This window comes from Nonomuraea corallina, assembly GCF_027620315.1.
GTDB classification, from domain to species: Bacteria; Actinomycetota; Actinomycetes; order Streptosporangiales; family Streptosporangiaceae; genus Nonomuraea; species Nonomuraea corallina.
Window position 1 is genome coordinate 1 of sequence record NZ_JAPNNL010000025.1, and the last position, 56,565, is coordinate 56,565.

Consider the following 56,565-nt stretch of genomic DNA (forward strand, 5'->3'; position numbering starts at 1 on the left):
CGGCGCTATGTTCTCGGATCGGGTAGAGCTGGGAGTGATTGCGGGACGCGTGGTGGGCAGGTTCCTGTGATGATCCGCCGGGAGAGGCGAGGCCGCAGGCGGGCTCCGCGGGCGGGCCGGTTTCGCGTACGGTACGCGAGCCCGCATCCCGCTGATTGATGATTGACACGGCCGACAGGCCCCGATAGGAGACGTTCATGCCGCAGACTCCCGAGGAAGAATCACTGGGCTCGCTCGTCGCCCAGGCGACCGATCACATCTCGACCCTGGTCCGTTCGGAGATCGAGCTGGCCAAGGCCGAGTTCAGGTTCGACGCCAAGCGGGTCGGCATGGCCGGGGGCATGTTCGCCGCCGCCGCTTTCATGGCGCACCTGTGCCTGATTCTCCTCTCGTTCACGATCGCGTTCGTGATCGCCGAGTGGCTGCCGACGTGGGCCGCCTTCCTCATCGTCACCGTCTTCTACCTGCTCGTGGCGGGCTTGCTGGTCTTCATCGGAGCCCGCAGGCTGAAGGGCCTGACCAAGATGAAGCGGACGACGCGGTCGCTGAAAGGGCTCAAGGAGATCTCCCATCCGGACGAGCCGTCGCTCCCGCTGGACGACAGACCCGTCCCAGTCAAGAGGCCGGTGACGAGTGATGGCACCTGACGAGGCCGTCGTCCGGATCGAGGGGCCGTGGACGCACCGCGCCGTGCACGCGGGCGGCACCCGGTTCCACGTCGTGGAGGCCGGCGACGGGCCGCTGGTGCTGCTTCTCCACGGGTTCCCGCAGTTCTGGTGGACCTGGCGCCACCAGCTCGCCTCGCTGCCCGCGGCGGGCTACCGAGCGGTCGCGGTCGACCTGCGCGGCTACGGCGGCAGCGACAAGCCGCCGCGCGGCTACGACCTGCCGACACTGGCCGCCGACGCGGTCGGGCTGATCAAGGCGCTGGGTGAGACCGGAGCGATCGTGGTCGGCCACGACTGGGGCGGGCTGCTGGCCTGGACGATGGCGGTGCTCGACCCGAAGTGCGTGCACCGGCTGGTCGCCGTGTCGGCCCCGCATCCGTTGCGGCTGCGCAGCGCGCTGCTGACCGACCCGTTCGGCCAGCTCAGGGCGAGCCGCCGGGCGTTCGGCTTCCAGCTCCCGCTGCTGCCGGAGCACCGGCTCACCCGCCGGGGCGGCGCGCTCGTGGGCAGGCTGCTCGACGAGTGGTCCGGGCCCGGCTGGCCGGACGCGGAGACGGCGCGCACCTACCGGGAGGCGTTCTCGATCCCGGCGGTGTCCCACTGCGCGCTGGAGTACCACCGGTGGTTCGGCCGCTCGCAGCTGCGCCCCGATGGCCTCCGCTACGCCAGGATCATGCGGACCGAGGTCGAGGCGCCGTCCCTGCAGCTGCACGGGGCGCTGGACCGGCTCACGCTGCCGCGCACCGCCCAGGGCTCGGGCCGCTACGTCGCCGCCCCGTACCGGTGGCGGCTGTTCGAGGGGGCGGGCCACTTCCCGCACGAGGAGATTCCCGACGTGTTCGACACGGAGCTGCTCGGCTGGCTCGCCGACCCGGAGCCGGACCGATGAGAGACCGAGATCCGGAGGGGCGCCCGCGCAACGCCCGGCCGCGTGACGCGTTCGGCCGGCCGCTGCCGTACGGCTCGGAGGGGACCCCGAGGGTGCCCGACGACTACGCGCCCACCACGGGGCAGGCGCTCGCCGACGGCCGCCTGTTCCTGGCCGAGGGCCTGCCGTTCAACGCGCACGAGGTGTTCGAGGGGCGCTGGAAGTGCGCCCCCGAGGAGGAGCGCGAGCTGTGGCAGGGCCTGGCGCAGATCTGCGTGGGCCTGACCCATCTGCAGCGTGGCAACGGGCGCGGCGCGCTGACGCTGCTCGCCCGGGGCGCGGCCCGGGTCCAGGCGTACGGGGACCCGTACGACGCGGTGGGCAGGGTGGCGTCCGGGCTGCACGACGACAGCGACGCCGGCGAGGCGGTCGAGCAGATCCTGACCGTGCTGCCGGAGCCGCACGACCTGGGCTGAGCGCGGCTCAGTCGCATTCCTGGGTGTCGGCCGGGCTGGTGTCGTTCCTTCCCTGCTCGGCGTCCGGACGGACCTCGTCGGCCGTCAGCGCGTAGCCGGTCTCCTCCTGGCTCACCGCGGCTGCGAAGATCACCCCGTACACGCGGCCGTCGACGGTGAGCAGCGGGCCGCCGGAGTTGCCCGGCAGCACCACGCCGCGGATCGCGTAGACGGAGCGGGTGACGTTGGTGTCGCGGTAGATGTCGGGGCTCTCGGCGTTGTTGATGCGGCTGCGGATGCGGGCCGGCTCGGCGGTGAAGCCCTGGCCCTTCGGGAAGCCGGCGATGATCGCGTTGTCGCCCTTCTCGGCCTCGCCGTCGAAGGCGAGCGCCGGCAGGTTGAGCCCCGGGACGCGGAGGACGGCGATGTCGCGGCGCGGGTTGTAGCGGACCACCGTGGCGGCGTGCCGCCTGCCGGCGTGGTCGACGATCTGCAGGTCGCGGGTCACCCCGGCGACGACGTGCGCGTTGGTCATGATGCGGTCGCGTGCGTAGACGAAACCGGTGCCCTCGATGTGCTTGTTGCAGCTCTCGGCGTTGCCCTGCACCTTCACGATGGCCCGGGTGGCCCGCTCCAGCCTGGCGCCCTTGAGTATGCTGCGCGGGGCCGGGTCGACGTCCACGAGCTGGCCCGCGCCGATCGCGTCGAAGACCGGCGGGAACTCGGAGCGGTCGATGAACTTCTTGAACGGCTGCTGCCAGTTGCGCGCCGCCTGCGGGATGGCCTGGTCGACGGTGGTGAGCAGCAGCGACCCCTTGACCTGGTCGACCAGCGGGGTGAACGAGGTCGACACGATCAGCGAGCCGATCAGCCACGCGATCACCAGGACCGACAGCGCGCTGGCGAACGTGCCCCCGACCGCGTCGGCCACCTTGGCCGGCTCCCACGTGACGTGCGAGCGCACCACGGCGCCGATCGTCGAGGAGGCGAACTGCCCGATCGTCGCCGCCAGGAAGACGACCACGATGGCGAGGAGCGCCTGCGGCGTGTCGCCGTCGACGACGGCGCGGGCGATCGGCGGCGCGATGAACACTCCCAGGACGGCCCCGCCCACGAACCCGACGAAGCTCATCACCCCGATGATGAAGCCCTGCCGGTATCCCGAGATCCCAAAAGCGATCACGAGGCCGATCAATATGAGGTCAAGCAGATCACCGCGCACGCTTCAAAGCTAACCAGGGAGTGGGTCAAGTGTGCATGTCTTCGGCCAGGACCGCCCGCGAGTCGCGGCCGTCCGCGGCCCGGGGAGCTCTCAGGAAGCGGCCGGGGCGGGTGGCGTCAGCCGCGGGCCGGCGTTGAGCACCTCGGGCGGGATCTCCTCGATCCGGCCGCGGTCCCACGGCTGTTCCAGCCCGCCGTCGCGGAGCAGCCCGTCGAGCACCGCCGCGGTGAACCCCCATACGAGCATCCCGCGTACCCGGAAGGCGGGTCCGGCCAGGTCGGCCCGCCAGCGGAGCATGAGGCGGTTGGCCGGGTCGGTCAGCTCGCCCACCGGCACCCGTTCGACCGAGTCGACCTCGTCGGGCGAGGCGGCGTGCACCGCCGAGGGGTCGTGCCACCAGCCGAGCACGGGGGTGACGCGGTTGTCGCTGTGGGAGAGGTACAGCTCGGGCATGGTGCCGAGCACGGTGACGCCGCGCGGGTTCAGCCCGGTCTCCTCCTCGGCCTCGCGCAACGCCGCGCCGACCGGGCCGTCGTCGCCGGGGTCGACGCCGCCGCCGGGGAACGCCGGCTGGCCGGGATGCCGGCGCCCGCGCAGGCTGCGCTGGATGAGCAGCACGTCGGTGCCGTAGGGGCCGTCACCGAACAGGGCCAGCACCGCGGCCTTGCGGCCGCCTCGGGCGGGCGGGCGCAGCCGGGCGGGCACGGGGGTCGTGGGAGCGTTCGCGGCGAGTCGGTCGAGCCAGTGGGGCACCTCGGTCACGACTTCTCCAACACCGCGGGGATCACGGAGCTTCCCCTCAGGAGAAGGGTCCGGAACGCACCAGCTTGCGCGCCTCCTCGGCGGCGGTCGGGCCGGTGCCGTACGAGGGGCAGAGCGCCGCCAGGGGGCAGACGCCGCAGGCGGGTCTGCGGGCGTGGCAGATGCGGCGGCCGTGCCAGATCACCCGGTGGGAGAAAACGGTCCACTCCCGCTTGGGGATGAGCTCGCCGACGACCAGTTCGATCTTGACCGGGTCGGTCTCCCCGGTCCACCCGAAGCGTCGCACCAGCCGCTGGAAGTGGGTGTCGACGGTCAGCCCCGGCACCCCGAAGGCGTTGCCGAGCACGACGTTGGCGGTCTTGCGGCCCACGCCGGGCAGCGTGACCAGGTCGTCCATCCTGCGCGGCACCTCGCCGCCGAACCGGTCGCGCAGGCCGGTGGCCAGCCCGATGAGCGAGCGGGTCTTCGCCCGGAAGAACCCGGTCGGCTTGATGATGGCCTCCAGGTCCTCGGGGTCGGCGGCGGCCATGTCGTCGGGCGTCGGGTACTTGGCGAACAGCGCCGGCGTGGTCAGGTTGACCCGCACGTCGGTGGTCTGCGCCGACAGCACGGTGGCGACCAGGAGCTCGAACGAGTTGGTGAAGTCGAGCTCGCAGTGGGCGTCGGGGTAGGTCTCCGCGAGGATCCGGTTCATCTTCCTGGCCCGCCGCACCAGCCCCAGCCGCGTCTCCGGCTTGCGTCCGCGGGCGCCCGCCACGTTCGTCGCCATGCCGCAAGGGTACGGCCACGCGCGCGCTCACCGGACCCGATCCTTTGCGCCCTCCTCTGCCCCCCTTGGCGTGCCGGAGGGGAAGCACCCGGCTTTCAGGCGACTGAACGCCATTTATCGGTTCATGTGCCGGACTGCGGGGGTTACTGCGGGGGATGAGTAAGCATGTTGACGGTTTTGTTCATACACTTCGGCAGGAGGATCGCACGGCTCGTCGTGGGGGGACCATCTCGAGCTCGCAGGCGGTTCGGCCGGCTTGAGCGACACACGGGACGAGCTGCTCCCCAGGTGCGCCGCCCGGAGTGGTGTGCGTCACAATGGCAGCAGAGGAGGCAGAGTGAACACCGAAGACGTGCTGGGCAAGGCCCCCCTGTTCGCCGCGCTCGACCGGGAGAGCGCCGCGGCGCTCAGGACGAGCATCACCGAGGTCCAGCTGTCCAAAGGGCAGACCGTCTTCCACGAGAACGAGACCGGCGACCGGCTCTACGTGGTCCTCGAAGGCAAGGTGAAGCTCTCCCGCACCTCCCCCGACGGCCGGGAGAACGTCCTCAGCGTGCTGGGGCCGAGCGAGATGTTCGGCGAGCTGTCCCTGTTCGACCCCCGGCCGCGCACCGCCACCGCGACCGCCCTGACCGAGGCGCGCCTGGCCGGGCTGGGCCACGACGACCTGCGTCCCTGGCTGACCGGCCGCCCCGAGGTGGCGCTCCACCTGCTGCGGGCCCTCGCCCAGCGGCTGCGCCGCACCAACGACGTGCTGGCCGACCTGGTGTTCACCGACGTGCCCGGCCGGGTGGCCAAACAGCTGCTCGACCTGGCCGAGCGGTTCGGCACCAAGACCGACGACGGCATCCGCGTCCACCACGATCTCACCCAGGAGGAGCTGGCCCAGCTCGTCGGCGCGTCCCGCGAGACGGTCAACAAGGCCCTGGCCGACTTCGCGCAGCGCGGCTGGCTGCGCATCGAGGCCAAGGCCGTGGTCATCCTCGACCACGACCGGCTCTACAACCGCTCCAGATAGTCCAGCTGGGCCCGCACCGACACCTCGGCCGCGGGCCAGAGCGACCTGTCGACGTCCGCGTACACGATGTGGACGATCTCCCGCGGCGTGCGCGCGCCCTGCCGGCGCGCCTCCCTGATCTGGTCGAGGCGCTCGCGCCGGTGCGCGATATAGCCGTCGAGCGCGCCGATCGGGTCGGGCAGCACCGGGCCGTGGCCCGGCAGCAGGGCCCGCGCCTCCAGGCTCTCCGCCGCCGCCCTGAGCCGGTCCAGGCTGCGCAGGTAGTCGGCCAGGCCGCCGTCCTGCGCGATGATCGTGGTGCCCCGGCCGAGCACGGTGTCGCCGGTCAGCATGGCCCGGTCGTCGGGGAGCCAGAAGCAGAGCGAGTCCGCCGAGTGGCCGGGCGTGCCGTACACGTGGATCTCCAGCCCGTCCACGACGACCACGTCGCCGTCGGCGAGCCCCTCGTCGCCCAGCCGGTGGCGCGGGTCCAGGGCCCGCACCGGCGCGCCGGTCAGCTCGGCGAACCGCCGGGCGCCGCCGCTGTGGTCGGCGTGCCCGTGGGTGAGCAGGATCCGCGTCACCCTGCGCTCCCCCAGGTGGTCGCGGACCCGGAGCAGGTGGGCCTCGTCGTCGGGCCCCGGGTCGACCACGACGACCTCCCTGCCGCCGATCACCCACGTGTTGGTGCCGTCGAGCGTCATGGCCGACGGGTTGGGCGCGAGGAGGTTCTCGGCATGCGCGGTGCGCGAGCCGTCGGGCGTGTCGAGCGGGATGTGCAGGCCGCTCACGCCGACTCCAGCCGGAACTCGCCGTCGACCTCGACGACCCTCGGCAGCACGGTGACGATCTCCCGCTCCTCGCCCAGCACCGACTCCACGCTGTCGTGGCGGGCCAGCTCGCTCAGCGTGCGGTACGTGGGAGGCATCAGGAAGATCTCCCCGGCGTCCGCCATGGCCAGGGCCTCGGCCGGGCGGCGCCACTCGACCTGGTCGGCCTCGCCGCCCACGTCGCGGGTGCGCTGCCCCTCGGGCAGCACGGCGACGAAGAAGCGGGTGTCGTAGCGCCGGGTCTCGGCCTCCGGCGTGATCCAGTGGGCCCACGGCTTGAGCAGGTCGGAGCGGAGCACCAGGCCTCTCTTGGCGAGGAAGTCGGCGAAGGCGAGGCTCCTGTCGATCAGGGCCAGCCGGTCGGCCTCCCAGTCGTCGCCCCGGGTGTCGGCGACCACGGAGCCGGGCCCCGGCCCGGCGAGCAGCACCCCCGACTCCTCGAACGTCTCGCGCACGGCCGCGCACACCAGGCCCCTGGCCGTCGCCTCGTCCGCGCGGAAGACCCGCCCCCACTCGGCGGGCGACGGCCCCGCCCACGCCACGGCCTGGTCGGTGTCGCGCGGGTCGACCGACCCGCCGGGGAAGACGTACGCGCCGGCGGCGAAGGCCATGGTGGCCTTGCGCCGCAGCAGGTAGACCCGGATGCCGCCGCCCCGGCCCGCGCGGAAGAGCGCCACGGTGGCGGCGTCCCGCGCGGGGGCCGGGGCGACACGCCCGGACAGCACGTCTCTGATGTGCTCGGCGTGTTCCCGAGAGAACCGAAGACCAGCCACGATGACCTCCAACTAGAACATCACTCGGTCATAGTGACATATCCGGCTTTCAGGACACCTCGGCGATGAGCTCCACCTCGACCGGGACGTTCAGCGGCAGCGAGGCCACCCCGACGGCGCTGCGCGCGTGCTTGCCCGCCTCGCCGAACACCTCGCCCAGCAGCTCGCTGGCGCCGTTGGCGACCTGCGGCTGCCCCGTGAAATCGGGCGCGCTGGCCACGAAGACCACGACCTTGACGATCCGCTTGACCTGGGCCAGCTCACCCACCTCGGCCTTCAGCGCCGCCACCGCGTTCAGCGCGCAGACCCGCGCCGCCGCCTGCCCCTCCTCGACGCCGACCTCGGCGCCGAGCTTGCCGGTGACCTGCACCTCGCCCTTCACCACGGGCACCTGACCCGAGGTGTAGACCAGGTTCCCGGTGCGCACCGTCGGCACGTACGCGGCCAGCGGCGCCACCACCTCGGGCAGTTCCAGCCCGAGATCCGCGATCTTCTGCTCAGGTGTCACTGCTTCTCCCGCTTGAAGTAGGCGACCAGTTGCTCGGGCGTGGCGCCCTGGACGATCTGGACCAGCTCCCAGCCGTCGGCGCCGAAGTTGTCCAGGATCATCTTCGTGTTGTGTATGAGCACTGGAGCCGTGAGGTACTCCCATTTCTTCATGGACATCAGCGTAGTGTGAGCAATCTCCGGGACTCTCGTGGGCTGACGGCAAGTAACCGTTCGGTAGCCTCGAATCGTGGACTCTGGGGACACGGATTGGGACGGTGTGCGACTCCACGTCGTCACCGGCAAGGGCGGCACCGGAAAGACGACGGTGGCCGCCGCGCTGGCGCTCGCGCTCGCCTCGGGCGGCCGCAAGGTGCTGCTCGTCGAGGTCGAGGGCCGCCAGGGCATCGCGCAGATCTTCGACCTGCCGCCGCTGCCGTACGAGGAGCGCCGCATCGCCGTGGCCCCCGACGGCGGCGACGTGTACGCGCTGGCCGTCGACCCCGAAGAGGCCATGCTCGAATACCTGGAGATGTTCTACGGCATGCGCAGGGCGGGCCGGGCGCTGACCAAGATGGGAGTGCTCGACTTCGCCACCACGATCGCCCCGGGCTTCCGCGACGTGCTGGTCACCGGCAAGACCACCGAGGCCGTGCGCAGGCGGGCCAAGAACGGCAAGCGCGTCTACGACGCCGTGGTCCTCGACGCGCCGCCGACCGGCCGCATCACGCGCTTCCTGAACGTCACCGAAGAGGTCGCCGGCCTGGCCAAGGTCGGCCCCATCAAGAACCACTCCGACCTCGTACGAGGCGTCGTCAAGAGCCCGGAGACGGCGGTGCACTTCGTGACGCTGCTGGAGGAGATGCCCGTCCAGGAGACGCTCGACGGCCTCGCCGAGCTCCGCACGGCGGGCCTGCCACCGGGCGGCGTGTTCATCAACATGGTGCGCGCGCCGCTGCTCCCCCAGCCCGTGCTCGACCAGGCGGTCAAGGGCCGCTTCGACTCCGCGGAGCTGGTCGCCGGCCTGGAGGCCGCCGGCCTCGCCTCGGGAGGCGACGCCAAGGCCCTGGCCGAGGCGCTCAGCGAGGAGCTCGTCGAGCACGCCCGCCGCGCCGAGCTCGAACGCGACGAGCGCCGCACCCTCGACGCCGCCTCACGGCCGAGCTACGAGCTGCCGTTCCTGGCCGACGGGGTCGATCTCGCGGGCCTGTACGAGCTGGCCGAGAGCATCCGCACCCAGGGAGCAGCGTGAGAAAGCCCGCCACCCTCGACATCGACGCCATCCTCGACGACCGCGGCACCCGCATCATCGTCTGCTGCGGCTCCGGCGGCGTCGGCAAGACCACCACCGCCGCCGCGCTCGGCCTGCGCGCCGCCGAACGCGGCAGGTGCGCCGTGGTGCTCACGGTGGACCCCGCCAGGCGCCTGGCCCAGTCGATGGGCCTCACCGAGCTCGACAACACCCCGCGCCGCGTCGTCGAGTGCGAGAGCGGCGGCCAGCTCTACGCGATGATGCTCGACATGAAGCGCACGTTCGACGAGATCATCGAGGCGCACGCCGACCCCGAACGGGCCCGCCAGATCCTGTCGAACCCCTTCTACCAGTCGCTGTCGTCGAGCTTCGCCGGCACCCAGGAGTACATGGCCATGGAGAAGCTCGGCCAGCTCCGCCGCTCCGACGAGTGGGACCTGATCATCGTCGACACCCCGCCGTCACGCTCCGCCCTCGACTTCCTCGACGCGCCCGAGCGACTCGGCCGCTTCCTCGACGGACGGTTCATCCGGCTGCTCACCGCCCCGGCCAAGGCCGGAGGGCGCAGCGCCTTCCGGCTCTTCAACGCCGGGTTCGGGCTGGTCGCGGGCGCGCTGAACAAACTGCTCGGCGCCCAGGTGATCAAGGATCTGCAGACGTTCGTGTCGGCGCTCGACGCGGTCTTCGGCGGCTTCAGGCAACGCGCCGACCTGACGTACAAGCTGCTCCAGGCGCCGGGCACGGCCTTCCTCGTGGTCGCCACGCCGGAGCGCGACGCCATGCGGGAGGCGTCCTACTTCGTCGAGCGGCTGGCCGAGGAGCGGATGCCCCTCGCCGGCCTCGTGGTCAACCGGGTCCACGAGTCGCCGGCCGCGTCGCTCTCGGGAGTCCGGAGCGCCGCGGCCGCCGAGGACCTGGAGTCCCGGGGCGAGCATGAGCTGACCGCCGCCGTGCTGCGGCTGCACACCGGCAGGATGCAGCTCACCGCTCGCGAACACCGGGAACAGGACCACTTCGTCAGCGCGCACCCGACCGTGCCGGTCGCCCAGGTCGCCGCGATGTCCGACGACGTGCACGACCTGGCCGGCCTGCGCCGGGTGGGCGAGCTCATGGCGAAGAGCTAGCCGCGAGCCCGCCACCGCTCCTCACCGTGAGGGCGAGTGCTCCGCACAAGAGCGCGGCCGGCCTCACGGCCGGCCGCACCTCGCCCAGACCGATCAGCCGGCGATCAGCTCGTTGGTCCGCTCGTACTCTTCTTTCGCCGACTCGAGCAGCTCTCGCCAGGAGTCGACATCGGGTCGCCGCCGCAGCAGCGCTCGCCGTTCGCGCTCGGTCATACCGCCCCACACCCCGAACTCGATGCGGTTGTCCAGCGCATCGGCGAGGCATTCGGTACGGACCGGGCATCCTCGGCAGATCAGCTTCGCCCTGTTCTGCGCAGCCCCTTGGACGAACAGCGCGTCCGGGTCCGCACCACGACAGGCGGCACGGGAGGTCCAATCCGTGATCCACATTTTTCGACCCCACTCCCCTTAGGTGGTCAGTCGTCATTTGGGGCCGACGGGCGCGGGCGCCGAGCCTCCGTATTCAATTGCCGCAGAGAGAACGTACGCAAGGAGACCTTCGGGCCGACAGACCCCAGAGGACCAAATTCTCGCTGGACTGTTGACCGGGAATGACTAGTCACCCCAGCCAGTCAAGGCGAAATGGTGTCGTGTTACCGTTAGCGACACGCTTTCGACGTAGGCTTGGGACCGTGCAAGCTCAGGGCAAAGATCGTTCATCGCCGATACTCAACGTCATCAAGTTGACGGTGGCCGGCATGGCCGCAGGCGTGCTCGCAGCCGCCGTGGCCCTGCCCGCCGTCGGCGGAGCGGGCGTCTCGGCCAAGTCGGCCGTCGGCGCCCTCGACCTCAAGCCCGAAGAGCTCACGGAGCCGCCGCTCTCCGAGCGCACGAAACTCGTCGACGCCGACGGCAAGCAGATCGCGCAGTTCTACTTCGAGAACCGCCAGTCGGTCAGCCTCGACAAGGTCGCCCCGATCATGCAGAAGGCCCTGATCGCGATCGAGGACTTCCGTTTCTACAAGCACGGGCCCATCGACATCGAGGGCACCGCCCGCGCTCTGATCAAGAACCTTACCACCGGCGGGGTCACCCAGGGCGGTTCTTCCATCACCCAGCAGTACGTCAAGCAGGTGCTGGTCAACGCCGCCGAGACCGACGAGGAACGCGCCGCGGCGACCGCCACGACGGTCTCCCGCAAGCTCAACGAGCTGCGCCACGCCATGGCGATCGAGCAGAAGTACACCAAGAACCAGATCCTCGAGCGCTACCTCAACATCGCCTACTTCGGCGCGGGCGCCCACGGCATCCAGGCCGCCGCCCGGCGCTTCTTCGACAAGCCCGCCAGCGAGCTCACCCTCGCCGAGTCCGCCACCCTCGCCGGCGCGGTCCAGAACCCCGCGAGGACCGACCCCAACGTCGGCCCCAAGTCCAGGGCCCTGCTGCTGGAACGGCGCAACGTCGTGCTCGACCGCATGTACGAGGTCGGCGTGATCACCCGCGCGGAGGCCGACGAGGCCAAGCAGAAGAAGCTCGGCTGGAAAGACGTCGAGATGCCCGGCGGCTGCGAAGAGAGCAAATATCCCTACTTCTGCCTCTACGTGCAGAACGAGATCCTGCTCAACGAGGACTTCGGCAAGACCGCCGAGGAGCGGCTCAAGCTCCTCCAGCGCGGCGGCCTGACCATCAAGACCACGATCGACCCGAAGATGCAGAAGGCCGCCGAGAAGGCCATCAAGAAGTACGTGAGCCCCAAGGACAAGCCGGTGGCCGCGCAGGCGATGATCGTGCCGGGCACCGGCGAGATCAAGGCCATGGCCGCCTCCCGCACCTTCGGCAACTCCAAGAAGAAGAACGAGATGTCCTACAACCTGGTCGCCGACGCCGCGCACGGCGGCGGCCGGGGCTTCCAGCAGGGCTCCACCGCCAAGGTCTACACGCTGACCACGGCGCTGGCCGAGGGCATGAAGTTCGGCGACGGCTTCCCCTCCCCCGACGGCTACCGCGCCTCCGGCTACAGCACGTTCAAGGACTGCAAGGGCAACGGCGTCGGCGACCCGTCCCACACCGTCAACAACTCCAGCGAGGGCGGCGGCGGCTTCAAGACGCTGGAGAGCGGCACCTGGGGCTCGGTCAACACGTTCTTCATGAAGCTGCAGCAGGACGTCGGCCTCTGCGACACGGTCAAGACCGCGAAGAAGATGGGCCTCAAGCGGGCCGACGGCGGGAAGATCGGCGAGTTCGAGACCTTCACCCTCGGCATCAACGAGGTCGACCCGGTGACGGTCGCCAACACCTACGCCACCCTCGGCGCCCGCGGCAAGCACTGCAAGCCGCTCGCCATCACCGAGGTCAAGGACCGCAACGGCAAGGTCACCCGGTTCAAGCCCAAGTGCGAGCAGGTCCTGGACGAGGAGGTCGCCGACGCCGTCAGCGCCATCCTGTCCGGCGTGTTCACCAAGGGCACGATGAGCGGGGTCGGCGGCATCGGCCGCGACGCCGCCGGCAAGACCGGCACCACCGACAACTACACCGCCGCCTGGTTCGCCGGCTACACGCCCAACCTGTCCTCGGCGGTCAGCATCGGCGACCCGCGCGGCGCCTTCAGCCACAACCTGATCGGCGTGACCATCGGCGGCCGCTACTACTCGTACGTGTACGGCGCGTCGATCTCCGGCCCGATCTGGAAGGAATCGATGATCGCCGCGCTCAAGGGCGTGGAGGCGGCCAAGTTCCACCCGGTCGACCAGGCCCGCTTCGGTGGCTGCAGCGACAAGTGCGCGCCCAAGCCGAAGGAGAAGGACCCCCGCGACCGCGACTTCGACGACCTGCGCGACCTGTTCGACCCGGACCGGGGCGACCGCGGTGACCGGGGCGGCCGTGGACGCGGCGGCGACGTCGCCGACCGTGACTGGGGCAACTGGAACGAGACGGGCCTGGTGCCGGCCGAATGACGGCCGGCCCCGGCTGAGGGCGACCGCTCAGGAAGCCAGCCTGGCGCGCACCGCGGCGGCCACCCGGCCGCCCTCCGCCCGCCCGGCGACCTTCGGGTTGACCACCTTCATCACCTGGCCCATCGCCTGCGGCCCCGAGGCGCCCGTCTCGGCGATGGCCTCCTCCACCAGTCGGCCCAGCTCCTCGTCGGACAGCTGGGCGGGGAGGTACTCCTCCAGGACCGCCTGCTCGTCGAGCTCCGCCTGAGCCTGCTCGGCGCGCCCGGCGTTGCCGAACGCCTCCGCCGCCTCCCGACGCTTCTTCGCCTCCCGGGTCAGCACCTTGATGATCTCCGCGTCGGAGAGCTCCCTCGCCTCCTTGCCGGCGACCTCCTCGACGTTCACCGCCGCCAGAGCCATCCGGATGGTCCGCAGCCGGACCTCGTCCCGGTTCTTCATGGAGGCCGTGAGATCGGCCTTCAGCTTGTCCTTCAATCCGCTCATGGGGTCCATCTTGCCGCGTGAGAGGACACCCCCGTACCGGATGTCAGGCATCATGAGAACGTGAGGAAAGCAGTCGCAGTGCCGCTGTCAGTGCTCGGGCTCGGCGTCGCCGGCGTGGCGTACGCGTCCGTCGTGGAGCGCAACTCCTTCCGGTTGCGCCGTTTCGACGTGCCGGTCCTGGCGCCGGGCCAACGTCCCGTACGCATCTTGCACCTGTCCGACCTGCACCTGACCCCGCGCCGCACCATGTTGATCAACTGGGTGCGCTCGCTGGGCGGGCTGGAGCCCGACCTGGTGGTCAACACCGGCGACTCCATCGCCCACCCCGACGCCGTCCCGTCGCTGCTGCACGCCCTGGAGCCGCTGCTGCGCCGCCCCGGCCTGTTCGTGTACGGGTCCAACGACCTCTACGCGCCGCAGCCCAAGAACCCTCTGCGCTACCTCTGGCGCACCTCACGCAACGAGCGCCGCCAGCACACCCCGTCGCTCCCCTGGGAAGAGCTGGGCGCCGGCATGGCCGCGGAGGGCTGGCTCGACATGAACAACACCACCGCCCGCGTCAAGGTCGGCGACCTCGACGTGGCCGTGGCCGGCATCCACGACTCCCACATCTCCCGCGACCGCTACGACCTCGTGGCCGGCCCCGCCCCCGCCGACGCCGACCTCCGCCTCGGCGTCATGCACTCCCCCGAGCCCCGCAACATGACCCGCTTCGCCGACGACGGCTACCAGCTCCTCCTCGCCGGCCACACCCACGGCGGCCAGCTCTGCATCCCGTTCTACGGCGCCCTGGTCACCAACTGCGGCATCGACAGGAAGCGCGTCAAGGGCCTCAGCCGCCACGACAGCGCCTGGCTGCACGTCTCCGCCGGCCTCGGCACCTCCCCGTACGCCCCGGCCCGCTTCGCCTGCTTCCCGGAGGCGTCCCTGCTCACCCTCGTGCCCCGGCGCTGAGACACACCCGAGTGGTCACAAGCACCCCCGAAGTCGGCTAGACTTTCCACGCACGTGCAGGACGGCGTGCACCGGGGTGTAGCGCAGCTTGGCAGCGCGCTTCGTTCGGGACGAAGAGGTCGTGGGTTCAAATCCCGCCACCCCGACAGTAGTAGCCGCAGGTAGAGAAGGCCGCTTCCGGAGATCGGAAGCGGCCTCTTCCGTCTTCTGCGTGACTACGGTGCTCACGCGCCCTAGATGAGCATGGGGACATCACGCGGAGTGGGTCACCGATCAGATCCGCATTCCGCTCGCAAGTCGAGGATCTCTTGCGGTGGCGCGCCCTGGCCCGAGTGGGCCGTTGGGTCGGGCATGGCGAACTCATGGGCCTGGGCGGCGAAAGGCCACCTCCCGGCGGGAAGTGGCCTTCGGGGGAAGAGCGGCGGTCAGGCTCGGGCGGTCACCAGGGTCACCGCGGTCTCCGAGTGGACGCCGGTCTCATCGGTGCAGTGCGCCAGATTCGCGCGTACGGCGGCCGTGAGGTCGGCGCGACGCGAACCGATGTACGGTCTGACCGCGGAGAAGTCGAACAGGCAGCAGATCGCGTCAGGCCCCCCGGGAAGGGTGGCCGGTAGCGTCCATTCGCGGAGTTCGACGTCGACGAAACCGGCCTCCTTCGCCAGCGCGGCGACCTCGGTCCCGGGCAGGGACCACGGTTCCTCGAAGAGGTCCGCCTTGTCGGGGCCGAGGACGGTGGCGACGGCGTCGTGCAGGGCACGGAAGAGGGGGTTGCGGTGCAGCGGCTGCCACGTGGCGATGGCGATCCGGGCCCCGGGGCGGGCGGCCCGCCGCATCTCGGCCAGCGCCGCACCGCGATCGGGAACGAACTGCAGGACCTGCTGCATGGTGATCAGGTCGAACGCTTGGTCGGAGACGTGCATCGGGGCGGCACCGCATTCGACGTACTGGATGGGGGCGCCGTCGAGGGCGGGCGATTCAGCGGCGAGGGCGAGCATGGCGGGGTTGAGGTCGGTGCCGACCACGGCGCCGGTGGGGCCGATTGCCTGGGCCAGCACCCGGGCGACGGTGCCGGGGCCGGTGCCGATGTCGAGCGCCTTGGTGCCGGGGGCCGGCGCCAGCGCCTCGACCATGTACTCCGCCCACGGCTGGAAGATCGACGGGAGCAGGATGTCCTGGTACGGCCGTACCAGGCTGACATCGAAGGAGGTGTCCGCGGTCACGGCGCCCCGGGACCTCGTAGCCGTTTCGAGGGTCTCGGCGAGGATGTCGACTTCGTCGGGGGAGTTGTACAGGTAGAACGAGGCCCGGATCGCGGCGGGGACGCCGAATCGGCTGCACGCGAGCTGCGCGCAGTGGTTGCCGGACCGGACGGCGATGCCCGCCTCGTCCAGACTCGCGCGCATGCGCTGGAGCGGGATGCTGTCCACCACGAACGACAGGAGCGGCAGCCGGTTCGCGGTGTCGGTCGGGCCGATGAAGCGGATGCCGGGAACGTCGCCGAGCCGGTCCAGGGCGTACTCGATCAGGGCCTGGTCATGGGCGGCTATCGCGTCCATGCCGATGTTGCTCAGGAAGTCGCAGGCGGCGCCAAGGCCGACGGCCTGCGCGACCGGGGGTGTGCCGGCCTCGAACTTGAGCGGGGGCGCGGCGTAGTGCATGGCGTCCACCGCGACGTGCTCGATCATCTCGCCGCCGCCGAGGAAGGGCGGGAGCTTTTCCAGCAGTTCGTACCTGCCCCATAGGGCGCCGATTCCGGTGGGGCCGCACATCTTGTGGCCGGAGAACGTGACGAAGTCGGCGCCCAGCGCGGTGACGTCGATGCCGAGGTGCGGGACCGACTGTGCCGCGTCGACAACCATCAGGGCGCCGACCTCGTGCGCGCGGGCGGCGATCGTTGCGATCGGGTTCACCGTGCCCAGGATGTTCGACGCGTGCACGACCGCCACGACCTTGGTCCGCTCGTTGAGCTTCTCGTTCAGGTCGGAGAGGTCCAGACGGCCGTCGTCGGTGATGCCGAGATATCTGACCTTCGCACCCACCCGCTCTGCCAGCAGCCGCCAGGGGATCAGGTTGGAGTGGTGCTCCATCTCGGTCAGGACGATCTCGTCGCCGGGACCGACGCGGAGCCGTCCGTCCGCCCAGATGAACGAGTTGGCCAGCAGGTTGACGGCCTCGGTCGCGTTCTTGGTGAACACGATCTCTTCGGCTCGCGGTGCGCGCACGAACGCGGCGATCTTGCTTCGCGCCCCTTCGTACAGGTCGGTCGCCTGTACGGCCAGCCGGTACACGCCACGGTGCACATTCGCATTGGTGCGGATGTAGTAGTGGTTCAACGCGCTCAGGACGACGGCGGGTTTCTGCGTGGTGGCGGCGCTGTCGAGGTACACGGGTGGGCGGGAACCGTCAAGGGCGGTTTCGAAGAACGGGAATTCCTTCCGAATCGACTCGACGTCGATCGCCATCGTGGTCTCCTCCTGCCGAATGGTGTAGCGGCAGTGTCGGCGGAGCCCGACCGGCTAGATCCAACTGGAGTTGCGTCATGGCCGACTCTTCAGCGTAACCCACATCTCAGGAAGGTGGAGCGGCAAGGAGTTGCCGTCATTTCCGGCCACCGAGGGCCTCGAATTCCTCACTTAATGTGGCGGCATGGTCGGCGATTTCTTGGTTGACGGCGCGCGGATCATGGCCAGGCGCCGTTCGCGCGGCCTTACCCGGAGAATCCTGGCCGACCTGGTCGGCTGCAGCGAGGAATGGCTCCGCCTGGTCGAGAACGGGGTGAAACCCCTGGATCGGCTGTCGACCATCATGCGGATCGCCGAAGTGCTCCAGGTCGAGGATCTCTCCGAGTTCGTCGGCGGCCGGACGAAACTCCCGCCCGCCCGCGACCACGGCGAATCCGACGAGGTCGGGAACGCGCTGCTGCTGCCCGGCCGGTTCACCGGCGAGGCGACCGAGAGCGTGCTGCGGGTGCAGCACCACGTGAGGACGGCGTGGGAGATCTGGCAGCGCTCGCCCCACCGCTACACCGAGACGCGGCGCCGCCTGCCGCCGCTGCTGTCGATGGCCGACCTGTCGGCCAGGGTCGCCACCGGCGCGGACCGGGAAGCCGGTACGGCCGGCCTCACCCAGGTGTACCGGCTGTTCGCGGCGCTGCTGCGAAGCTGCGGCCAGCACGCGCTGGCCCTGGTCGCCGCCGATCGCGCGGTGGCCTCCTCGGCGGGTTCGGCGATCACGAAGGCTGAGGTGGCGGGCGTGCTCGTCTCGCTCGGCCGGTACGCCGACGCGCACTGGCTGTGCCTGGCCGTGATCGACGAGCGGCCCGAGTCGCTGGAGGTCACCGGGCTCTGCTATCTGACGGCCGCGCTCGCCGCCGCCGAGGAGAACGACGTGCTGCGAACCGAGGAGCTGCTGAACCGCGCCCGTAGGATCGGCGACCGGCTGGGCCCGGAGTTCGCGCTGGAGGTGGACCTGCACAGAGTCGCGGTCGCGGTCCGGCTGGGCCGGTACGCGCAGGCGATCCGCCTCGCGGCGGGCCTCGACGCCGACCGCCTCCCCGACAAGGACCGCCAGGCGCGGCACCTGCTGGCCGTGGCCACCGCGCACGCGATGGACGGCGACTCGAGCGCGGCCATGGCGCTGTTGTGGCGGATCGTCGCGGGCTGCCCGGAGGAACTGCGATTCAACGCGGACGCCGGACCGGTGCTGGCCCGGCTGCGGGCGATGGACTGCGAGTCGACCCGGGGGGCGCTTCGGCAGATGACCCGGATCACCGCTTGATTCAGCAACGTCGCGGGCCACCGAGTTCGCGGCGCGTCATGGCTGAGCGCCACTGGCTTCCCTCCAGGGTGTACGTCAGGGTGTGACGCAGCTGGTATTGCTCGGCATCCGGACTGCCGGGCGTCGTACGGGCGTAGAACAACATGGTGTGCTCGGTCAGCTTGACCGTCGCGGTCTTGCAACGCCTCCCGCGGTAAGCATTCCCGCGCGTGTTGGGTGGCCGTGGAACCCCTGGTGTGGCCGTCCGCGACTTCGATCGATCCCGCCGAGGACAAGGACGGCCCAGTCCGCCGACTGGGCCGTCCTCTTCACCGCATCGTGCCGACGATCACCACTCGAACGGTCCCGCAGGCTTCTGCCATGGCGGGTCAACCGCCCAGCTGCCCTGCGGATTATCGTGCCTCGTCACTCCTCTGCCCCATTTACGGACCTGGTAGCCGATGTGGCGCTCGAAGCAGGCTGGATTGTTCGCGCCGTTCTCGTCGTAATAGGCGATCACATCCGGAGGGCCCGCGCCTTCCGGGTCGACGACGATCGCCGGACTGTAGGGATCGCCCCACAGATCGCAGATAATGAAGTGATTCCGGTTTGGCGCATCATTGCACCACGTGACCTTTCCGGTCACCCTGTTGTCGGAATTTAGCAGATTCATCCAGCCGGTGCAGTTCGCGTTGACCGAGACCTCGCCCTGCTGGTATTCGTAGGTGTGCTCTGGAGCGCTGGTCGTGCTGTGTGCGGCTGCGGGCGCGACTGTGATGCCCAGCAGTACCACCAGTGGTAGTACGAGGGCGCTGATGATGCGCCGTCTGGCCGTGGAATTCGACAAGCTGGTCAAGCCTCCTCCTGCCATTCGGTATGACGTGATGGATATCGTCAGCATCTTCAGTAGCAGCGACCACTGCCAGGTCGGGATCCGGTCACTCGCCGGACATCGCATATCGCCTTTCTCCGGGAGCGTTGGCGGTCATCCCTGGGTATTTTGATCACGCAAATCCGGCGACCGGCCGTCGATGGCTGTTAGACACAGGGGACCCGAACAACTGGAGACAACGAGACGGCCTATATGCGAGCTGCATCGCCAGAACAGATCAGTACGGGTTGCCGGCGGCGCACGGGTTCGATGAAGCCTTCTTCGGGGGCTCTGGGAGGAACAGGCCGATCCCGACGACCGGCCGTCAGGGTTCCGGGATTCGGGACCCGGGGTGCTGGGCCGCCTCCATCCGATGGCGGAGGGTGTCGTACACCGGGGGGCCGTGCAGCGCCGTCGCGCTCAGCAGCGCGCCGGCCGCGGCGACGATCATGGGCACGACGAGGGCGGTCGTGGCCGTCATTTCGACGATCAGGACGACGCCGGTGAAAGGCGCGCGGACGACCGCCGCGAAGAACGTGGACATGCCGACGATGGCCGCGGCGGTCAGGGAGATGCCGAGTGCCGGGAAAAACTCCTGCAGCGGCCAGGCGAACAGCGCGCCGGCGGCGGCTCCGACGGCCAGCAGCGGGGCGAAGAGGCCGCCGGGCGTGCTCACCGAGTAGCACAGCGGGCCGAGGAGCCAGCGGACGAGGAGGATCAGGGCGAGGTAGCCCAGCGTCACCTGCTCGTTGAGGATCTCCTGGTTCAGCACGTCGCCGCCGCCGATCAGCTCGGGGGCCGCGAGACCGAGCAGGCCGACCATGCCGCCCACGATGGCCGCTTTCGCCTCCGGAACCAGGCGTGGCACCGCGTCCGCGACATTCAGCAGGAAGATCACGAGTTTGTTGTAGGCCACTCCCGCCGCGCCCAGCAGGAGCCCCAGAACGGCATATACCGGAAGTGACACCATCGACGGCGCGCTGACCGGCGCCGGAAGCGAGAAGATGGGCTCGGTGCCGAGAAGCAGCCACGAAACGGCCACCGCCGAGGAGACCGCGACGAACGTCGCCAGCGCCAGCCGGAGGCGGAACGCCCGCGCGACCTCCTCGAACACGAACAGCGCGCCACCCATCGGCGCGCCGAACGCCACCGCCAAGCCCGCTCCCGCGGCCCCTGCGGAGATCGTCCGTACGTCGTGGGAGCTCGCACCGAAACGGTGCCCGGCGTCGGTGCCGAACGCCGCCCCCATCTGTACCGTGGGACCCTCCCTGCCGAGCGCCATGCCCGCACCCAGCGACAGGAGCCCACCGACGAACTTGGCGGCGACCAACCTGATACCGACCGGGGCGATCTCCTCCCGCAGCTCGGCCTCGACGCGCTGGACGCCGCTGCCCGCGGCCTGCGGCACCCAGCGGACGATGTGGCGGGCGAGGGCCACCGCTGCCGCCGCGCCGAGGACGGCCACGGCCCATCGCCATGAGGGGTCGAGGCGGACCCAGGCGAGCAACCGGTCGCGGTGGTCGTCGGCCGCGGCCAGGAGCCACCGGAAGAGCCCGCCGACGAGACCGATGGCGCAGCCGCCGGCGAGGGCCGCGGCGCTGATGCGGCAGAGGTCTTTGACGCTTGGCCAGCCGCGCGCGTCGTCGGATCGGCCCACCGGAATTCTCCTCACACTCAGGTCTCGGCGGCCAGGCCGGCGCCCATAGTGAACTTCCCCAAAAGTCGCTTACCGTCCCCGCCTCTTTACGTATTGTTGATGAATCGCGTGAGGCTGGCGGGTCTATGCCAGGTACGTGGCCGTCACCTGAGAGCGGGCGTGGCAAGGGATCCGGAGCGCCGGCGCCATCAGCGCGGCCAGATCGTGGAACGTCACATTGCCCTATCCCCGGGTGCAACCCCATTCATTCCCAGTTGCGGCTATCATCGCCATATGGCGATAGAACAAGACGGCGGCCGGTGTGTCAGTGCCGACAGTCACCGGGGGCATCTCCCCGGCGGCGGCGCTGTTTCACTCCCTGGCGGATGAGACGCGTCTGCGCATCGTGCAACGACTCACGCGCGGCGAGGCCCGCGTGGTGGACCTGACCACCCAGCTGGGCCTGGCCCAGTCCACCGTGTCCAAGCATCTGGCCTGCCTGCGCGACTGCGGCCTGGTCGACTACCGCGCCGAAGGCCGCCAGTCCTTCTACGCGCTGACCCGGCCCGAGCTGATGGACCTGCTGGCCTCCGCCGAGCACCTGCTGACCGTTACCGGCCATGCGGTGGTCCTGTGCCCCGATGACGACGATCAGCCGGCCGCCCCGGCCCGCGACTCCAGCGGCCGGACAGCCGAGCTCGACCACACAGCGGTGCCGTGACCACGGTGGATCTGGTCACGCCCGCTCGGCGGACCTCGCTGCGGCGCCGGATCCGGCTCCTGGTGGCGGCGACCATCACCTACAACGTGATCGAAGCGGTCGTGGCCATCACCGCCGGCAGCATCGCCTCCTCGGCCGCGCTGATCGGGTTCGGGCTCGACTCCGTGGTCGAGGTCGCGTCCGCCGCCGCGGTGGCCTGGCAGTTCTCCGCCGCCGACCCCGAACGCCGCGAGAAGGCCGCGCTGCGCGTCATCGCGATCTCCTTCTTCGCGCTGGCCGCCTACGTCGCCTTCGACGCGGTACGCGCGCTGTTCGGCGCCGGTGAAGCCGAACACTCCACCGCCGGCCTGATCCTGGCCGGGCTGTCGCTCGTGATCATGCCGTTCCTGTCCTACGTGCAGCGTCGCGCCGGCCGCGAACTCGGCTCCGCCTCCGCGGTGGCCGACTCCAAGCAGACCTTGCTGTGTACGTACCTGTCCGGCGTACTGCTGGTCGGCCTGGCTCTCAACAGCCTGTTCGGATGGTCCTGGGCGGATCCGATCGCCGCTCTGGTCATCGCCGGCGTCGCGGTCAAGGAGGGCCGCGAAGCGTGGCGCGGCGACGCCTGCTGCGCCGCGAACCCGCCGGCCACGACCATGGATCCGGCCCCGACGTCCTGCGCCGGAGACTGCCGCACGGGCGGGGGCGAGCACGGCGCTGCATGAGACGCCGGCCGATGCCTGGCGCCGTTCGAACCGCCTACCGGGCCGAGATGCTCCGCCGCCGACACCAGCAGTAAGGGAACCGGTGGCGTCAGGGCGTGGCGCGTGGTTCGCCGGCTCCGGTCAGGCGGGTCAGGGCGGCGAGGCCGTCGTCGGTGCCCGGCCAATGCCGGCGGAGCGCCTGCGAGCCGGCGCGGCGGACCACCGAGCGCAGGACCAGGGCGACGATGATGACGTCGTCGGCCTGGCCCAGCACGGGGATGAAGTCGGGCACCAGGTCCAGGGGCAGGGCCAGGTAGGCGAGCAGGAGCGCGAGCCGTACGCGCACGCCGCGCGGCAGGTCGGGGTCGGCGGCCAGGCGGCGGATCAGGCGCAGCACGTCCGGCAGGAGCCGGAGCGCCTCGCGCAGGAGGTTGCCTCGGGGACGGATGATCACCAGGGTTCCGATCAGCGCCAGCCAGGCGACCAGGAGGGCGGCCACGGTCCCGATCAGCAGATCCCATCCCCAGGATCCGGTCATGTCTGCTCGCTTTCCCGTATATCGGGGCACGGTGAGGGCCGACGGAGAGCCGTCCGCCTCGCACAACGGGACCTCGTGCGGCGTTTCTTCCCCGGCCACGCCGACTGCGACGTCCTGGACGCCCGGCGTCGCAGAGCGCGGGATCTGGGGGAATCGCTCGTTGGTTTATCTGGAGTCCTACGCGCCTGACGGGTTCCACACCCTGACGGTGTTGGCGCTGCTCGTGGTCGCCGTGGTGAAGGCCGCGCTGCTGTGGCTGATCCTGCGCGCCCCCGCACCGGGCCGGCTGGATCGTCGGGAGAAGGCACTGCGCCGGCTGCTGTATCTGGCGGTGGCGTACACCGTGGTGCTGTGGTTGCCGATCGTGCTGCTCCCCGCCGTGGTCGACGCGGCGTTCCAGCTCGTGTTGTGGACCGCGATGGACGTCCTCTACCTGCTCGTCATCCGCTGGCGGTCCCCCATGCTGCGCACAGCGGCTGGTCGATGGACTGCTACGACCGGCCCGCGTTCGGCGACCTGAAACCCGCGGAACGCGACGCCGCGTTCCTCTGCCGGGCGCGCAGCGGCGACGGCGGGGTTCCGCCCATGTTCCCGGACAACCTGTCAGACCAGGAGGTTCTCGCGTACGGGCGGGCGCTGTGCCATGCGAAGGACCGCGACGAGCAGGAGGCGATCCTGACGCGGGCCGGGAGCGAGCGGCCCGCGGGGGGCGCGGACCCGTGGGACCTCGTCTACGTCTGCCCGGAGATCGTCGGGGCGACCCATCCCGACCTGCTGCGATCGACCAAGCAGTCGGAGGCGGCGAACGACGCCTACGTCGCCGAGCAGAACGCGAGGTGCCGCGACCCGTGGCCCCGGACGAAGGGGGTCGTCCAGGCCACGGCCACCTACTTCCTGTTCGTCGACGGCGACGCCGGCTATCTGGTCCACGACCCTGCGGACGAAGCGGCCGGGGAGGCGGCCGGACAGGCGACGGAGAGGGTGTACGAAAGCAGCGCCGGCATCGGGGTTGCCCGCAGCGCGGCGCTCATCGGGCACGTCGAGGACGTCGTCGACCTCTGCCTCACCGTGAAGGCCCTGCGCACCGCGCCGCCGCGGCGGACGGCCGGTTGGGATCAGGTCACCGAGGTGCCGATCGTCAGCCCCACCGGCCGGCTCACCGTGCCGGAGATGGACGACGGCGAGGTGGGCGCGGGCGCGCCGATGCCGAACCTGGCGATCGAGGGGAAGGGCCGATACCGGCTCCGGGTCTACGTGCGGGTCCGCGATGCGGGGGAGGAACACCTGGTGGTCGTGTTCCCGGGCACGTCGAGGAAGACGCTCAGGCTGAAGCGGTGACCGGCAGGCTCCGACGCCGAGGAGGTCTGGGCTGAGAGCAGCTCGCCGTCCCCTTCTGACCCGTACCGAGCCCCGGACGAGACGGGCATCAGGTCACCCGGGCGCGTTCTGTCCCGCCATCCCGAAGGGCCTGATCGCTGGAGACAGCGATCAGGCCCTTGGTCGTTCGTCAGTGCGGTGTCAGCGCCCTGAAGCTTTCCCCGGCCTCAGCGCGACGGAACCGGCGAGCACTTGCTCAGCGTCACCCGGAGGGACTTCAGTGTCGTGGAGACCCCGGTGTGGATGCCGGCCTCCGGCCCCAGCCCGTCCCCGTACACCGCGTAGTAATCCACGAAACTCGAGGTGCTGCTCGGGGAGAGCACATCGATCGCGTGGTCGGTGTCCGTGTACGACACGTTCTCGGACGTCGTGACGGGTCCCCCGGAGCTGTGGGTGACCGCGATGATCTCCGAGCCGTCGGCCGGAGCCGTGTAGAGGGTGTAGAGGCGGCTGCCGCTCGCCTGGGTGAAGTCGGACTTGGTCTCCCTCGCGGACATGTTGGCGAGCACTTCCACCCGAGTGGCCCTGCCCGAGGTGTCGAGCCCCTTGCGCAGCGACGTGGTGATGGCGACCTGAGGACCGTTGGCGTTGAAGTCGCGGTCCGCGCCGTTGTTGGTATGGGGCGGGATGAACTTGGCCAGCTCCTGCGCGGGCAGGACGACCGGGGTTATCGTGCACGACTGGACGGTCACGGTCCTCGACGCGAGCGTGCGATGGACGGTGATGTTGTCAGGTGTGCGGTAGAAACCGCGCAGCTCGAACGTTCTGGTCTGGTTCAGCTGCACCACGGTCGAGTCCTGTGCCCGGACCGGTGTGGTGTCGAGCCGCTGCCCGAACGTGCCGGGGCAGTCCTCCGGCGTGGCGGTGACCGTGACGTTCCAGCTCAGCGTCGTGTTCTGGCCCGGACTGACGAGCGTGGGATTGGCGGCCAGCGTGCCCTGCATGCGCTGCGCGCACGCGTCGGCGTCGTCGGCGTGCGCGGCGGCGCCCCCGGACACCAGCGCGACGGCCATGACAGCGAACGAGAGGACGCCGGCGTACGTTCGTGAAAGCCACCCTCTGTGGCGAGGGCCTGGTCTGATACTGCTGTTGCGCATGGTTCTCCCCGTGCATCGATAACTGTGGACGGTGTCGTGCAGTCTCCGCGGCCGGCTGGTCAGAACCGGTCGTGGAGCTGGCTGAGCACAGCCTCACAGCGGCCGTCGACATCCCATCGACAACGGGTCGACACCGCAGGTCCGGGCGAGCGCTACGGCTCCGGCAGTCGTTCCGCCAGGGAGGCCCGATCGAGACAGCGCGTGATCCTGACGCGCAGCGGATTCGACTCCGGGAGGTTGAGCTCGTCGGCGATGACCAGGGCTTGGGACCACGCCTCGCGGGCGGCGGCCGGATCGCCGGCGGCGCGGTGCGCGTCGCCTATGTAGCCCAGCCCGATCGCCATGCTCTGCCGGTCGCCCGTCTGCCGGAACAGGACGAGGGCTCGCCGGTAGCAGTCGACGGCCCGCTGGTGTTCGCCGAGCTGGTGCCGGATGTATCCGATGCTGTCCCAGTTGTGGGCTTGGCCGTTGAGGTCCAGGGTCTGCCTCGCCAGGTCGAGGGCTTGCCTGCAGTGCGCGAGAGCCTCGGCGTAGTCGCCGAGGTGGGCGTGGTACCAGCCGATGCCGCCCAGGGCGGCGGACTGCCCGGCTCGATCGTCCACGGCCAGGTAGTGCTTGAGACTGTCGTAGGCGTGCGCGAGCGCCTCGCGATGGCGCTGCTGCGCCCCCAGAGCGCGGGCGAAGGCCTGGTGGGTGTGAGCCTGTCCGATGTGGTTCCCGAACCGTTCGTAGATCTCCAGCGCGCGTTCGAAGTGGCCGATGGCCGTGTCCTGGTCGAGAGCGACGTGGGAGAGACCGAGGCCGAGGTGGGCGTTGGCCTGCGCGGTCTGGTCGCCGTGGCGTTGGGCCGCTCTCAGCGCGGCGGTCTGCACGACGGCCAGCGACAGCCAGTGTCCCTGCCGGTCGAGGAACGTGGCGAGCGTCGCAGCGAGCTGCCAGGCATAGGGATGGAAATCCTGAGGAGGGCGTTCGACGATGGCGGCGAGCACGGGAAGTTCGGCGGCGAACCAGGTCAGCGCCTGCCCGTGGTCGCCGGGGAGTGCGAGGGCGGTGTCCGGGGCCGCGCGGGCGAGGGTGATCAGGCTCTGTTTGCGGGTCAGGAGAGAGCCGGCCGCGTCGGCCGTGTGCAGGTAGTGGTCGAGCATGCGCCGCGTCGCCGCGTGCCGGGCGTCGTCGCCCTCGTGCGTGGCGACCTGCTCCGCCGCGTACGCGCGGAGCAGGTCGTGGAGGGAGTACCGGCCCGGGGCGATCTCGTTGACCAGGTGCACCCGGACCAGTTCGGCCAAGAGGGCCCGCACGCGCGCCGGGGGCAGGCCCACCAGGCTGGCCGCCGCGTGCAGCGAGACGTCGCGCTCCGGATGCAGGCCCAGGAGCCGGAAGAGCCGGGCGGGCGTCTCGGCGAGCGCGTTGCAGGAGCCCGCGAAGACCGCCCGGATCTCGGAGACGGGGTCGCCGCCGTTGAGGGTGTCCAGACGGCCGTCGATCTCCTCCAGCTCGTGGGCGAGTGCCGCGAGCGGCAGGTGTGGCTGGGCGGCCGCGCGGCCGGCGATGATGGCGAGCGCCAGCGGCAGTCCCGCGCAACGTTCGATGATCGACGACACGGCGGCGGGTTCGGCGGCCACCCGGGCGGCACCGAGTCGATACGTCAGAAGGGCGCCGGCTTGGGCTGCGGTGAGCAGATCGACGACGAGCAGATCCGCACCCTCCACCGCGGCCAGGCTGGCCAGGCGGTTGCGGCTCGTGATCAGCGCCATGCAGCCGGGTGCGGCGGGCAGAAGCGGCCGGACCTGCTCGGCGTCGCGGGCGTTGTCCAGCACCACCAGCATCCGGCGGTCGTTCAGCAGGCTGCGGTACAGGCCCGTCTGCGCCTCCAGGCTCGGCGGGACGCCGGCCGGGGAGACGCCGAGGGCGTCCAGGAACCCGCGGACGGCCTGGGCCGGGCTCACCGCGGATCCGGCCGGGTCGAAGCCGCGCAGGTTCACGTACAGCTGCCCGTCGGGGAAGCGCTCCGCGACGCGGCGCGCCCAGTGCACGGCCAGGGTGGTCTTGCCCACTCCCGCGGTGCCGGAGACCGCGCAGACGACGGCGCCGGCCGGGTGCGCGCCGGCCAGAACCATGTCGAGAGAGACGAGCTCCCGCTCCCGGTCGGTGAAGCCCGCCACGTCCGGTGGCAGCTGGGCCGGCCGCGGGATGCCGACCGCCGGCGCGCCGATGCGGGCGCCGAGCAGCCGGGGGTCGTGCGACAGCACCTGGCGGTGGATCTCGGCCAGCGCCGGTGACGGCTCCATGCCGGACTGCTCGATGAGAGCGGCGCGGGCCCGTACGTACATCTCCAGCGCCTCGGCGTGGCGGCTTCCCCGGCACAGGGCGATCATCAACTGTCCCCAGAGCCGCTCGTGCCCGGGATGACGCTCCGTCAGGGTCAGCAGTTCCCCGACCAACGCCTCACCGGCGCCGATCGCGAGTTCGGCGTCGATGCGATCCTCGACGGCGCGCAGCCGTAACTGGTTCAGCCGGGTCGCCTCCTGGCGGAGCAGCGCGACCTCCGCGAACTCGCCATAGGCGTCACCGCGCCATAGCGACAGAGCGGCGGACAGGCGTTCGCGCGCGATCGACGGCTGCTCGGCCACCAGGGCGCGCCCTTCGGCCGTCAGCCGCTCGAACCTGGCCGCGTCCAGCCCGTCGGCCTCCAGGCGCAGCACGTAACCGGACGGATGCGTGGAGATCAGGGCCGTCTGAGGCTCTGCCCGGTCGGCGGGTGACAGCACCTTGCGCATCCGTGACACGTAGGTGCGCACGGTTCGATGGGCATCCGGCGGCGCGTCCAGCCCCCACAGCCCCTCCGCCAGCGCCCGCACCGTCACCACCCGGCCGGCGTCGGCCGTGAGCAGCGCGAAGAGCAGCCTCAGCCGCCGGCCGCCCAGATCCAGCGCCTCGCCGGCGACCCGCACCTCCAGAGGGCCCAGGACCCGGACGTCGCCCCAGCCCGCCGCATCTCCTGTGCTCATGGCCGGTATCCAGGTGGTTCCGTCGTCTCGCAGCACGGCTACTCCCACAGCGCTCGGTTCGCGGATCGGCCCCCTCTCATGTGAATCGTTCGAGACGCTTCTGATGCCTCTGTCGCGAGGTTTATGGACTGTCACCCGGCGCGGTCGAGGTCCTGGACACGCACACCCGCTTGCTGCGCAAAGACTACTGAGCTGCCACGACGAGTCCGTTCAGGCGGTGTCGCCGCCGTCGGCGAGCAGGGTGCTGCCCGTCATGAAGGCGGAGTTCTCAGCCGCTCGCGCTCTCGTCGACGCGGTAGTGCGCGTTCAGCAGCGGCCACGTCACTCCGGCCATCTCGGCGGGCGCGCGCGGGCATCCGCCTTCGAGCCAGTCGGCCGCCACGCCCATGAGCGCGCCCGCGGCGAACGAGGCCGTCACGTCGTGGGGGAAGCGCTCGGGCCACTCGCCGGCGTCGGCGTGGGCCAGGCGGTCCTGGATGACGGCGGAGATGCGGCGGCGGATGTGGCCTGCGACGCGCGCGCTGCCGTGCGGCCCGAGCAGCGCGCGGTACAGCCCGGCGTGCCCGGCCAGGCTGGCGAAGAAGGCCTCCAGCGAGCGGGTCGCCTCCCGTACCAGGTCCGGCGAGTTCAGGGCGGGTCCTGGCAGGGACTCGATCAGGTCGTCGATCATCGCGGTGCAGGCATCTTCGGCCAGTTCGTGGACGTCCCGGTAGTGGTCGTAGAAGGCGGAACGGCTCACGCCGGCGTCCTCGGCGACGTCCGAGACGCTGATCCGGGCCAGGTCCCGCTGCTCGACCAGCCGCAGCAGCGCCTGGGCCAGGGCTGATCGGGTCCGGCGGACGCGCCGGTCACCGGACGGGCTGGTGCTCGCTCTCGCAGTGGCCACGTTCCTCAGCGTAACCGATAAACGACAGATGTCGGTTTTCTTGCAGTTGTCGGTTATGCCGGGAGTGTGGGCATCCAGGATCTGAGCGACCCGTTCACGCGCCTCGGCGGCGTCGAGCCGGTCAACGGTACCCCCAGGCGCCGGCGTACTTGGCGAGCTGAGGCGAGAGCTTGACGTCGGCGAAGGTGCGGGCGGGCTGGATCTTGCCGGACTTGATGTTGTCGCTGCGGTCGCCCAGGTTCGGCAGGAAGCGGCCGTGGTCGTGACTGCCGTAGTCGAGCATGCCCGGCTCCCAGGCCACGCCCAGGTAGTCGCAGACCTCGCGGGTGACCCGTTCGGGCTCCGTGGTCAGCTCCTCGTACCGGAGCGTCAGGCCGTCGAGGGTGCGGCGGGCCTTCTCCAGGGGCTTGAAGTACTTCAGCGCGTTGGCCTCCAGGGCTTCCCGGGTGGCGGTGTTGCCCTTGCGGTTCTCCAGTGAGGAGACCACGCCTTCCGGGTGGCGCAGCAGGAAGAGGAAGCGGGCGTCCGGCCAGGCGTACTTCAGCCGTTCCCAGATGAAGACGTTGCCCGGGGTCTTGTCGACGATGACGTCCTTGCCGCTGCGCCGCAGCTCCAGGTGCAGAATGCGGTCCCAGAGCACGTGCTCCAGCTCCACCTGGTCCAGGCCGAGCTCCAGCATGGACTCCTCGGAGAAGCCGGGGGTGGGCTGCACCCGCAGGGTGCGCAGGTGGAGTTCGTGCGGGGCGCGGATGCGGGAGTGGCTGTTGAGGAGGGTGCGCAGCAGTGTGGAGCCGGAGCGCACGGGCGCGATCACGAACACCGGGGAGGGGACCTGCCGAGGCATGATCGGGACGCTGTAGTCGACGACCTGCACGCGTTTGGGTGGTCGCGGGGACTCGGCGGGCCTGTTCGCTTCCTGGAACTTCAACGGCATCGGCGGGCGCAGCGCCTGGCCCAGAAGCCGAACTCTCCGCCTGATGCCGGTCTTCACCACGCTCATGCGCGACTTGCTGCCTTTCCGTCCGCGTGCTTCCCGCTCCCCGGGTGAACCGAGTCAGACAAACGTAACTTAAAGGATATGTCGTGACAAAGGCCATGCAAGGCCCTTACCTGGGGGTTGAGGGTGCAGACAACGTATCCCGCCCATGCACACCGGGCATCCGCACGGCTACGACTCCCAGGAAACTGCCAGGCAGCCCGCACGCACGGACTTCTCACCCGCCGCAGGGGCCGACCTGAAAGTTTCACCCCTCGCCGAGGCTGCGTCCCAGGTCACGGGCTCGCCCCGTCGGCGCTCGTTGAGGTTCGGCCGCGCCCGTGCCTACGGTGCGGGGGTCCGCAGACGCCGATCCCGTACGAGGAGCCCCGGCATGCGCGCCCGTCTCGTCACCGCCCTGCTCATGGTCCTGTCCGCCCTGGTCGTCCTCGCTCCCGGCGCGCGGGCCCAGGTTCTGGGCGGATTCGACTTCGACCGGGCGGAGGTGTCCGTCACCGGGTTGCGGGTGCCGTGGGGGCTGGCGTTCCTGCCCGACGGCAGCGGACTGGTGGCCGAGCGCGACGGGCGGATCTCGCAGGTACGCCCCGGCCAGGCGCCCGTCCAGGTCGCCACGGTCTCCGGCGTGAGCGCCTCGGGCGAGGCCGGCCTGCTCGGCCTCGCGGTCAGGGACGGCTGGGTCTACGCGTACTTCACCAGCACCGCCGGCGACAACCGCCTGGTCAGGTTCCAGCTCAGCGCGCCGCAGACGCAGACGGTGATCCTCTCCGGGGTGCCCAGCGCGACGGTCCACGACGGCGGGCGCATCGCCTTCGGTCCCGACGGCATGCTGTACGTGGCCACCGGCGACGCGGGCGCCACGGCCAACGCGCAGAACCTCAACAGCCTCGCGGGGAAGATCCTGCGCATCACACCCACCGGCGCGATCCCCGCCGACAACCCGTTCCCCGGCTCCCGGGTCTGGAGCTACGGCCACCGCAACGTCCAGGGGCTAGCCTGGGACGAGCAGGGCAGGATGTACGCCACCGAGTTCGGCCAGAACACCTGGGACGAGATCAACCGCATCGTGGCGGGCGGCAATTACGGCTGGCCCACCTGCGAAGGCTCCTGCGGCAACGGCTCCTTCCGCGCCCCGATCGTCACCTGGGCGACGTCCCAGGCGTCGCCGAGCGGTCTGGCGTACGCGAACGGCACGCTCTTCGCGGCGGCGCTGCGCGGCCAGCGGGTGTGGGCGGTGCCGCTGAACGCGGACGGCACGGCGGGCACCCCGCAGGCCGAGTTCGTCTCGGAGTACGGCAGGCTGCGCACGATCGAGGTGGGCCCCGACGGCCGGCTCTGGGTGGCGACCAGCAACCGCGACGGCCGCGGCACCCCGACCGCCCAGGACGACCGGATCATCCGCGTCCCTCCGGTCTCGACCGGGGGCGACACCACCCCGCCGACCGCGCCGGGGAACCTGACCGCGACCGGCACGACGGCCACCGCGACCACCCTGACGTGGGCCGCCTCCACCGACGACACCGGCGTCACCGGTTACGACGTGCTGCGCGCGCCGGGCTCGTCGGGCGGCTCGTTCGCCCAGGTGGGCACCTCCGCGACCACGACGTTCACGGCCACCGGGCTGACGCCGCAGAGCACGTACCGCTTCCAGGTCCGCGCCCGTGACGCGGCGGGCAACCTCTCCCCCGTCTCCGGCACGGTCACCGTCACCACCGCCCCGGGCGACGCCACGGGCGGGTGCACGGCGGTGGCCACCGTCCAGACGCAGTGGGCCACCGGGTACGTCGTCCAGCCGGTCACGGTGACCAACACCGGGACGTCCCCCATCACCGGCTGGCGGGTCACGGTCACCCTGCCCGCCGGGCACCAGATCACCGGCTCGTGGAACGCCGCCGGGACCGGCGCGGTCTTCGACAACGCCCCCTACAACGGCGCCCTGGCTCCCGGACAGAGCACCACGTTCGGCTTCCAGGCCAGTCGCCCCGGCGGCACCGGGGTCCCCACCGGCTACGCGTGCGCGGTGCGCTAGCTTGCCGGGATGGACCGCACACCTCCGATCTTCACCGGCGACGAGCGGGCGCTGCTCTACAGCTTCCTCGACTGGGAGCGCGAGACGCTCGCCGCCAAGTGCGCCGGGCTGAGCGAGGAACAGCTGCGCGAGCGGGCCGTGCCGCCGTCGAACCTGTCCCTGCTCGGCCTGGTCAGGCACATGGCGCATGTCGAGCGCGCCTGGTTCCGCGCGATCATCGACGGCGAGGACGTGCCGCGGCTGTGGGGCAAGGACACCCACCAGGACGCCGACTTCGAGGATGTGGACACCGCCTCGGCCGAGGAGGCGTTCGCCACCTGGCGGGCCGAGATCGAGCGGGCCCGCGAGATCTCGGCCGCTCTTCCGCTGGACGCGCTCGCCAAGCAGCGGCGCCATGGCAACGACGTCTCCCACCGCCGCACCCTGATCCACGTCATCCAGGAGTACGCCCGCCACAACGGCCACGCCGACCTGCTGCGCGAGCGGATCGACGGCACGACCGGGGAGTAGCGGGGGGCCGTTCTCGTTGGCCTCCGCCCCGGCGAACCGCCAGAATGGCGCGATGAGCGTGGCTGACAGCACGGAGACCGACTGGGTGTCCCGATTCGCCGATGAGGTGATCGCCGAGGCGGAGCGCCGCGCGCCGGGCGAGCCCATCGTGTGCGCCTCGGGCCTCAGCCCGTCAGGGCCGATCCACCTGGGCAACCTGCGCGAGGTGATGACCCCTCACCTGGTGGCCGACGAGATCCGCAGGCGCGGGCACGCGTGCGTGCACCTGCTGTCGTGGGACGACTACGACAGGTTCCGCAGGGTGCCGGCGGGCGTCGACCCGTCGTGGGCCGAGCACGTCGGCAAGCCGCTCAGCTCGGTGCCCGCGCCTCCGGGCAGCGACCACGCCTCGTGGGCCGACCACTTCAAGGCGCCCATGGTCGAGGCGCTGGAGGAGCTGGGCGTCGACTACCGCGGCATCAGCCAGACCGAGCAGTACACCTCGGGCGCCTACCGCGAGCAGATCCTGACCGCCATGCGCGAGCGCGCGGGCATCGACGCGGTGCTGGCCCGCTACCGCACCAAGCAGGGCGAGGAGCGGCCGGGCGCGGCCTACTTCCCGTATCGCCCGTACTGCGAGATGTGCGAGCGCGACCTGACCACGGTCACCGCCTATGACGACGACACCACCGAGCTGGCCTACAGCTGCGTGTGCGGGTTCGGCGAGACGGTGCGGCTGGCCGAGCACGACCGCGGCAAGCTGGCGTGGAAGGTCGACTGGCCGATGCGGTGGGCGTACGAGGGCGTGGTGTTCGAGCCGTCGGGCGTCGACCACCACTCGCCCGGCTCGGCCTGGGTGGTCGGCGGGGAGATCGTCGGCCCGGTGTTCGGCGGGGAGCGGCCGATCGGGCCGATGTACGCGTTCGTCGGCATCACCGGCATGGCCAAGATGAGCAGTTCGAAGGGTGACGTGCCGACCCCGGCCGACGCGCTGCGCATCATGGAGGCGCCGGTGCTGCGCTGGCTGTACGCGCGCCGCAAGCCGTCCCAGTCCTTCAAGGTCGCCTTCGACCAGGAGATCCAGCGGCTCTACGACGAGTGGGACGCGCTCGGCCGCAAGGTGGCCGAGGACGCGGCTCAGCCCGCCGAGCTGGCCGCGCACGCCAGGGCCGTGCGCACCTCGCGCGGCCCGCTGCCCGCCACCCCCCGGCCCGTGGCCTACCGGACGCTCGCCTCCATCGCGGACGTCACGACCGGCGACACCGGCCAGATCGGGCGCATTCTCGGCGACCTCGACGGCGTCGCCGCGCTCGACGAGGTCCGGCCGAGGCTGGACCGGGCGCAGGCGTGGATCGACACGCACGTGCCCGCCGACCAGCGCACGCGGGTGCGCGAGTCGCCCGACGAGGAGCTGCTGGGCTCGCTCGGCGAGGACGAGCGCGAGTCGCTGCGCATGCTGACGGAGGGCCTCGACGAGCACTGGTCGCTGGAAGGGCTGACCACGCTGGTGTACGGGGTGCCGAAGCTGCGGGCCGGGCTGGCGGCCGACGCCAAGCCGACGCCCGAGGTGAAGGCGGCGCAGCGGGCCTTCTTCGCGCTGCTCTACCGGCTGCTGGTGGGCCGCGACACCGGGCCCCGGCTGCCGACCCTGCTGCTGGCCGTGGGCGCCGATCGGGTGCGGAAGCTGGTCGCCGCCTGACGGGTCCCCGCTGAAGCACATGAGACGGCTGTTTGTCAAGACTTCATGACTAGACCGGACGATCGCCCGTAAGACGGCTTTTATCGGTGTATGTTCCCAGGTCACAGGATGGTCGGCGACACGCAGACGCGCGAACACTGCAAGGCGTCAGCAAGTGTTCTGCATGCGCGTGGAGGGATCTTTGGCCGCATGAACGAGCAGCACTCCCCCGTCACCGTCAGCGTCATCGTCCCGGCGCTGAACGAGGCAGACAACCTCCCCCACGTGTTCGCCACCCTACCGGCCTGGATCGACGAGGTGATCCTCGTCGACGGCGACTCGGAGGACGACACGGTGGCGGTCGCCCGGCGTCTGCGTCCCGATCTGCGCGTGGTGACCCAGACCCGGCGCGGCAAGGGGAACGCCCTCATCGAGGGCGCCGCGGCGGCCAAGGGCGACATCATCGTCATGATGGACGCCGACGGCTCGACCGACGGCCGCGAGATCCACTCGTTCGTGATCGCGCTCACCGGCGGCGCCGACTTCGCCAAGGGCTCACGCTACGCGCCGGGCGGCGGCTCCGACGACCTCAGCCCGCTGCGCTCCCTCGGCAACCGCGCCCTCACGACCCTGACCAACCTGCTGTACGGGACGCGCTACACCGACCTGTGCTACGGCTACAACGCGTTCTGGGCCCGCCATCTGGACGCGCTCGCCCTCGACTGCGACGGCTTCGAGATCGAGACCCTGATGAACATCCGCGCCGCCAGGGCCGGGCTGACCGTCCGTGAGGTGCCCAGCCACGAGCGCTGCCGCATCCACGGTGAGAGCAACCTGCACGCGCTGCGCGACGGCTGGCGGGTGCTGAAGACCATTCTCCGGGAGCGATTTCGCACCTCCGCCGCCCCTCGGACCCAGGTGGCGCTCGCCAAGTGAAGGGTGACACTGTCTAACCATGCGTTACATCGTGATCGGCGCCGGCGCGGTCGGCGGCACCATCGGAGCGCGGCTCCACCAGAGCGGGCACGAGGTGCTTCTCGTCGCCCGCGGGGCTCACTACGAGGCACTGCGCGAGCGCGGCCTGCGCCTGGTCACTCCCGACTCCGACCAGGTCCTCGACATCCCGGCGACCGACGGCCCGGTGCCGGCGCGCGACGACGACGTGCTGGTCGTCGCCACCAAGTCGCAGGACACGGTGGCCGCGCTCGACCCGTGGCCCCGCCACCTGCCGGTGGTGTGCGCCCAGAACGGGGTGGCGAACGAGCGGTCCGCGCTGCGCCGCTTCGCGAAGGTGTACGGCATGTGCGTGTGGCTGCCCGCCCTCCACACCGAGTCCGGCGTGGTGGCCGCCTACGGGTGGCCGCGCTCCGGGCTGCTGCACGTCGGCTGCTACCCCGGCGGCGCCGACGAGCTGTCCAAGCAGATCGCCACCGACCTCGGCCGCAGCCACTTCGTCGCGCTGACCGCCACCGAGGTCATGCGGTGGAAGTACGGCAAGCTGCTGAGCAACCTGGCCAACGCCGTCGAGGCGCTGTGCGGGCCCGCGCCCGGCGCCCAGGCCGTGCGGGAGCACGCCAGGGCCGAGGGCACCGCGGTGCTGGAGGAGGCCGGCATCCCGTACTCCACTCCGCAGGAGGAGCGTGAGCTGCGCGGCGACCGGGTGGACATGCGCCCGATCGGCGGCGAGGCGCGCGGCGGCGGCTCGTCCTGGCAGAGCCTGGCCAGGGGTGCGGGCTCGATCGAGGCCGACTACCTCAACGGCGAGATCGTCCTGCTGGGGCGCGAGCTCGGCTTCCCGACCCCGGTCAACGAGGTGCTGCAGCGCGAGGCCAACCGGTTCGCCCGCGAACGGCGGACGCCGGGATCGATGACCGTGGCGGAGCTGACCGAGCTCATCGGCGGGCGTTCCGCATCCGGATCCCGCTGAACTCCAGGCTGCTGGCGATCACCTCGTCCCAGAACGGCCAGAGGCTGTCGAGCAGCCGCACCTGGATGCCCGCCCGTTCGTGCAGCTCGACCAGGTCTCCCACCCGCTCGGGCGGCCCGAGCGGCGTCACCGGCGTCGTCGACACCATGGCGTGCGGCGGGTCCCCGATGGGCGTGAAGGCGGCGGCGGCGAACCGGTAGGCGTAGAGCTCCGCCCCCAGCATCGGCTTCAGCCAGCCGTACTCGATGGCGTGCACGCGCTCGCCGCAGCCCGCGCCGACGATCCGCGCCGCGTCCTCGGCGGTGGTCCGCGGTCCCGTCCAGGCCATCGCCCGCGGGCAGGCGCGCGGGAACCAGTAGTCGGGGCACCGGTCCGGTCCGACCGCCCACACGTACGGCTCGGCCACCCTGGACGTGGGGGCGACGTGGGGGACGAACCGCTCGATCGTCGGGTCCTCCGAGAAATGCAGCACCTCGCCGGGATCGGGCCTCATACCACCATCGTTGCGCATATCCCGACTCCATCGGGGAAGTGAGAGGTCGCGGTTGACGAGAAGGGGTGAGTACAGATGATCTTCCTGGGTCTTTTACTGGTGATCCTCGGAGTCGGCGGGGCCATCCTCGTCTTCGCCGAAGAAGGCACCAGGTACGACGTCTTCGGCTATGTCTTCGAGCCGAACCACGTGGAGATGTTCGTCGCGGGCGCCGCCGCCGCGGCCGTGCTCCTGCTCGGGCTGTGGCTGATCGCCCTCGGCTCGCGCAGGTCCGCCAGGCGCCGCCGCGCCCTGCGTGGCGTCCGGGCCGACGCCTCCCAGCGGGTGGCCGAGCTGGAGAACGAGAAGCGCCGGCTGCAGGAGCGGCTGGAGAAGGAGCAGGCGGCGAAGGAGCAGGCGGAGAAGGAGCAGGCCGCCAAGGAGGACCCCGCGAAGGACCGGGTGGTGACGGACCGGGTGGCGAGGCACGCCGCCGACGATCGCGCCACCACTACCACCGCCCCGGCCATGACCGCCGACGATCGGCTGGTCGCCCGCGGCACCGAGGAAAGCCGGCGATGAACGCCCCTGGCGCGGGGGCGTGGAGCCCCCGCGCCGGCGCATGACCCCGGCTCGTACGGGGGTGTACTCTGCGAGGCGCCCGCACCTGCCTCCGGAGGTCGCATGCCCCCCACGCGTGGCCGCCCCATCGCGATCAAACTGCTCATCCTCCTGCTCGTCCCGCTGACCTCCCTGGTGGGGCTCTGGGCCTTCGCGGCCGCTCTGACGGCGGGTGACGGCATCCGGATGCTGGAGACCGACAAGCTGTCGACCAACCTGGCGCAGCCGTCGAGCGAGCTGACGACTCACCTGCAGAACGAACGGCTGTCGTCGATCCAGTACGTCATCGCAAAGCGCAACCCCGAGACGCTGTTCCTGCAGCGCACGCTGACCGACAAGGCGGCCGCGGGCCTGCGCGAGCTGGCCGGGCGGCAGACCGACCTGACCCCCGCGATGAACGCGCAGCTCGACCTGCTGTTCCGGCAGCTCGACCGGCTCAGCCAGATCCGCGACGACGTCGACGGGCCCGCCCCCTCGCCGCTCGATCTGATCAACGGCTACAACCAGATCATCGACGCCTCCTTCCGCATGTACGACGCCCTGGTCCTGGTGCCCGACCTGAGCCTCTATCGCAACGGGCGGGCGCTGGCCATGATGGTCGAGGCCAAGGAGATGCTCTCCAGGGAACGCGCGATGATCTCCGTGGTGGTCAGCAGGGGCCGGGTGACCAGCGCGGAGCGCGAGGCGTTCGCCGAGTGGGCGGCCACCAGGCGGCTGCTCTACTCCCAGGCGCTGTCCCAGCTCGACAGCGAGCTGCGCGCCCCGTACCAGGCGCTGATCAGCTCCGCCATGTACCAGGAGTTCCTGGAGGCCGAGGACACGCTCCGCGAGCAGGCCGTCGTCGGCGCCCTGCCCGCGCAGGCCGCCACCTGGCCGATCGACGCCAACACCATGTGGAAGGCCGTCGAGTCCCGCCAGCGCGCCGCCGACGCGCTCTACGCCCAGCGGGTGGCGCCCGCGGCCACCGGTATCCTCATGAAGATCACCGTCGCGGGCGGGGTGGGCCTGGTCGCGGTGCTCGCCTCGATCCTGCTGTCACTCCGCTTCCGCAAGCGGCTGGTACGCGAGCTCGCCGGGCTCCGCGACGCCGCCACCCACCTGGCGCGGGTGCGCCTGCCCGCGCTGGTCGAGCAGTTGCGGGCCGGGGGCAAGCCGCCCGCCGGGGCCGGGGTGGAGCCGCTGGAGGTCAAGGCGGCGACGGCCGAGGTGCACGACATCGTGCAGGCGTTCAACGACGTGCAGCGCACGGCCGTGGACGCGGCGCTCAGCCAGGCCGGCCTGCGCCACGGCGTCAACCAGGTCTTCGTCAACCTCGCCCGGCGCAACCAGTCGCTGCTGCACCGCCAGCTCATGCAGCTCGACGGCATGGAGCGGGGCACCGAGGACCCGGTCATGCTGGAGGACCTGTTCAAGCTCGACCACCTGACCACCCGCATGCGCCGCCACGCCGAGAGCCTGATCATCCTGTCCGACCAGCAGCCCGGCCGCGGCTGGCGCAACCCGGTGCCGATCGTCGACGTGCTGCGGGCGGCCGTGGCGGAGGTCGAGGAGTACCAGCGGGTCGAGGTGCTGCAGCCGCCGCCGATCTCACTGGTGGGCACGGCCGTGACCGACGTGGCCCACCTGATGGCTGAGCTGGTCGAGAACGCGACGCTGTTCTCGCCGCCGCGCACCCGGGTCGACCTGCGCACCACGTCCACTCCGCACGGCCTCACGGTCGAGGTCGAGGACCGCGGGCTCGGCCTGCCGCGCGAGGAGCTCGACCAGCTCAACGAGCGGCTGGCGAAGAAGCCGGAGTTCGATCTGGCGCAGAGCGACCGGCTGGGCCTGTTCGTGGTCGGCCGGCTGGCGGCCCGCCACGGCATCAAGGTGACCCTCGCCCCGTCGCCGTACGGCGGGCTGACCGCGCGGGTGATGCTGCCCGAGAGCCTGCTGGCCGATCAGCCGGTGCTCGCGGGCCGGTAGCCGCCGTCCCGGGGCCGTCCTCCCGCCGGGGAGGACGGCCCGCACGAGGAACGGCCGCACGAGGAACGGCCGCACGAGACGGCGCACACGAGACGGCGCACACGAGACGGCCCGGACGAGGGGCGCGCGCGGTCAGAGGCGGACGAACGGGTCCTCGAAGTGACACGTGGCCAGCAGGGCGCCGCCCTCGGCCCGCAGCGAGGCCAGCACCTCCGCCCGGGTGGCGGCGGCGCGTTCCTGGTCGTCGTCGTAGAGGTAGCGCACGGCCGGGTCGGCCAGCTGCGCGGGGTGCAGCACGAGGTCGCCGGTCATCGCCAGCTCGCCGACCCGCGCGATCTGGTGGCCGGGGGTGTGGCCGGGGGTCAGGTGGACCCGCAGGCCGGGCGCGACCTCGGCGTCGCCGTCGACGACGTGGAGCTGGCCCTTGATCACGTCGATCACCTGGTCGCGCACGGCGCCGGCGGCGGCCTCCAGCTCGGCGTTCTGGAGCACGTACCGGGCGTTCTCGAACAGCGGCCGGCCGTCCGCGACGGCTCCGCCGGCGTGGTCGGAGTGCAGGTGGGTGAGGATCACGGTGCTGACGTCGGCGGGGTCGGCGCCCGCGGCGGCCAGCTCCCCGGCCAGCGCGCCGGGAACCGGCGCCCAGCTGGACGCCGGCGAGTCGACGCCGCCGATGCCGGTGTCGACCAGGGTCAGCCGGCCCGCGCGGTCACGGATCAGGTAGCAGTGGAAGTGCAGGATCCACGGCTCTTCGGGAAGGTCGGCTCCCGGGAACATCTCGGCGAGCGGGCGTCGGATCGCCTCGCCCATGGGACCGACGGCGTCACAGAGAGGCGTCACCTCGACGCCGGCCACGAGTAACGGTTGGTGGGGCACGCAACCCAGACTAGGCCCGAATCAGCTCAGACTAGGCGGCCACGGGCTCGTGCGGGACGAACTCGTTCTCGAGGTCGGCGGCGAAGACCGCGCGCCGGCAGGTGCCGCACCGGTACATGATCGGGCCCTCGTCGAGCTCGTTGTGGCATCGCGGGCAGCGGGTGCTGTTCATGGTCATCCCCCAAGGATCGTCTGCCTGTATGGAACCTCACCGTCATTGCAAAGGTCCTGCAGGGCGCTTGCGGAATCCATGTCCGGATCGGACAGGACGGCGAGAAGAACATTGTTACGGTCCACCACGCGTTTCACGCGTGAAGACACGAGAATGCCCCGGGAATAGCCCAAGAGGGCTAGGCGTTGCATGGACAGCGACGTGTGATACGTTGCCGGTGGCGTTCGAGCTCCAGCTCCGCCGCTCTCCTTTCTCCCGGCGTTCCCCTCCTTCGCGTGGGCCCCGGGTTCCTCCACACGCGCCGGTGGTTCTCTCTCCGGCATGCCCTCAAAGAGGTCTTTCATGTCTGTTCACGTCATCAGCGGATTGCTGGACGTGCGGGACAAATCCGCATTCCTCCGCGCCCACCACCTTCCTTCGAACGGCGACCTGCGGTTCAGCGCCGACCGGGCCGCCCGGCTCGGGCTCCGGCCCGGCGACCACGTCACCGCCCAGGTCGACCGGGGGACGATCGTCAAGGTCGAGGCCGTCAACGGCGAGAGCCACTGGCGGGACCGGCCGCGGTTCGCCGACCTGACGCCCGTCCATCCCGACGAGCGGCTCCGCCTGGAGACCGAGACGCTCAGCACCCGGGTCATCGACCTGTTCGCGCCGATCGGCAAGGGCCAGCGCGGGCTGATCGTCGCCCCGCCCAAGGCGGGCAAGACCATGGTCCTGCAGGCCCTGGCCACGGCCGTCTCCCGCAACCACCCCGAGGCGCACCTCATGGTCCTCCTGGTCGGGGAGCGGCCGGAGGAGGTCACCGAGATGCGCGCCGGCGTCCAGGGCGAGATCTTCGCCTCCACCTTCGACCATCCCGACCGCGACCACACCGCGATCGCCGAGCTGGCCGTCGAGCGCGCCAAGCGCCTGGTCGAGCAGGGTCGCGACGTCGTGCTCCTGCTCGACTCGCTGACCCGGCTGGCCCGCGCCTACAACACCACCGCGCCCGGCAACGGCAAGACGCTCAGCGGCGGCCTCGACGCCGCCGCGCTGTACCCGCCCAAGCGGTTCTTCGGCGCCGCGCGCAACGTGGCCGGCGGCGGCTCCCTCACCATCCTCGCCACCGCGCTCGTCGACACCGGCTCGCGGCTGGACACCAGCCTGTACGAGGAGTTCAAGGGCACCGGCAACATGGAGCTGCACCTGGTGCGCGACCTGGCCGAGCGCCGCGTGTTCCCGGCCGTGGACCTCGACGCCTCCGGCACCCGCCGGGAGGAGATCCTGCTGTCGGCCGGGGAGCGGCAGGTGGTCTGGCGCCTGCGCCGCTCGCTCACCGGCCTGGAGCGCCACCAGGGCACCGAGATGCTCGTCGGCAAGCTCCGCGAGACGCCGTCCAACGCCGAGTTCCTGGTCCGCGCCGCCGCCACGGTCTGATCACTTGACCGCGCCGCGCAGCACGCCCGAGATCACCCACCGCTGGGCGAACAGGTAGACCAGCAGCGCCGGGGCCAGCGCCATCAGATAGGACGCGAAGGCCGTCGTGTAGTCGGAGCTGAACTGGTTCTGGAACACGTACTGCACCAGCGGCAGCGTACGGGCGCTCGGGCTGGACAGCACGACCAGCGGCAGCAGGAAGTCGTTCCACGCCCACAGGAACGTGAGGATGCCGACCGTGGCGTTCATCGGCGCCAGCAGCGGGAAGATCACCCGCCAGAACACGGTCCAGGTGCCCGCCCCGTCCGTGCGGGCCGCCTCCTCCAGCGACCGGGGGATCGACTTGATGTAGCCCACGTACAGGAAGATGTTGAACGCGAGGCCGTACACCACGTACAGGAAGATCAGTCCGAGCTGGTTGTCCAGGCCCAGGGCCGAGGTCTGTTTGATGACCGGCAGCATGATGATCGGGAACGGCACGAACAGCGCCGAGACGAAGTAGAAGTAGAGCCCTCTGAACACCCTGCTGTGCAGGTTGCGGGCGATGGCGTAGGCCACGAGCGAGTTGGTCAGCAGGGTCAGCAGCACCGCGCCGACGGTGATCAGGGCGCTGTTCAGCGCGGCCTGCGGATAGTTCGTCAGCCGCCACGCCTCGGCGAAGTTGCCCCACTGGGGGTCGTCCGGCAGGTCGAAGCCGGCCCCGGCGAGCTCGGCCGGCTGTTTCAGCGCGGTGACCACCGTGAAGTACAGCGGCACCAGGACCGTCAGCGAGCAGGCCGCCAGGAGGGCGGTCAGCCACCAGTTCACACCTTTGCGACGTACCATCAGGCACTCATCTCCCGGCGTTGCAGGACCCGTAGCTGGAAGACGGAGACCGCGACGATGACGAGGAAGTAGACGACGGCGTTGGCGGTCTGGTAGGCGTACTCGCCGCCCTCCAGGCCGCCCTGGTAGATCAGCAGGGAGACCGAGGTGGTCGCGGTGCCGGGACCGCCGTTGGTCAGGGCCACGATGTGGTCGAAGACCTGCAGGAAGTTCTTCAGTGACAGCACCATGTTGATCGTGAAGAACGGCGCGATCAGCGGGAACACGATGGACCTGAACTGCCGCCAGGCCCCCGCGCCGTCCACCGTCGCGGCCTCGCGGACGTCGCCGGGGATGGTCTGCAGGCCCGCCAGATAGATGATGACGTTGAACGCGACCGCCTGCCAGACGGCCACGACCACGATCCCCAGCCAGGCCAGGTCGGGGTTGACCAGGATGTTGGAGCTCAGCGCGGTGATGCCGAGCGCCTGCGCGACGGCCGGCAGCGCGTTGGCGAACAGGTAGTTGAAGATGTAGCCGACGATGAGGATCGCCAGCACGTTCGGGATGAAGAACACGCCGCGCAGCGTGGTGCGTAACCTGATGCGCGCGTTCAGCCCGAGCGCGATGGCCAGCGCGATCGCGTTAGTGAGGACCGTGGCCACGATCGCGAACTGGAACGTGAACACGTAGGCGTCGAGCACCCGGTCGTCCCTGAGGAGGTTGAGGTAGTTCCTCAGCCCCACGAACGCGTGGGCGCCGTACCCGGGCGAGTCGGTGAGGCTGTAGTAGAAGCCCTGCAGCACCGGCAGCGTGTGGAAGACCGCGAACAGCACGAGCGCGGGGATGACCATCCAATAGAAGGCCCTGGCGGTTCTCGTCATGGGGGGAGTCCTCTGTCACGATCGCCGGGCGGCGACCTTGTCCCACTCGGCGTCCAGCGTCCGCAGGAACGCGTCCTGGTCGCCGTCGATCACGTACTGCTGCAGGTGCTGCTCCAGCTGGATGGTCAGCGGGATGCGGTGGTCGGCGTAGCCGGTCAGCAGGCCCCGCTCGAAGTACGGCATGACGCCCGCGAGCGCCGGGTCCGTGGAGGTGCCGCCTTCGGTCGGCGGCACCGCGAGCTGCTCCTCGGCGTAGGCCTCCATCACTTCTGGACGCATCAGGTAGGAGATGAAGGCCATCGACTCCTCCGGGTGCTCCGGCTCGCGGCCCATGGTCAGCGCCACGTCCACGCCCGACACCAGCCGGGTCGCCTCCGGGTCGTCCGTGGCGGGCAGCGCGAACGTGCCGAGCTCGAAGTCCGGCTCGAACTGCTTGATCGCCGGGAGCGCGAAGCTGCCCTGCAGGTACATGGCCGCCTTGCCCTGGGCGAAGGCCTGGTTGCCGTCGTCGTAGCCGCGCGAGAGCCGGTCCCGCTGCCCGTACCGGAACAGCTCGCCGAGCTTGGACACCACGGGCGGGTACGCCTGCGCGAAGGTGACGCGGCCGGCCTCGCGCCGGTCGAAGAAGTCCGGGGGCGGCAGGTTCGCGGCGAGGGCGTTGAACGCGGGCAGCGTGGTCCAGGCGTCGGCCGGCGTCAGGTAGAACGGGTCCACCCCGGCCGAGCGAAACGTTTCGGCCGCGGCGCGCAGCTCCGTCCAGGTCCGGGGCGGCTCGACGCCGTGCTGCCGGAACAGGTCCTTGTTGTAGATGACCCCGCTCGTGTTGGAGGCGAACGGCAGCCCGTTGACCTCGCCTTCCCGGTGGACGCCGAGGTCGTCGAGTATGCGCTGGATCGGCGGGCTGACGCCGCGGGCGGCCGGGGCGCCGGAGAAGTCGTGGAAGACGCCGGCCGAGGCCAGCTCGCCGAAGACGCCATTGCCGTTTAGCGCGATGACGTCCGGGATGTCGTTCTTCACCAGGCGGGTCCTGATGGCGTTCTCGGCGGTCGGCATGTGGTTCTGGGTCACGTCGATGTGCGGGTGGCCGCGCTCGAACTCCTCGATGATGCGGTCGAAGGTCTCGATCGCCTCGGGCTTGAACTGGAAGAACTCCAGCTCCACCCGCCCGTCCCCGGCCTGGGCGCCGCAGCCGCCGGCCAGCAGGACCACCGAGAGGGCGAGAGCGGTGGGCTTCACGACATGCCTCCTATGGGGGGATGCGGTTCCCTGCCCCGCCGGATGCCCTTCATGTCAGGACGGCAGGACATGCCAGGACGGCAGGACATGCCAGGACGGCAGGACATGTCAGGAGGGCAGGGGGCGCGGGACAATGGGCCGCATGCTGGCCGACATCGTCGAACACCTCGCCTGCCCCGTCTGCGAGGAGCCGCTGCGGCTCGACCCCGGCGCGCTGCGCTGCCCGCGCGGCCACTCCTTCGACGTGGCCAGGCAGGGGTACGTGAGCCTGCTCGTCGGCTCACGCCCGCCCGGCACCGCCGACAGCGCGGAGATGGTCGCCGCGCGTGCCGCCTTCCTGGCCGCCGGTCACTACGCGCCGCTGGAGCGGGCGCTGGCGGAGGCGGTTCTGGCCGGTCGGGTCGAATCGTTTTCACGGGCGGCTGACGACGGCGGTGAGAAAGCGTACGGTGGTGCTGTTCGCAGGACCGCGCCGGTCATCGTGGACGCCGGCGCCGGGACCGGTCACTACTCGGCGGCCGTGCTCGACGCGGCCGGACGCGGGGTCGTGATGGCGTTCGACGTGTCCAAGCACGCCGTGCGGCGGGCCGCGCGGGCTCACCCCGGGGTTGGGGCGTTCGTGGCCGACGTGTGGCGGCGCCTGCCGATCAGGGACGGGATCGCCGACGTGGTCATGAACGTGTTCGCACCGAGGAACGGGCCCGAGTTCCGGCGGATCCTGCGGCCCGGCGGGCGCGTCGTCGTGGTGACCCCGGCGCCGGGCCACCTGAGCCCGCTGGTGGAGGAGCTCGGGCTGCTGTCCGTCGACGCCGACAAGGACCGGCGGGTGGCGCGCAGCCTGGAGGGCTTCACCGAGGTGGAGCGGCGGGTGGTGAGGTTCGGGATGGCGCTCGGGCCTGACGAGGCGCGGGCCGTGGTGGCGATGGGGCCGAGCGCGTGGCACGTGGAAGAGGAGGGGCTGACCGCGGGGATATCGAGGGTTTTCGCCCCCTCTATCGCGAAAAAGCAGGAAAAGGTTGCAACGAGGGCGGAGTTTCATCTTTCTACCTTCGAAGTGACACCTGACGCAAGATAGCCGCCTTGACTGACATCTGAGGCTGGTGTGGCTCTTGGGGCGTTTCGCACCAAATTCCCCCACATTTCCGAGGTATTTCTACGACTCAGGCGTAATACTGGACGGCAACCCGGCTGCCGAGGAGGACGGCCAGGGCGCCCGCGGGAGGGGAGTGCGGCGGATGAAGGCGGAGGAACGCTGGCAGGCCAGGTTCCGCGCGTCGCGCATGTCGCTGCCCTCGTACGCGTCCCTGACCCCGCACCGCTCGATCTACCGCTCCAACGCCAGCGGCACGTGGGAGGTCTACGCCTGGGACCGTGCGAGCGGCGCCGTCCGCCAGGTCACCGACCGGCCCGCCGGCACGGCCCACGCCGCGATCGACCCCACCGGCCGGTGGATCTACTGGTTCGCCGACACCGACGGCGACGAGCTCGGCAGGTGGATGCGCCAGCCGTTCTCCGGCGGCCCCGACGAGCCGGTCGCCCCCGGCATCCCCGCCGGGCAGACGCCCGGGATCGCGCTCTCCTCCACCGGCCCGGTCGCGATCAGCCTCGCGGCCGACGGCGCCTTCCGCGTCTGCCTCGTGCGCGAGGGCGGGGCCGCGGAGCTGCTGTACGAGCACGGCGAGGCCGCCTGGGTGGCCGGCATGTCGATGGACGGCGAGCTGATCGCGATCAACCACGGCGAGTACGGCGACGTCCGCCACCCCGCGCTGCGCGTCGTGCGCCCGTCGGGCGAGGTGGTCGACGAGCTGTACGACGGTCCCGGCAAGGGCGTGGCCGGCCTAGGCTTCGCCCCGGTGCCCGGCGACTCCCGCCTGCTCGCCCTGCACGAGCGCCGCCGCCGCCGCGAGCCGCTGGTCTGGGACCCGGTGTCGGGCGCGCGCCGGGAGATCTGGCTCAAGGACGAGGGCGAGATGACGGCCGAGTGGTACCACGACGGCCGCGGCCTGCTGATCCTGCGCGGCCACCGGGCCCGCAGCCACCTCCACCGCTACGACCTGGCGGGTGGCGGGCTGACGCCCATCGAGACCCCGCACGGCGTCATCGAGGAGGCGCGCCCGCGCCCCGGCGGCCACGTGGAGTACTCCTGGTCGAGCGCGTCCCGCCCGCCCGTCATCCGCTCGACCAGCGGCCAGGTCGTGCTCAACGCCGCCGGCCCGGCCGCCCCGCCGAGCGTGCCCGTGGAGGACCTCGACGTCGAGGGCCCCGGCGGGCGCATCCACACGCTGATCTCCCGCCCGGAGAACGGCACCGCCCCGTTCCCCGCGGTGTTCCTCCTGCACAACGGCCCGGCGAGCCATGACCGCGACTCGTTCTCCCCTGAGGTGGCGGCCTGGGTGGACGCCGGCTTCGCGGTCGTCCGGGTCAACTACCGCGGCTCGACCGGCTACGGCTCGGCCTGGCGCGACGCGCTGCACGGCGACGTCGGCCAGATCGAGCTGGCCGACGTGACCGCGGTGCGGGCCGCCGTGGTCGACGCCGGCATCGCCGACCCCGACCGGCTCGTGCTGGCGGGCACCGCGTGGGGCGGTTATCTCACGCTGCTCGGTCTCGGCACCCAGCCCGGCCAATGGGCCGCCGGCATCGCCGCCGTCCCCATCGCCTGCCACCGCATCTCGTACGAGGACGAGGCCGAGAGCATGCGCGCCTACCACCGCGCGCTGCTCGGCGGCTCCCCCGAGGAGCAGCCGGAGCGCTACGCGACCAGCTCCCCCATCACCTACGTCGACCAGGTGAAGAGCCCGGTGCTGATCATGGTGGGCGAGAACGACACCCGCTGCCCGCCCCGTCAGATCCAGAAGTACGTGGCCCAGCTCGAACAGCACGGCTGCCAGCACGAGGTCTACACCTACGACGCCGTACGGGGGAACCTCGTGGTCGCCGAGCGGATCGCGCAGACCGCCCTGCAGCTGGACTTCGCCCGCAAGCACGTGGGCCGGCGCTAGCGGGCGCGCAGCACCAGGATCGCCAGGTCGTCGGCGCTGGGCTCGGTGGCGAAGTCGGCCGCGTTCCTGCGGATGCGCTCCGCCACGGCTCTGGCCGACAGGCCCGCGCACTCGGCGAGCATCTTGGCCAGCCCGCCCTCGTCGTCGAGCAGCCGCCCGCCCGAGCGACGCTCGGTGACGCCGTCGGTGACCGCGAGCAGCACGTCGCCGGGCTCCAGGTGGACGGTGTCGGCCTCGAAGAGCACCTCGGGGAAGACGCCCAGGAGCGACTGCGGGCTGGTGACCGGCTCGACGACGCCGCTCGGCTTGAGGCGCAGCGCCTCGGGGTGGCCGGCCGAGACCAGGCGCACCTCCAGGCCGTTGTCGACCGGGGTGATGTCGCCGTGCAGCAGGGTCAGGAACCGGGCCCGCTCCCCCTCTTCGAGGATGGCCTGGTTGAGCCGGCCGAGCACGGCCGCGACCCCGTAGCCCTCGCGGGCGAGCAGGCGGAGGGTGTGCCGGGCCAGGCCGGTGACCGCGGCGGCCTCCGGCCCGGTGCCGCAGACGTCGCCGATCGCGAAGCGCCACGAGTCGTCGCCGGCCTTGAACAGGTCGTAGAAGTCGCCGCCCACCTCGTTGGCCTCACCGGCGGGCTCGTAGACCACGCCGTAGTCGAGGCCGGGCACCTCCGGCTCGTTGGGCGGCAGGAGGCTGCGCTGCAGGGCGCGGTTGGCGGCGGCCTGCTGGGCGTAGACGCGGGCGTTGTCGGCGGCCAGGGCCGCGCGCCTGCCGATGTCCTCGGCGAGCTGGATGGCCTCGTCGGGGAACCGGTCGGGCCGGCCCAGGCACATCACGCCCAGACCGCGGCCGCGGGCCGTGAGCGGGACCGCGAGCACCTCGTTGTCGCCCAGGTGGAAGGTGGAGCTCATCCGGGTGCCGACGGAGGCGACGTCCATGTCGGCGAGCTGTTCGCGCAGGCCGTCGATCCTGGCCTCGTCGGCGTGCCACAGGTAGACCAGGCGCAGCGGCGAGGAGGCGGTGTCGGCCATGTAGACGGCGCACCAGTGGCTCAGCCGCGGCACCACGATCTGGGCGATGATGGCGGGGACCATGTCGGGGTCGAGGGTGCCCGCGAGCAGGTCGCTGGCGTCGGCCAGGAACCCCAGCCAGTGAGGCCCGCGCCCGCTCTGCTTCCACTCGACGGCTCCCGCGCGGTCCTGGGAGCCGGGTAGCGTGAGTCTGGCCCAATGGACCCGGGAGTCGCCTGAGAAGGTGATCCCCCACTCGTCGACCTGCACGGAAGGAGCTTTCTGATCACCCTGTGAGATGTGCCGCTGCTTCACCTCGACCTGAACAGAACTACCCAAGTGACGCCAAAGCATTTCAAATGGCTCGTCTATTACCTGTCCCGCGAGATCTACCGCGACCTGCTCGGCGACATGGAGCATGCCGCCGGTGGCCCACGCGGTCATCACCTCACGCGTGAACCTCATGGCGTCGGTCACAGCCGACTCGCCCGCCGCGAACGTCGCAGCTAGCACGGCTTGGGGAGAAGGACTCATCCCCTCGTGCCTACCACACTTCCCGGTGACTTGGGGTAAATCCAAGGACGGGACTAAGAGCTACTCATCGTGACAGACTTGAATCACTCGCCGAAGTCACCGGTGAGTGAAGGAGGCCCCATGACCACGGCCAAGGCCGCGCCAAGTCCCGAGGAGAGGACATACACGGAGTCGGATCTCGTCCCCATTCTGGAGACCTTGTTCTCATGGCGTGACGGTGACTTCCGGCGTCGCGTACCGTACGCGCCCCCTGGGATCCTCAGCGAGGTGCGGTTGCTGCTCAACGAGGTGGCCGACCGCCGCGAACACCTCGCCAACGAGCTGACCAGGGTGCGCAGGGAAGTGGTCAAGGAGGGCCGGTTCGGCGAGCGGCTGACGCCCGGGCCCGGGGTGGGGGCCTGGGCGGAGAGCGTGGAGTCGGTCAACATGCTGATCGACGCGCTGGTGAGCCCGGTGAGCGGCGCGGCCGACGTGATCGACGCGGTGGCCAAGGGTGACCTGTCCCGGCGGATCGACCTCGACCGGTCGGCCCGCGGCGAGGTGCGCCGCCTGGGCAAGGCGATCAACGGCATGGTCGACCAGCTCGCGCTGTTCAACTCCGAGGTGACCCGGGTGGCCAGGGAGGCCGGCACCGAGGGCCGGCTGGGCGGCAGCGCCAACCTGCGCGGCATGTCCGGGAGCTGGCGCGACCTCACCGAGGCGGTCAACACCATGTCGTCCCGCGTGGCGGCGCAGGTGCGCGACATCGCGGTGGTGACGACCGCGGTGGCCAAGGGCGACCTGAGCCGCAAGGTGACGGTCGACGCGGTGGGCGAGATGTTCGAGCTGAAGAACACCGTCAACACGATGGTCGACCAGCTCTCCGGGTTCGCCGAGGAGGTCACCCGCGTCGCCCGCGAGGTCGGCACCGAGGGCCAGCTCGGCGGCCAGGCCCAGGTGACGGGTGTGTCGGGCGTCTGGAAGGACCTCACCGACAACGTCAACTTCATGGCCAACAACCTGACCTCGCAGGTGCGCAGCATCGCCACCGTCGCGACCGCGGTGGCCCAGGGCAACCTGTCCAAGAAGATCACCGTCGACGCGCAGGGTGAGATCCTCCAGCTCAAGGACACCCTCAACACGATGGTCGACCAGCTCTCGTCCTTCGCCGACGAGGTCACCCGTGTCGCCCGCGAGGTCGGCACCGAAGGCAAGCTCGGCGGCCGGGCCGAGGTCAAGGGCGTGTCGGGCGTCTGGAAGGACCTCACCGACAACGTCAACTCCATGGCGCGCAACCTGACGTACCAGGTCCGCAACATCGCCCAGGTGACCACCGCGGTCGCCAACGGCGACCTCACCCGCAAGATCGACGTCGACGCGCAGGGCGAGATCCTGGAGCTCAAGTCGACCATGAACACCATGGTCGACCAGCTCTCCTCGTTCGCCTCCGAGGTCACCCGCGTCGCCCGCGAGGTCGGCACGGAGGGCCAGCTCGGCGGTCAGGCCCAGGTACGCGGCGTGTCCGGGGTCTGGAAGGACCTCACCGACAACGTCAACTCGATGGCCAACAACCTCACCTCGCAGGTGCGGCAGATCGCCGCCGTCTCCTCCGCGGTGGCCCAGGGCAACCTCTCCAAGAAGATCACCGTCGACGCGCAGGGCGAGATCCTCCAGCTCAAGGACACCCTCAACACGATGGTCGACCAGCTCTCGTCCTTCGCCGACGAGGTCACCCGCGTCGCCCGCGAGGTCGGCACCCAGGGGCAGCTCGGCGGCCAGGCCCGCGTGCAGGGCGTGTCGGGCGTCTGGAGAGACCTCACCGACAACGTCAACTTCATGGCCAACAACCTGACGTACCAGGTCCGCAACATCGCCGAGGTGACCACCGCGGTCGCCAACGGCGACCTCACCCTCAAGATCGACGTCGACGCGCAGGGCGAGATCCTGGCGCTGAAGACCACCATCAACCGGATGGTCGACCAGCTCTCCTCGTTCGCCTCCGAGGTCACCCGCGTCGCCCGCGAGGTCGGCTCCGAAGGGCGGCTCGGCGGGCAGGCCCGGGTCGAGGGCGTCGAGGGCACCTGGAAGCGGCTCACCGAGAGCGTCAACGAGCTGGCCGGCAACCTGACCACCCAGGTGCGCGCCATCGCCACCGTGACCAGCGGCGTGGCCCGCGGCGACCTGACCCGCTCGATCGCCGTCGAGGCGCAGGGCGAGCTGGCCGAGCTGAAGGACAACATCAACTCGATGGTGGCCAACCTCCGCGAGACCACCCAGGCCAACCAGGAGCAGGACTGGCTCAAGTCCAACCTGGCCCGCATCTCCCGGCTCATGCAGGGCCACCGCGACCTGTTCGAGGTGGCCAAGCTGACGATGAGCGAGCTGACGCCGCTCGTGTCGGCGCGGTACGGCGCCTTCTACGCGGTCGACCCCGAGAGCGAGCGCGAGCTGCTGCTGATCGGCGGCTACGGCGTCCGGCCCGACCGGGGGCCGCGGGCGCGGTTCGCGTTCGGCGAGGGCATCGTCGGCCAGGCCGCGGCCGAGGGCCGGCACATCGTCCTGGACGACGTGCCGCCGAAGTTCATCACCATCGACAGCGGCCTCAGCCAGTCGACCCCCGCGCAGATCGTGGTGCTGCCGATCCTGTTCGAGAACCGCGTCCTCGGCGTGCTCGAACTGGCCTCCTTCAGCCCGTTCGGCGAGGTCCACCTCGACTTCCTGACGCAGCTCGTGGAGAACATCGGCGTCACCATGAACACGATCATCGCCAACTCCCGCACCGAGGACCTGCTGACCGAGTCCCAGCGCCTCACCCGCGAGCTGCAGGAGCGCTCCGACGAGCTGCAGCGCCAGCAGGAGGAGCTGCGCCGGTCCAACGCCGAGCTGGAGGACAAGGCGGCGCTGCTGGCCAAGCAGAACCGCGCGATCGAGATCCAGAACTTCCAGATCGAGCAGGCCCGCCGCACCCTGGAGGAGCGGGCCGAGCAGCTCGCCGTGTCGTCGCGCTACAAGAACGAGTTCCTCGCCAACATGTCCCACGAGCTGCGCACCCCGCTCAACAGCCTGCTCGTGCTGGCCAAGCTGCTCACCGAGAACGCCGAGGGCAACCTGACCGCCCAGCAGGTCGAGTTCGCCCGCACCATCCACGGCGCCGGCTCGGCGCTCCTCCAGCTCATCAACGACATGCTCGACCTGTCCAAGGTCGAGGCCGGCCGGATGGACATCCACCCGACGCAGGTGTCGCTGCCCAAGATCATCGACCTGCTGGAGGCGGCGTTCGCGCCGCTGGCCGCCGACAAGGGGCTCGCGTTCGCCGTCGAGATCGACCCGGACGTGCCGCAGGAGCTCCGCGCCGACGAGCAGCGCCTCCAGCAGGTGCTGCGCAACCTGCTGTCCAACGCGGTCAAGTTCACCCCCAAGGGCGAGGTGAAGCTGCGCGTCGTCCCGGCGTCGCCGGACGTCGACTTCGACGACGACTCGCTGCACATCACCCACGACCTGCTCGCCTTCCAGGTCATCGACACCGGCATCGGCATCGCGCCCGACAAGCGCGAGGTCATCTTCGAGGCGTTCCGCCAGGCCGACGGCACCACCAGCCGCAAATACGGCGGCACCGGCCTGGGCCTGTCCATCTGCCGGTCGATCGCCCGCCTGCTCGGCGGCGAGATCCACGTCGAGAGCGAGCTCGGCCAGGGCAGCACGTTCACCCTCTACCTGCCGGCCACCTACACCGGCCCGCTGCCCGTCAGCGCGGCGGAGGGCGCCCGCAACAGCGGCCAGCAGGTCGTCACCGCCTCGATCGAGGAGCCGGCCACCATCCCCGAGCCGCCCGGCCTGCCGCTCGACATGCCGCTGCCCGAACTGGTCGAGGCCCCCGTCGAGACCAGCCAGTGGCAGGGCGACGACCCGCTCAGCGACGCCAAGATCCTGATCGTCGACGACGACATCCGCAACGTCTTCGCGCTGACGAGCGTGCTGGAACGGCACGGCGCCACGGTCGTCTACGCTGAGAACGGCCGCGAGGGGATCGAACAACTCGAACGGAACGAGGACGTCGCGCTCGTGCTGATGGACATCATGATGCCGGAGATGGACGGCTGGGCGACGACCTCCGCGATCCGGCGCATGCCGCAGTTCGCCGACCTGCCGATCATCGCGCTCACGGCCAAGGTGATGCGCGGCGACCGGGAGAAGAGCATCGCCTCCGGCGCCTCCGACTACGTGCCCAAGCCCGTCGACGTCGACCGCCTGCTCGAACGGCTGCGCGGGTGGCTCAGCCGGGGCCGCACCTCCGACTCGCCCGCGGAAGGTTCATGACCATGCCTGACAGGGCCAAGATCCTCCTGGTCGACGACCGCGAGGAGAACCTCATCGCGCTGGAGGCGATCCTCAGCTCCCTCGACCTGGTGCCCGTCCGCGCCAGGTCGGGCGAGGAGGCGCTGAAGGCGCTGCTCAACACCGAGTTCGCGCTGATCCTGCTGGACGTGCGGATGCCCGGCATGGACGGCTTCGAGACGGCCGCCCACATCAAGCGCCGCGAGCGGACCAGGAACATCCCGATCATCTTCCTGACGGTGGCCGACAGCGCCCCCGACTACGCCTTCCGCGGCTACGCCGCGGGCGCGGTCGACTACCTGACCAAGCCGTTCGACCCGTGGGTGCTGCGGGCCAAGGTGTCGGTGTTCGCCGAGCTCTACAACATGAACAAACGCCTGGCCGAGCAGGCGGCGATGCTGCGCGAGCGCCTCGGCCACGAGCTCCCGGCGGGCGTGGGCGACCAGGGAGCGGTCCTGCCCGAGCTGTCCCGCCGCCTGACGGCGGTCGAGGAGGAGCTGGCCCGCGTACGGGAGCTCGCCGGCAAGTCCAAGGACCAGAGCCTGTCGGTTCCTCTCACGGACCTGGCGGACCGCGTCACCCAGCTCCGCGCCGGCTTCGACGCCCTTTCCTGAGGCATCGGGCCTGATGCGTCGTGTGCGCGGGCAGGTCAGCTGCGGGCGCGCTCCAGGGCGTCCCAGAAGCCCCTGCGCAGGGCGTGACGCACCTCGTCGTGCAGCAGGAAGTCGATGGGCAGCGACGAACCCTGCAGCAGCCTGGCCTCCAGGTCGGACGGCATCCGGGGCTTGCGCGCCAGCACCGCCTCCAGCCAGAGGGCGGGGGCGTCACGGGCCACGGACTCGCCGAAGTCGTGCCCCTCGCGGTGGGCGGCCTTGACCGCGTCGGCCAGCGTCGTGGCGCCCGAGGAGGGCGAGGTCGCGGCCGGCTGCGGCGCCACCGGCGCGGGCTGCGGACCCGTGTAGGGGCCCAGCTGCTGGTAGCCGCCCGCACTCGACGGGGAGGAGAACTGCCCGGTGGTCGGCGACTGCTGCGGCATCGGCGCGGCCGGCTGCTGCTGCGCGGGCGGGTCGGCGGGGAAGGTGTAGGTGGGCAGCACCGGCGGCTGCGACTGGGCGCGGCTGTGCGCCGACGACTGACCGGCGCCGGAGGAACGCGACGGCGCGGCATGGCTGCCCGTGGCATGACTGCCGGTGCCGTGACTGCCGGTGCCGTGACTGCCGGTCGCATGGCTGCCGGTGCCCTGACTACCGGTCGCATGGCTGCCGGTGCCCTGACCACCGGTCGCATGACTCCCGGTGCCGTGACTGCCTGTGGCGTGACTGTCGGTCGCGTGGCTACCCGTGACATGGCCGCCCGTGGCATGACTGCCTGCGGTGTGGCCGCCCGTGGCGTAGCTGCTCGTGACGTGACCGCCGGTCGCGTGACTACCCGTGGCGTGGCTGCTCGTGACGTGACCGCCGGTCGCGTGACTACCCGTGGCGCTGCTCGTGGCGTGACTGCCAGTGGAGTGGGTGCCAGTGGAGTGACCACCCGTGGTGGGGGTGCCCGTGGCGGCCGACTGCAGGGAGCCGGTCATCCCGGACAGCGTGCCGGTCGCCGACGCCGAGTGCAGCGACGAGGACCCCGGGGGCAGCGCGTGCGCGCCGTGGCCGTTGCTGATCGCCTGGTGGCCGTTGACGGCCTCGGACGCCCCGGTCACCAGCGACACGTACGGCCGCAGATGGGCGGCGCCCAGCTCGATGAGGTCGTCGCACTCCTGGCGCAGGGTGCGGGAGGCGGCCCAGCCCCCGTCGGCGGCGATGTGCACCACGGTCAACCGGACGCCGAGGTCCTGCGCGTCGCAGACGACCTGGGTCAGGTCCTCGTCGCCGCTCACCACGACCGCGTCGCAGACGGCGCTGTTGCGGGCCAACGTCATCAGGTCGCGGTGGACCTGCGCGTCGACGCCCTCACGACGGCCCGGACGGATGCGGGACAGGCGGAGCTTGAGGCCGGGGATGTCGGCCAGCAGGTCGTGCTCGGAGGTGCGGCGGCCTTCGATCGTGGCCTCGTACCAGTAGCAGCGCAGCAGCGGCAGGCCGGTGCGCTCGCGGGACAGGCTTGACAGCAGTTGCAGGAGGCCGGGATAGTCCCACGACACCGACTCCCGATGGCGGGTGCCATGCACGGCCATCGCGCCGTCTGCCAGCAGATAGCCGGCGTCGACGAACAGCGCGCAGCGATCCACTGACACCGCCCCTTTCGTGGTGGTCCGACGTGCTGGCTCTGCACCATCAGAGCCGGACTCGGCGGCCCTGTCCCAGGGTAATGAAAGCGGGTGATCGCTCGGGGGTTAATCCTGACGATTCGCCCCCCGACCGGCGTCAAGCCAGATCCGTCAGGCGAACCGTACCAGTTTGTCACGTTCATCGTCACGAGCGCGTACGCACGCAGACGGCCGTGACCCCGAACAGCGCCACGTCCCCGCCTCCCGTGATCGTCAGCCTGGGACGGGCACGCAAAGGGGCGCTGAACGTGTCCACGTCGACGCCGGACGTCAGACCGGACGCGCCGTTGGCCGAACCGTCGAAGACGTTGCCCGCGTCGCGCCCGCCCCCCTGCGGCGCCAGCGGGCCGGAGCCGAGCGATACCCGGTCACCCCTCAGACCGCCGTCCCCCGCCCAGGCGACCAGCTGCACCCGGGCGGGCGCACCGGCGGGTTCGAGCCCGTCGAGCGGCACCCGCAGGGCCGGCGCGCCGCCGCCGACGACCTGCACGGCGTCGAGGACCACCGCGTTCCCGTACGGGGCCGCCGGGTCGGTGGTGACGACCACGAGGCTCCAGCCCGCGTGGCCCCGGCCACCCAGCGGCGGGTCGGCGGCCCACCACGTCCCGCTCTTGGCCGCGCCCGCCACCAGTCCGGTCACGTCGGCGAACGCCTGGTAGGCGGGGCCATGAGGCAGGTTCCGCCAGGTGACCCGGCTGGGCCGCACGGTCACGTGGCGGCCTCTGCCGGGCGGTTTCAGCCTGATCGGTCCGGCTCGTTCGGCGGTGGC

The 56,565-nt window shown here is 70.9% G+C and carries 52 protein-coding genes, 1 tRNA gene and 1 pseudogene (1 of these 54 only partly in view); 27 read left to right on the forward strand and 27 right to left on the reverse strand.

All coding sequences use genetic code 11. The features are described from left to right. On the reverse strand, positions 1–199 hold a 199-nt coding region (locus tag OUY22_RS09280; protein ID WP_270154422.1), incomplete at its 3' end, for a hypothetical protein. On the opposite strand from OUY22_RS09280, the gene OUY22_RS09285 reads away from it, so the two are divergent. The 3 genes from OUY22_RS09285 to OUY22_RS09295 are packed head-to-tail and all read left to right on the forward strand — an operon-like array spanning position 198 to position 2,012. Further along, on the forward strand, positions 198–647 hold the full coding sequence (locus OUY22_RS09285; RefSeq protein WP_270154423.1) for a phage holin family protein: 450 nt from the start codon (positions 198–200) through the stop codon (positions 645–647). The two genes, OUY22_RS09280 and OUY22_RS09285, sit on opposite strands and share 2 nt — an antisense overlap. Then, positions 637–1,557, forward strand: a complete 921-nt coding sequence (locus OUY22_RS09290; RefSeq protein WP_270154424.1) for an alpha/beta fold hydrolase — start codon at positions 637–639, stop codon at positions 1,555–1,557. The genes OUY22_RS09285 and OUY22_RS09290 overlap by 11 nt, the downstream gene beginning before the upstream one ends. Then, positions 1,554–2,012, forward strand: coding sequence for a DUF309 domain-containing protein (locus OUY22_RS09295; RefSeq protein WP_270154425.1), 459 nt, complete (start codon positions 1,554–1,556; stop codon positions 2,010–2,012). Before OUY22_RS09290 ends, OUY22_RS09295 begins: the two co-directional genes overlap by 4 nt. A 7-nt stretch (positions 2,013–2,019) precedes the next feature. Here OUY22_RS09295 and OUY22_RS09300 read toward each other — a convergent pair whose 3' ends face one another. The 3 genes from OUY22_RS09300 to nth all read right to left on the reverse strand — a co-directional run bounded on the left by OUY22_RS09300 (position 2,020) and on the right by nth (position 4,744). Continuing rightward, positions 2,020–3,213 carry a MarP family serine protease gene (locus OUY22_RS09300; RefSeq protein ID WP_270154426.1) on the reverse strand — a complete coding sequence of 398 codons (1,194 nt, stop codon included), beginning with the start codon at positions 3,211–3,213 and terminating at the stop codon, positions 2,020–2,022. Positions 3,214–3,303: 90 nt separating this feature from the next. Further along, complete coding sequence (locus OUY22_RS09305; RefSeq protein WP_270154427.1) at positions 3,304–3,975, reverse strand: NUDIX hydrolase; 672 nt, start codon at positions 3,973–3,975, stop codon at positions 3,304–3,306. Positions 3,976–4,012: 37 nt separating this feature from the next. Further along, positions 4,013–4,744 (reverse strand): endonuclease III, encoded by a 732-nt coding sequence (gene nth / locus OUY22_RS09310; RefSeq protein ID WP_270154428.1) that lies wholly within the window; start codon positions 4,742–4,744, stop codon positions 4,013–4,015. 337 nt (positions 4,745–5,081) lie between these two features. Between nth and OUY22_RS09315 the strand changes: the two genes are divergently transcribed. Continuing rightward, the gene (locus OUY22_RS09315) at positions 5,082–5,762 is read left to right on the forward strand and encodes a Crp/Fnr family transcriptional regulator (protein ID WP_270154429.1); all 681 of its coding nucleotides are present in this window, start codon (positions 5,082–5,084) and stop codon (positions 5,760–5,762) included. Here OUY22_RS09315 and OUY22_RS09320 read toward each other — a convergent pair. From OUY22_RS09320 to OUY22_RS09335, 4 genes are read right to left on the reverse strand one after another with little or no spacing between them, the layout of a single operon-like run. Beyond that, entirely contained in the window at positions 5,744–6,532 is a 789-nt protein-coding gene (locus OUY22_RS09320) for an MBL fold metallo-hydrolase (protein ID WP_270154430.1), read from the reverse strand. The genes OUY22_RS09315 and OUY22_RS09320 overlap by 19 nt on opposite strands. Next, positions 6,529–7,344, reverse strand: coding sequence for an NUDIX hydrolase (locus tag OUY22_RS09325; protein ID WP_270154431.1), 816 nt, complete (start codon positions 7,342–7,344; stop codon positions 6,529–6,531). The genes OUY22_RS09320 and OUY22_RS09325 overlap by 4 nt, the downstream gene beginning before the upstream one ends. 49 nt (positions 7,345–7,393) lie before the next feature. Beyond that, positions 7,394–7,852: a RidA family protein gene (locus OUY22_RS09330; RefSeq protein ID WP_270154432.1), complete on the reverse strand. Its 459-nt coding sequence runs from the start codon at positions 7,850–7,852 to the stop codon at positions 7,394–7,396. After that, positions 7,849–8,004, reverse strand: coding sequence for a DUF4177 domain-containing protein (locus tag OUY22_RS09335; RefSeq protein ID WP_148438127.1), 156 nt, complete (start codon positions 8,002–8,004; stop codon positions 7,849–7,851). The genes OUY22_RS09330 and OUY22_RS09335 overlap by 4 nt, the downstream gene beginning before the upstream one ends. A gap of 106 nt (positions 8,005–8,110) precedes the next feature. Between OUY22_RS09335 and OUY22_RS09340 the strand changes: the two genes are divergently transcribed. Together OUY22_RS09340 and OUY22_RS09345 are read left to right on the forward strand one after the other, a co-directional pair. Beyond that, positions 8,111–9,082: an ArsA-related P-loop ATPase gene (locus tag OUY22_RS09340; RefSeq protein WP_270154433.1), complete on the forward strand. Its 972-nt coding sequence runs from the start codon at positions 8,111–8,113 to the stop codon at positions 9,080–9,082. Further along, positions 9,079–10,206: an ArsA family ATPase gene (locus OUY22_RS09345; protein WP_270154434.1), complete on the forward strand. Its 1,128-nt coding sequence runs from the start codon at positions 9,079–9,081 to the stop codon at positions 10,204–10,206. Before OUY22_RS09340 ends, OUY22_RS09345 begins: the two co-directional genes overlap by 4 nt. Positions 10,207–10,299: 93 nt before the next feature. Here the strand turns inward: OUY22_RS09345 and OUY22_RS09350 are convergent, their stop codons facing one another. Beyond that, on the reverse strand, positions 10,300–10,596 hold the full coding sequence (locus OUY22_RS09350; protein WP_148036282.1) for a WhiB family transcriptional regulator: 297 nt from the start codon (positions 10,594–10,596) through the stop codon (positions 10,300–10,302). Positions 10,597–10,904: 308 nt separating this feature from the next. On the opposite strand from OUY22_RS09350, the gene OUY22_RS09355 reads away from it, so the two are divergent. Further along, complete coding sequence (locus tag OUY22_RS09355) at positions 10,905–13,100, forward strand: transglycosylase domain-containing protein (RefSeq protein WP_270154435.1); 2,196 nt, start codon at positions 10,905–10,907, stop codon at positions 13,098–13,100. Between the two features lie 27 nt (positions 13,101–13,127). On the opposite strand, the gene OUY22_RS09360 is transcribed toward OUY22_RS09355, so the two are convergent. After that, positions 13,128–13,583: a GatB/YqeY domain-containing protein gene (locus OUY22_RS09360; RefSeq protein WP_270154436.1), complete on the reverse strand. Its 456-nt coding sequence runs from the start codon at positions 13,581–13,583 to the stop codon at positions 13,128–13,130. A 60-nt stretch (positions 13,584–13,643) separates the two neighbouring features. Here OUY22_RS09360 and OUY22_RS09365 point away from each other — a divergent pair, with 60 nt between their 5' ends. Then, positions 13,644–14,537: a metallophosphoesterase gene (locus tag OUY22_RS09365; RefSeq protein WP_270154437.1), complete on the forward strand. Its 894-nt coding sequence runs from the start codon at positions 13,644–13,646 to the stop codon at positions 14,535–14,537. Positions 14,538–14,609: 72 nt separating this feature from the next. Continuing rightward, positions 14,610–14,683: transfer RNA gene (locus tag OUY22_RS09370), tRNA-Pro, on the forward strand. 279 nt (positions 14,684–14,962) lie between these two features. Here OUY22_RS09370 and OUY22_RS36750 read toward each other — a convergent pair. Then, positions 14,963–16,999: a SufS family cysteine desulfurase gene (locus OUY22_RS36750; protein WP_333486642.1), complete on the reverse strand. Its 2,037-nt coding sequence runs from the start codon at positions 16,997–16,999 to the stop codon at positions 14,963–14,965. Between the two features lie 184 nt (positions 17,000–17,183). On the opposite strand from OUY22_RS36750, the gene OUY22_RS09385 reads away from it, so the two are divergent. Then, entirely contained in the window at positions 17,184–18,314 is a 1,131-nt protein-coding gene (locus OUY22_RS09385; protein WP_270154438.1) for a helix-turn-helix domain-containing protein, read from the forward strand. Between the two features lie 328 nt (positions 18,315–18,642). Here the strand turns inward: OUY22_RS09385 and OUY22_RS09390 are convergent, their stop codons facing one another. Together OUY22_RS09390 and OUY22_RS09395 are read right to left on the reverse strand one after the other, a co-directional pair. After that, the gene (locus OUY22_RS09390) at positions 18,643–19,149 is read right to left on the reverse strand and encodes a hypothetical protein (RefSeq protein WP_270154439.1); all 507 of its coding nucleotides are present in this window, start codon (positions 19,147–19,149) and stop codon (positions 18,643–18,645) included. Between the two features lie 340 nt (positions 19,150–19,489). After that, positions 19,490–20,821, reverse strand: a complete 1,332-nt coding sequence (locus OUY22_RS09395; protein ID WP_270154440.1) for a chloride channel protein — start codon at positions 20,819–20,821, stop codon at positions 19,490–19,492. 307 nt (positions 20,822–21,128) lie between these two features. On the opposite strand from OUY22_RS09395, the gene OUY22_RS09400 reads away from it, so the two are divergent. Beyond that, positions 21,129–21,521 carry an ArsR/SmtB family transcription factor gene (locus tag OUY22_RS09400; protein WP_270154441.1) on the forward strand — a complete coding sequence of 131 codons (393 nt, stop codon included), beginning with the start codon at positions 21,129–21,131 and terminating at the stop codon, positions 21,519–21,521. Continuing rightward, positions 21,518–22,225: a cation diffusion facilitator family transporter gene (locus tag OUY22_RS09405; protein ID WP_270154442.1), complete on the forward strand. Its 708-nt coding sequence runs from the start codon at positions 21,518–21,520 to the stop codon at positions 22,223–22,225. Before OUY22_RS09400 ends, OUY22_RS09405 begins: the two co-directional genes overlap by 4 nt. Before the next feature lie 88 nt (positions 22,226–22,313). On the opposite strand, the gene OUY22_RS09410 is transcribed toward OUY22_RS09405, so the two are convergent. Continuing rightward, the gene (locus OUY22_RS09410; RefSeq protein WP_270154443.1) at positions 22,314–22,742 is read right to left on the reverse strand and encodes a YkvA family protein; all 429 of its coding nucleotides are present in this window, start codon (positions 22,740–22,742) and stop codon (positions 22,314–22,316) included. 160 nt (positions 22,743–22,902) lie between these two features. Here OUY22_RS09410 and OUY22_RS09415 point away from each other — a divergent pair, with 160 nt between their 5' ends. Continuing rightward, positions 22,903–23,262 carry a hypothetical protein gene (locus OUY22_RS09415; protein ID WP_270154444.1) on the forward strand — a complete coding sequence of 120 codons (360 nt, stop codon included), beginning with the start codon at positions 22,903–22,905 and terminating at the stop codon, positions 23,260–23,262. After that, positions 23,226–24,080 carry a hypothetical protein gene (locus tag OUY22_RS09420; protein WP_270154445.1) on the forward strand — a complete coding sequence of 285 codons (855 nt, stop codon included), beginning with the start codon at positions 23,226–23,228 and terminating at the stop codon, positions 24,078–24,080. The genes OUY22_RS09415 and OUY22_RS09420 overlap by 37 nt, the downstream gene beginning before the upstream one ends. 206 nt (positions 24,081–24,286) lie before the next feature. Here the strand turns inward: OUY22_RS09420 and OUY22_RS09425 are convergent, their stop codons facing one another. The 4 genes from OUY22_RS09425 to OUY22_RS09440 form a co-directional block, all read right to left on the reverse strand. Further along, positions 24,287–25,132, reverse strand: coding sequence for a hypothetical protein (locus tag OUY22_RS09425; RefSeq protein ID WP_270154446.1), 846 nt, complete (start codon positions 25,130–25,132; stop codon positions 24,287–24,289). Between the two features lie 236 nt (positions 25,133–25,368). Beyond that, positions 25,369–28,224 carry an AfsR/SARP family transcriptional regulator gene (locus tag OUY22_RS09430; protein ID WP_270154447.1) on the reverse strand — a complete coding sequence of 952 codons (2,856 nt, stop codon included), beginning with the start codon at positions 28,222–28,224 and terminating at the stop codon, positions 25,369–25,371. Positions 28,225–28,492: 268 nt separating this feature from the next. Continuing rightward, positions 28,493–29,110 (reverse strand): TetR/AcrR family transcriptional regulator, encoded by a 618-nt coding sequence (locus OUY22_RS09435; RefSeq protein ID WP_270154448.1) that lies wholly within the window; start codon positions 29,108–29,110, stop codon positions 28,493–28,495. Between the two features lie 121 nt (positions 29,111–29,231). Next, a complete protein-coding gene (locus tag OUY22_RS09440; RefSeq protein ID WP_270154449.1) occupies positions 29,232–30,110 on the reverse strand; it encodes a sulfotransferase family protein in 879 nt (292 codons plus the stop codon). Positions 30,111–30,480: 370 nt separating this feature from the next. Here OUY22_RS09440 and OUY22_RS09445 point away from each other — a divergent pair, with 370 nt between their 5' ends. The 5 genes from OUY22_RS09445 to OUY22_RS09465 all read left to right on the forward strand — a co-directional run bounded on the left by OUY22_RS09445 (position 30,481) and on the right by OUY22_RS09465 (position 36,227). Next, positions 30,481–32,133 carry a PQQ-dependent sugar dehydrogenase gene (locus tag OUY22_RS09445; RefSeq protein WP_270154450.1) on the forward strand — a complete coding sequence of 551 codons (1,653 nt, stop codon included), beginning with the start codon at positions 30,481–30,483 and terminating at the stop codon, positions 32,131–32,133. Between the two features lie 9 nt (positions 32,134–32,142). After that, positions 32,143–32,643, forward strand: coding sequence for a DinB family protein (locus OUY22_RS09450; protein WP_270154451.1), 501 nt, complete (start codon positions 32,143–32,145; stop codon positions 32,641–32,643). Between the two features lie 52 nt (positions 32,644–32,695). Then, the gene (lysS, locus tag OUY22_RS09455; RefSeq protein ID WP_270154452.1) at positions 32,696–34,321 is read left to right on the forward strand and encodes a lysine--tRNA ligase; all 1,626 of its coding nucleotides are present in this window, start codon (positions 32,696–32,698) and stop codon (positions 34,319–34,321) included. Positions 34,322–34,510: 189 nt separating this feature from the next. Then, positions 34,511–35,236, forward strand: a complete 726-nt coding sequence (locus OUY22_RS09460; RefSeq protein ID WP_270154453.1) for a glycosyltransferase family 2 protein — start codon at positions 34,511–34,513, stop codon at positions 35,234–35,236. A gap of 19 nt (positions 35,237–35,255) precedes the next feature. Then, positions 35,256–36,227, forward strand: coding sequence for a ketopantoate reductase family protein (locus tag OUY22_RS09465; protein WP_270154454.1), 972 nt, complete (start codon positions 35,256–35,258; stop codon positions 36,225–36,227). Here the strand turns inward: OUY22_RS09465 and OUY22_RS09470 are convergent. Beyond that, entirely contained in the window at positions 36,193–36,720 is a 528-nt protein-coding gene (locus OUY22_RS09470; RefSeq protein WP_270154455.1) for a DUF6886 family protein, read from the reverse strand. The genes OUY22_RS09465 and OUY22_RS09470 overlap by 35 nt on opposite strands. A gap of 99 nt (positions 36,721–36,819) precedes the next feature. Here OUY22_RS09470 and OUY22_RS09475 point away from each other — a divergent pair, with 99 nt between their 5' ends. Both OUY22_RS09475 and OUY22_RS09480 read left to right on the forward strand, forming a co-directional pair. Next, on the forward strand, positions 36,820–37,281 hold the full coding sequence (locus OUY22_RS09475; protein ID WP_270154456.1) for a hypothetical protein: 462 nt from the start codon (positions 36,820–36,822) through the stop codon (positions 37,279–37,281). 102 nt (positions 37,282–37,383) lie between these two features. Next, the gene (locus OUY22_RS09480) at positions 37,384–39,285 is read left to right on the forward strand and encodes a sensor histidine kinase (protein ID WP_270154457.1); all 1,902 of its coding nucleotides are present in this window, start codon (positions 37,384–37,386) and stop codon (positions 39,283–39,285) included. Between the two features lie 132 nt (positions 39,286–39,417). Here OUY22_RS09480 and OUY22_RS09485 read toward each other — a convergent pair whose 3' ends face one another. Both OUY22_RS09485 and OUY22_RS09490 read right to left on the reverse strand, forming a co-directional pair. Beyond that, on the reverse strand, positions 39,418–40,161 hold the full coding sequence (locus OUY22_RS09485) for an MBL fold metallo-hydrolase (protein WP_270154458.1): 744 nt from the start codon (positions 40,159–40,161) through the stop codon (positions 39,418–39,420). A 31-nt stretch (positions 40,162–40,192) separates the two neighbouring features. Beyond that, positions 40,193–40,339 carry a hypothetical protein gene (locus OUY22_RS09490; RefSeq protein WP_270154459.1) on the reverse strand — a complete coding sequence of 49 codons (147 nt, stop codon included), beginning with the start codon at positions 40,337–40,339 and terminating at the stop codon, positions 40,193–40,195. A gap of 336 nt (positions 40,340–40,675) precedes the next feature. On the opposite strand from OUY22_RS09490, the gene rho reads away from it, so the two are divergent. Beyond that, a complete protein-coding gene (gene rho / locus OUY22_RS09495; RefSeq protein WP_333486643.1) occupies positions 40,676–41,749 on the forward strand; it encodes a transcription termination factor Rho in 1,074 nt (357 codons plus the stop codon). On the opposite strand, the gene OUY22_RS09500 is transcribed toward rho, so the two are convergent. From OUY22_RS09500 to OUY22_RS09510, 3 genes are read right to left on the reverse strand one after another with little or no spacing between them, the layout of a single operon-like run. Continuing rightward, positions 41,750–42,574 (reverse strand): carbohydrate ABC transporter permease, encoded by an 825-nt coding sequence (locus tag OUY22_RS09500; protein WP_270154460.1) that lies wholly within the window; start codon positions 42,572–42,574, stop codon positions 41,750–41,752. Beyond that, positions 42,574–43,437 (reverse strand): carbohydrate ABC transporter permease, encoded by an 864-nt coding sequence (locus tag OUY22_RS09505; protein ID WP_270154461.1) that lies wholly within the window; start codon positions 43,435–43,437, stop codon positions 42,574–42,576. Before OUY22_RS09505 ends, OUY22_RS09500 begins: the two co-directional genes overlap by 1 nt. A 15-nt stretch (positions 43,438–43,452) precedes the next feature. Continuing rightward, a complete protein-coding gene (locus OUY22_RS09510) occupies positions 43,453–44,673 on the reverse strand; it encodes an ABC transporter substrate-binding protein (RefSeq protein WP_270154462.1) in 1,221 nt (406 codons plus the stop codon). Between the two features lie 142 nt (positions 44,674–44,815). On the opposite strand from OUY22_RS09510, the gene OUY22_RS09515 reads away from it, so the two are divergent. Next, a complete protein-coding gene (locus OUY22_RS09515; RefSeq protein WP_270154463.1) occupies positions 44,816–45,748 on the forward strand; it encodes a putative RNA methyltransferase in 933 nt (310 codons plus the stop codon). A gap of 160 nt (positions 45,749–45,908) precedes the next feature. Next, positions 45,909–47,675 carry a S9 family peptidase gene (locus OUY22_RS09520; protein ID WP_270154464.1) on the forward strand — a complete coding sequence of 589 codons (1,767 nt, stop codon included), beginning with the start codon at positions 45,909–45,911 and terminating at the stop codon, positions 47,673–47,675. On the opposite strand, the gene OUY22_RS09525 is transcribed toward OUY22_RS09520, so the two are convergent. Beyond that, complete coding sequence (locus tag OUY22_RS09525) at positions 47,672–48,952, reverse strand: PP2C family protein-serine/threonine phosphatase (protein WP_270154465.1); 1,281 nt, start codon at positions 48,950–48,952, stop codon at positions 47,672–47,674. The genes OUY22_RS09520 and OUY22_RS09525 overlap by 4 nt on opposite strands. Before the next feature lie 30 nt (positions 48,953–48,982). Between OUY22_RS09525 and OUY22_RS09530 the strand changes: the two genes are divergently transcribed. The 3 genes from OUY22_RS09530 to OUY22_RS09540 all read left to right on the forward strand — a co-directional run bounded on the left by OUY22_RS09530 (position 48,983) and on the right by OUY22_RS09540 (position 54,144). Next, entirely contained in the window at positions 48,983–49,192 is a 210-nt protein-coding gene (locus OUY22_RS09530) for a hypothetical protein (protein ID WP_270154466.1), read from the forward strand. Between the two features lie 144 nt (positions 49,193–49,336). Continuing rightward, complete coding sequence (locus OUY22_RS09535; RefSeq protein ID WP_270154467.1) at positions 49,337–53,512, forward strand: HAMP domain-containing protein; 4,176 nt, start codon at positions 49,337–49,339, stop codon at positions 53,510–53,512. 2 nt (positions 53,513–53,514) lie between these two features. Next, complete coding sequence (locus OUY22_RS09540) at positions 53,515–54,144, forward strand: response regulator (protein ID WP_270154468.1); 630 nt, start codon at positions 53,515–53,517, stop codon at positions 54,142–54,144. A gap of 35 nt (positions 54,145–54,179) precedes the next feature. Here OUY22_RS09540 and OUY22_RS09545 read toward each other — a convergent pair whose 3' ends face one another. Both OUY22_RS09545 and OUY22_RS09550 read right to left on the reverse strand, forming a co-directional pair. After that, entirely contained in the window at positions 54,180–55,763 is a 1,584-nt protein-coding gene (locus tag OUY22_RS09545; protein WP_408638132.1) for an NYN domain-containing protein, read from the reverse strand. 178 nt (positions 55,764–55,941) lie between these two features. Next, positions 55,942–56,565 (reverse strand): annotated as a pseudogene (locus tag OUY22_RS09550) (hypothetical protein); its annotated part runs 353 nt beyond the window's last position; the annotation flags it as partial.

What these genes read in the sequence shown, in the direction of transcription:
- OUY22_RS09285 (WP_270154423.1), top strand. Translation starts at nt 198, where the DNA reads ATGCCGCAGACTCCCGAGGAAGAATCACTGGGCTCGCTCGTCGCCCAG.
- OUY22_RS09290 (WP_270154424.1), top strand. Translation starts at nt 637, where the DNA reads ATGGCACCTGACGAGGCCGTCGTCCGGATCGAGGGGCCGTGGACGCAC.
- OUY22_RS09295 (WP_270154425.1), top strand. Translation starts at nt 1,554, where the DNA reads ATGAGAGACCGAGATCCGGAGGGGCGCCCGCGCAACGCCCGGCCGCGT.
- nth (WP_270154428.1), bottom strand. Translation starts at nt 4,744, where the DNA reads ATGGCGACGAACGTGGCGGGCGCCCGCGGACGCAAGCCGGAGACGCGG.
- OUY22_RS09335 (WP_148438127.1), bottom strand. Translation starts at nt 8,004, where the DNA reads ATGAAGAAATGGGAGTACCTCACGGCTCCAGTGCTCATACACAACACG.
- OUY22_RS09350 (WP_148036282.1), bottom strand. Translation starts at nt 10,596, where the DNA reads ATGTGGATCACGGATTGGACCTCCCGTGCCGCCTGTCGTGGTGCGGAC.
- OUY22_RS09355 (WP_270154435.1), top strand. Translation starts at nt 10,905, where the DNA reads ATGGCCGCAGGCGTGCTCGCAGCCGCCGTGGCCCTGCCCGCCGTCGGC.
- OUY22_RS09360 (WP_270154436.1), bottom strand. Translation starts at nt 13,583, where the DNA reads ATGAGCGGATTGAAGGACAAGCTGAAGGCCGATCTCACGGCCTCCATG.
- OUY22_RS36750 (WP_333486642.1), bottom strand. Translation starts at nt 16,999, where the DNA reads ATGGCGATCGACGTCGAGTCGATTCGGAAGGAATTCCCGTTCTTCGAA.
- OUY22_RS09385 (WP_270154438.1), top strand. Translation starts at nt 17,184, where the DNA reads ATGGTCGGCGATTTCTTGGTTGACGGCGCGCGGATCATGGCCAGGCGC.
- OUY22_RS09410 (WP_270154443.1), bottom strand. Translation starts at nt 22,742, where the DNA reads ATGACCGGATCCTGGGGATGGGATCTGCTGATCGGGACCGTGGCCGCC.
- OUY22_RS09420 (WP_270154445.1), top strand. Translation starts at nt 23,226, where the DNA reads ATGGACTGCTACGACCGGCCCGCGTTCGGCGACCTGAAACCCGCGGAA.
- OUY22_RS09425 (WP_270154446.1), bottom strand. Translation starts at nt 25,132, where the DNA reads ATGGCCGTCGCGCTGGTGTCCGGGGGCGCCGCCGCGCACGCCGACGAC.
- OUY22_RS09430 (WP_270154447.1), bottom strand. Translation starts at nt 28,224, where the DNA reads ATGAGCACAGGAGATGCGGCGGGCTGGGGCGACGTCCGGGTCCTGGGC.
- OUY22_RS09440 (WP_270154449.1), bottom strand. Translation starts at nt 30,110, where the DNA reads ATGAGCGTGGTGAAGACCGGCATCAGGCGGAGAGTTCGGCTTCTGGGC.
- OUY22_RS09445 (WP_270154450.1), top strand. Translation starts at nt 30,481, where the DNA reads ATGCGCGCCCGTCTCGTCACCGCCCTGCTCATGGTCCTGTCCGCCCTG.
- OUY22_RS09450 (WP_270154451.1), top strand. Translation starts at nt 32,143, where the DNA reads ATGGACCGCACACCTCCGATCTTCACCGGCGACGAGCGGGCGCTGCTC.
- lysS (WP_270154452.1), top strand. Translation starts at nt 32,696, where the DNA reads ATGAGCGTGGCTGACAGCACGGAGACCGACTGGGTGTCCCGATTCGCC.
- OUY22_RS09460 (WP_270154453.1), top strand. Translation starts at nt 34,511, where the DNA reads ATGAACGAGCAGCACTCCCCCGTCACCGTCAGCGTCATCGTCCCGGCG.
- OUY22_RS09465 (WP_270154454.1), top strand. Translation starts at nt 35,256, where the DNA reads ATGCGTTACATCGTGATCGGCGCCGGCGCGGTCGGCGGCACCATCGGA.
- OUY22_RS09470 (WP_270154455.1), bottom strand. Translation starts at nt 36,720, where the DNA reads ATGAGGCCCGATCCCGGCGAGGTGCTGCATTTCTCGGAGGACCCGACG.
- OUY22_RS09480 (WP_270154457.1), top strand. Translation starts at nt 37,384, where the DNA reads ATGCCCCCCACGCGTGGCCGCCCCATCGCGATCAAACTGCTCATCCTC.
- OUY22_RS09490 (WP_270154459.1), bottom strand. Translation starts at nt 40,339, where the DNA reads ATGACCATGAACAGCACCCGCTGCCCGCGATGCCACAACGAGCTCGAC.
- rho (WP_333486643.1), top strand. Translation starts at nt 40,676, where the DNA reads ATGTCTGTTCACGTCATCAGCGGATTGCTGGACGTGCGGGACAAATCC.
- OUY22_RS09500 (WP_270154460.1), bottom strand. Translation starts at nt 42,574, where the DNA reads ATGGTACGTCGCAAAGGTGTGAACTGGTGGCTGACCGCCCTCCTGGCG.
- OUY22_RS09505 (WP_270154461.1), bottom strand. Translation starts at nt 43,437, where the DNA reads ATGACGAGAACCGCCAGGGCCTTCTATTGGATGGTCATCCCCGCGCTC.
- OUY22_RS09515 (WP_270154463.1), top strand. Translation starts at nt 44,816, where the DNA reads ATGCTGGCCGACATCGTCGAACACCTCGCCTGCCCCGTCTGCGAGGAG.
- OUY22_RS09520 (WP_270154464.1), top strand. Translation starts at nt 45,909, where the DNA reads ATGAAGGCGGAGGAACGCTGGCAGGCCAGGTTCCGCGCGTCGCGCATG.
- OUY22_RS09535 (WP_270154467.1), top strand. Translation starts at nt 49,337, where the DNA reads ATGACCACGGCCAAGGCCGCGCCAAGTCCCGAGGAGAGGACATACACG.
- OUY22_RS09540 (WP_270154468.1), top strand. Translation starts at nt 53,515, where the DNA reads ATGCCTGACAGGGCCAAGATCCTCCTGGTCGACGACCGCGAGGAGAAC.